This window comes from Mesorhizobium sp. USDA 4413, assembly GCF_056280365.1.
On the sequence record NZ_JBVPRP010000001.1, the window covers coordinates 3,993,434 to 4,048,897 of the forward strand.

Below are 55,464 nucleotides of genomic sequence, written 5' to 3' on the forward strand. Positions count from 1 at the left end.
CCTGTTTCTCCTCGTTGCGTGAATTCATGGCTGGCGGCCGTAGCGCGGCAGCACGATATCGGCGGTGAGCGGCGCGAGTTCCATGCCGCTGGCCAGTTCTGGGGTAAGCCAGATCATCTCCTCGATCTCGGCCGCCGGGACCGGCTCGCCGGTGAGGGAGAGTTCGAACAGCTCGGCCTCGACGCGGGTATCCGGCTCATTGGCGGCGGGCGCCGAGAAGGATCCGAGATGGAAGGCCGCCGCCGGATCGACGGCAACGCCCAACTCCTCGCGCAATTCGCGCGCAAGCGCGGCGGCCGGCAGCTCACCCGGCTCGATCTTGCCGCCGGCCTGCATGAAGGTGCTGGTGCCGCGCTTGCGCACCAGCAGAAGCCTGCCGCCGTCGTCGCGGATGACGGCGGCAGCGATCCGTATCGTACTGGCCGTCACTGTTCTGGAGTGGCTTGAAGTCACGATAGGCTGTTTCCCGGCGATGCTTTCGGTGGCACAGAGAGGCGGGACTGTATCGGGCGCGTGAGTGCTCTTGCAACGGAGAAACGACCAGGATGTTTGCGGCTATCGCCGCAGCCCCACTTTTGCAGCTTTCTTGACCTGTACGCCGATGCGACGTACATAACTGCGCAAAGGAGCAAGAACATGGAAACTTTCCATGATGAGATTCGGGAGATCGAGGAGCGCAGCAGCGAGCGGATGAACTTCCGCACAAAACCGCGCATCAAGAAAGCCATTCAGCAAGCTGCGGCTCTTGCCGGTGTGGATGACTCAGTTTTCACGATGAATGCCGCGTACAAGGCCGCCATGGAAACGATAGAGGCTCATGAGCGCACCGCCCTGCGGACTATCGATCATGCTGCCTTCTTTGCGGCCCTCGACAATCCCGCGGAGCCGACGGACCGGCTGCGGGCGTCGTTTGCCCGCTACGCCAAAACCGTCATTTCCAAGTGACGCGGCGGCTCGAAGTCGCCAACGTCATAGAGCCGTTCGATTCTGAAAAGCATGATCGAACGACTTTTTCCTGTGGCGTGGATCAGGTCGACAATTTCTTCAAAAGGACAGCCAACAAGCTTTCCAAGGCCGATAATGTGCGTGTCTTCGTAATGCTCAGTCCAGCCGAAGACCTGATCGGCTTTTACGCCATCAATTCGCACTCGGTGGATTATAGCGAGCTGCCGCACAAATATGCGAGAACCCGGCCGGGGCATGGGCGCATCCCCGCAGCCTATTTATCCATGATGGGTGTTGCCCTGCGATTCGTGGGCAATGGATATGGCGGCGATCTTCTGCTTGACGCGCTCGTGCGCATAGCGAGGGTTGCTGAGCAGATCGGAATTGCCGTTGTCATGCTGGATGTGCTGGATTGCGGCGATCCGGCCAAGGTGGCGCGCAGAAAGAAGCTTTATGTCGATCATGGTTTCACCGCATTGCCATCCAACGAATTGCGACTATTCCTGCCGATCAAAACCGTTCAGGAACTGATGACGATGCATAGCAGCCAGTAGGCCAAATCACTCGGCTTGCAACGGAGAGACGACACGATGTTCGCGGCAACCGCCATCGACACCAAGGACAAGCCGGCCTTCTACAAGGAGGTGGCCGTGCAATTGAAGGCGCTGCTGGAAGGCGAGGGCGATTCCGTCGCCAATGCCGCCAACACGGCGGCGCTGATCTACCAGATGGTGCCCGACCTCAACTGGGCCGGTTTCTATTTCCTGGCCTCCGACGACGAGCTGGTGCTCGGGCCCTTCCAGGGCAAGCCCGCCTGCGTTCGCATCCCCGTCGGCAAAGGCGTCTGCGGCACGGCCATCGAGCTCGACATGTCGATGCTGGTCAAGGACGTCAACGAATTTCCCGGCCACATCGCCTGCGATGCCGATTCGCGTTCCGAACTTGTCGTGCTGTTGCGCGATGCCGACGGGGCGTTCGGCGTGCTCGACCTCGACAGCCCGCTGCCCGGCCGCTTCGACAAGGAAGACCAGGCCGGCATCGAGAAGCTCGCCGCGATCTATGTCGCGTCGTGCGAGTTCGAGGATGGTGACGAGGACTGAGAGGTGAGGCCGGTCTCGGCCGCCTCAGCCGAGCTTCACCAGTGTCAGGCTGAAGACGGCGATGAAGAGGAAGGCCGAGAAGGCCAGCAGCAGCGGGCGCAGGCCGCGCGAGCGCAGCTCGGAAATGTCGGCCTGAAGGCCCATGGCGGCAAGCCCCATGGTCAGCGTCACCTGCGCGGCCAAGGCAATTGCGGCGTGGATTTGGGCCGGGATCGCAACCAGGCTGTTCAGCGCCACCACCGCCACGAAGGCCACGACGAACCAGGGCATCGGCGGCTTGGCGCCGGAAGCGTCGGTGCCGCCGCGGCGAGCCATCAGGCCGAGGCCGATCACCATCGGCGCCAGCATGGCGACGCGCGTCAGCTTGGCGACGGTTGCCGTCTCGCCGGCAAGCGTGCCGTTCTGAAAGCCGGCGCCGATCACTTGCGCCACCTCATGGATCGAGGCGCCCGCCCATAGGCCGAAGGCGTGCTGGTCGAGCCCGAAGACCGGCGCCAGCAGCGGGAAGCCGAGCATGGCAATGGTGCCGAACAGCGTGATCGCGGCGACCGCATAGGTAACGTCTTCGTCGCGCGGGCCGGTGACGATGTTGGTGGCGACGATAGCCGAGGCGCCGCAGATCGAGGTGCCGGCGGCAATCAGTTGCGCCAGCTTCCGGTCGACGCCGATCAGCCGCCCGAGTGTGGCGGTGAACAGGAAGGTGGCGCCGAGCGTGGCGGCGACGACGCCGACACCGCCGAGGCCGATGCCCGCCACCTGGCCGAGCGTGAGCTGGAAGCCGAGCAGCACGATGGCAAAGCGAAGCAGGCGCTTTTGCGAGAAGGCAATGCCGGCCTTGGCGTGCCCAGGCACGCCGAGCGCATTGGAATAGATCATGCCGGCGATGACGGCGAGGATCATCGGGCTGAATAAGATAAGGCCGGAGAGGCCGCGAGCCGAATAGGCGACGCTGGTGATCATCGCCACCAGCACCAGACCCGGCACAACGCCGACCGAGATCGAGGTCAGGGCGCGGCGCTTTCGTCCGGCAGCGGCCGGATTGAGGCGATTTGGAAGATCGTTCGCGGCGGCGGGCAGGAAAGACAATCGAATTCTCCAGGCACTTTCGTCGCCGCAATGCCATTCCAGAACCAATCTTTCCAACGAATTATTCGGTTTGTAATGATCGATTTTTACGAACAATGTGCCAGGTCCCCTATGGGGTATATGCCGCGTCGACACAGCCGGCTTGACAGTCCATCGGCCCCGGTCCAGCTTCCCGCCATGACCGTCTTTCTCGCAAATCCGCAGCGACGCCGCCGTTCGAAGGAGCGGCAAGCTGATTGCGTGAACACAAAGGCCGGCTAGCAAGTCCCCCAGTTCGCCCACCCAGCCCGCCCATCGCGACGATCGGCGGGTTTTTGCATTTTGGAGTGTCTGAATGAGTGTCGTTTCTTCCATCGAGCTTCGGCCGGCCACACCGGCGGATGCCGCGGCGATCAGGGCCATCGTGCGTGCGGCCTATGCCAAATGGGTGCCGGTGATCGGCCGCGAGCCTTTGCCGATGCGCGCCGATTACGACAAGGCGCTCCAGGACCACCGGTTCGATCTCGCCCTCGAGAACCGCCGCATCGTCGGCCTGATCGAAACCATCCCGCATGACGATCATGTCTGGATCGAAAATGTCGCCGTGGCTCCTGAAGCGCAGGGCAGGGGTATCGGGAAGAAGCTGCTCGACAGCGCCGAGCGCAGGGCTGTCGAAACAGGCTGCCGCGAACTTCGCCTGCTGACCAATGGCGCGTTCGACGCCAATGTCAGGCTCTATCGCCGGCACGGCTACGCGATCGACCGCGAAGAGCCGTTCATGAACGGGACGACCGTCTATATGAGCAAGAGGCTGGCGTAGTGGCTGGCAAACGCGGATGCTGGCTCAATCGCTCAAGCTTGCGTTTGACAGGGTACATGCCGCATCGTTATTTCTGACGATATACGACGACCGCCTCACCACAATCGAGCAACGCCGGCCCGCAGGGAGCGAAACCATGTCACACAATCTGCAGTTCTATATCGACGGCGCTTGGGTCGATCCGACCGTGCCGAACACTCTCGATGTCATTGACCCGTCGAACGAAGACGCCTTCGCGCAGATTTCGCTGGGCTCCAAGGCCGATGTCGACAAGGCGGTGGCCGCCGCCAAGCGTGCCTTCGCCACCTTCGGCTTCACTTCGGTCGAGGCGCGGCTCGATATCCTGAACCGCGTTATCGATGTCTACAAGAAGCGCAGCAAGGACCTTGCCCTCGCCGTTTCGCGCGAGATGGGCGCGCCGCGCCAGATGGCGCTGGATAGCCAGGTCGGCGTCGGCCTGGCGCATCTGGAGAAGATGGCCGAGGTGTTGAAGACGTTCGAGTTCCGCCACATCAAGGGCTCGTCGCTCATCGTGAAAGAGCCGATTGGCGTCGTCGGCCTGATCACGCCATGGAATTGGCCGCTGAACCAGATCACCTGCAAGGTCGGCCCGGCGCTTGCCGCCGGCTGCACGATGGTGCTGAAGCCGTCCGAAATCGCGCCGCTCGACGCCATCATCTTCGCCGAGATCATCGACGAGGCCGGCGTGCCGAAGGGCGTCTTCAATCTCGTCAACGGCGATGGCCCGACGGTTGGCCAGGCTTTGGCCAGCCATCCGGATGTCGATATGATGTCGTTTACGGGTTCGACCCGCGCGGGCGTTCTGGTCGCCAAGGCCGCGGCCGACACGGTCAAGCGCGTGCATCAGGAACTCGGCGGCAAATCCGCCAACATCCTGTTCCCCGATGTCGACCTCGAAAGGGCGGTTACCAAGGGGGTTGCCGGCTGCTTCGGTAACAGCGGCCAGTCCTGCAACGCGCCGACCCGCATGTTCGTGCCGCGCGACCGTCATGACGAGGCGGCCGGCTATGCGAAGAAGGCGGCGGAGAAATTCACGGTCGGTCCGGCCGACGCGCCCAATTCGAAGCTCGGCCCGGTGGTGAGTCAAATCCAGTTCGACAAGATCCAGGACCTGATCCAGAGCGGCATCGACGAAGGCGCCACGCTGGTCGCCGGCGGTCCCGGCCGCCCGGCCGAGCTCAATCGCGGCTATTATGTTCGCCCGACCGTCTTCGCCAACGTCACGCACGACATGCGCATCGCCAAGGAGGAAATCTTCGGGCCGGTTCTGTCGATCATGCCTTACGATACGGTCGAGCAGGCGGTCGAACAGGCCAACGATACCGTCTATGGCCTCGCCTCCTACATCCAGGCTAAGGATATCCAGAAAGCGCGCGACGTCGCCGCCCGTATGCGCTCCGGCAACGTCTATATCAACTACCCGGCCTGGGACGCGGGCCTGCCCTTCGGCGGCTACAAGCAGTCCGGCAACGGCCGCGAATATGCCGAATACGGCCTGGAGGATTTCTTGGAGATCAAGGGCATCGCCGGCTACCAGGCGGCGGAGTAGGGGTACTGTAGCCAGTAATCGTTGGAGCCGAACAAAGGACGCGGTTCAACCGCGTTCTTGTTTTCTGTCAAAGACAAGTCGACCAGCACGGTCACGATGTTCAAAGACGATGCAAGCGGGAACACCGCCTGATCGGATGACGCGCATCTATTGGGCCTGGCTGATGAGGTTGGAGCTGGCCGACTGCCTGTGTTTCTCGAACAAGCGGAGCTTTGCGGGATATCCAAGCCGCGTCACGGTTTGGCAGCCCTCGCATTTGAATGTGGCCACGGACTTGAACCAGGAGCCTTTCCGGATGGTTGGATGCCCGCATCTCGGACATTCGAACCTGAGATCTGTGCCATTCAGGCTTTGAGGAATTGACATCTGCCACACGCTCCCTAACGCACCACCGGCAGCACGTTAAAGTAGCAATGTTTCAGTTCTGCGACCGCCGGGCAACCGCACGGTAACGAGAGTGATTCGCACAACGGAATTGCGGCAAGAGGCCGAGCGCTGTGCTGGACCGACGGAGCGTCTGATTACAAAACGAAACGTCTGTGAAATACACCAGAAAGGATATTTGGTAAGGGTTAGTTCAACCCGACCGAGTATGTTGAGGGTGGCGGCCCCAGCTGGTGCGGGGGGTGCGTTGGGCTGGAGCCGCCTGCACGGTCATTGGGTGGCTTTAGACCGCGCTGTCTCAGAATAGGACAGCGCGGTCTATGATTAGTTAACGCTAATAAAAATAAATCGGCTGGGAATGTCCTAGCAGCCGCCGACTTGCCGGTGACCAGGGTCGTGTCGCCACATGCACGTCAGACCTGACCGTAGAAATCCCGGTGCACGGCGACGGAATAAGCGTGGTCCAGCAGGGTCGACCAGCTGAACACGGGCATGTCGATCTCCCGCTGTATCGCCCGGCCGAAGGGCTGAAACCCGGTGCACTCGAGCACCATGGCATTCAAGCAAAAAAGGCCCCGCGGGCGAGGTGCCCGCGAGGCCCTTTTCCGGACCTCGCCGATCAGTGACGATCGGCTCCGCGGCCTTCATGGTGGCCGCCGTTGTTCGCGGCGCCCAAGCACAGGCTGTAGTAATCGTCATGATTGCTGCACGAGTTGATGGTTGCCTGCTGAGCATAGGCCGAACCAGACAGACCAGCGACAGCAACAATGGCGAGAATTGCATTGCGGAAGATCTTAGACATTTCGATTGTTCCTTTGTTTGAATTCCGGTCGAGCCGGTCGATAGCGGTTTTCCCGCAGTTGAGTTTCAGTTTGATGGCGCTTGAGCGCAAATTTGTTTCGAAACAGCAACGGCGGTAGCCGAGCCGGCAGACGCCTCGCAAGCCATGGCGGCTCGTTTGCGTACAAATGTTTCAAAGGCAGTCGTTCTCGTTACGCAGCCGGCGCTTGCGTGCAATGCGGAGGAAACGATCGTCGATCATATAAAGCGCCATAAGGAGGCGGGGGATTGTCTCCGTCGCGACTTCGGCGAACCTGGGATATAAGTCTATGTCGATCCTGAAGACATTGAACCGCATGGGCGCGGCCTTGAAATATGCGCAGGATGCCCGCACTCCAACGCGGATGCGGAACGGCCTGCCGTCCGACAATCATTTGGACATTTGCTGGCCGGTGATGCCGACAACCAAGCATCTGTCCTCGAACTTTTGGGGCGGGGTCTGAGATAGCGATCGTTCGAAAGCCTGATCGTCGACCGCACATGGCAACCACAACCTCGCGAGCTGCAGGCAATGCCCGCGCTTCTCGGCACCTCCCGAGCTCTTCGCGAACGTGTCGACCGTGGCGGCTTAACTGCGCCCCGCCTCGATGATGCCGACCATCGCCCGGGTAAATTCGACCATGCTGTTTGCCGTGATGGCGGCATTATCCGGGGATTGACCGATGTGCTCGGCCGCTCCGCAGCAGGAGCGGCGGATGCTGTCGTAATATGGATCTCTCTCATCGTCGGGCAGTGCTGCCAAATTAAGCGCGCGACGGTGGATCATGCGCAGTAGCTGCGCCAATGCTGTTTCGACACTCATGCGTTTTGCTCCGCATCGGTCGAGCGTCTCGGCACACCGAGTGCCGGATCGTCGATCGGGAGATTTCCCGATTCGAACAGGTTGCGCTGTAGCTGTTAATATATCGTTCATTGCTAATAAATGTGGCGCATCAATCCGGCAATTGGCCAAGCAGGAATGTTGGTGATGGCCGCAACTGTGCATGTGACTTCTGTCACGGTTCTGTGCTGCGGCGTTTGCTTTAGCCTTGTGGACGAGGGGGTGTCGGTACAGCCTGCTCGGCCAGGAGAGATGATGCCCCTGTCAAATGACCTGCATGACAAGAACTTGATGTTCCAATGTCAGCGCTGCTCCAGGACGATCGTCAGGAAGGGCTCCTGGATCAAGAGCGTCAAGACCTTCAGATGCGAAGGGTGCCGATCCGAGGTCCGGATGACATATGGGCTCAAACTGGCGATCTTCGAACGGCATCGGCACTTGGCCGTGAAGGGCTCAAAATGAGCGGCTGAGGGCCGCCTACGCGCGGGGACGGGTGCGGATGGAACAGCGTCGGCACGTGTTCCCATAATCGACAACTGATGCGAAATAAACTGGCTGGGGAACCTGGATTCGAACCAGGACTAACGGAGTCAGAGTCCGTGGGTCTACCGTTAACCTATTCCCCAGCAGGCGCGTCTGATGTCGCGCGAAGCGGGCGGCTCATGTGCCGCGAGCGCTGCCTTGTAGCCGCCGTCGGAAAATAGTCAAGCCCGCAACTGAGATCAACCGTAGCCTTTTTTGAGCCGTTGTCCGATGCATGTCGCCCAAATCGCTCCGCGCTTCGGGCGACATGCGTTGGCCGTTCAGCCGGGCAGGTGGAAGGCTTCAGCTTTCGCCTTTGCTGTACTGCGAATGCTCGAAATAGAGCACCACACCAAGGCCGATCAGCAGCGGAATGATCAGGTAGAACAGGCGAAACACCAGAAGTGCTGCAAGCACGCCGACCGGATCCATGTCGGAAAGGCCGGTGAGGAAGACGACCTCGAACACGCCGAGCGCGCCCGGCGCATGCGACAGGAGCCCGACCGAGAACGACACCATGAACACGCCGAGCACGACGAAATAGCCGGGATTGCCGGCATCGGGGAGGGCAAAGTAGATGATCGCGGCGGCTCCCAGCAGTTCCACCGGCCCGATCAGCAACTGTCGCGCCACGATCGGCAGCGCCGGATAGTGGAGCTGAAAGCTGCCTATTTTCAAAGGCCTCAGCCCAAGCCAACTGCCGAAGGCATAGGCCCCGACGAGGATAAGCATGGCGAGCCCCGCGGCGAAAGCTGCGCCATGATGCGGCGCGCCGGTGAAGCGATCGATGATCTGCGGCTCGAACAGCAGAACGAGGCCGCCGAGAAAAACGCTGGACAGGATGAAGGTGAACCAGCAGATCGCCACCAGCACGCCGACCTCCTGGCCGGTCAATCCTCGCGTGGCGTAGGCGCGATAGCGGATCACCGCGCCGGAAAATACCGAGCCGCCGATATTGTGCGACACCGCGTAAGTCGTGAAGGAGCAGAGCGTGACGAACAGCCACGATACTTTTTTGCCGATATGCAGCAGCGCTATGTGGTCGTAGCCGGCGAGCGAGGCATAGGCGACAACAGAGCTCAGCGCCGCGAGCACCCAATCGCGCGGCGGGATGGCGGCGATGCCGGCCCACACATCGTCGAGCGAAATGCCGCGCAGTTCGTGGATGAGCAGCCACAGCGAGAACGCCACGGCCGCGATGCCTATGACCGGCCAGAAATAGCGCCTCCAATTCATGGCGTCGTCATCATACGCTGCAGCTCACTGATTTGATGTTGCCCAACCCTTTCGAACCCGCATTTGAGACATGCCTGATTGAAGCCGGCTATTCAACCGGCAAGACATTGCCCCAACGTGACCTCGGCAAATGTGAGGTTGCGAAATTCGGCCTCGCGCTCTTGGTGATTGCGAACGGCGCTGCTACTCTGGTGCCAACTTGAAACAAATCGAGGTGCCTGCTGCGTCCGTTCCCGGTTCGCGCGGTGCCGGAAGGAACTGAAGTGGAAGACCACGATACCGGCGCGGGCGCGTCGGCAGTGGGCATGTCCGGGGCATCGCCGGCGCACTCGGCGGGCCCGCACCCGGCGCGATTCAGCCGCCACGCGGGTGCGCACCAGAGACATGCCGACCCCAGACATGCCGGCCAGAGACAAACCGGCCAGGCCGACCAGCATGGCGACCAGCCGAAAGGCAAGACGCGCAAGCGCCGCAAGCGCAAGCGCGGCCGCAAGGTATTCGCGCGCGACGAGAACGGCGCCGTGCCGCGTGTGGCGCCTGCTGCCGCGACGGCGGCAAGCAAGCCTCAGAGTGTGCCTTCGCCGGTCGAGCCAAGGCCGGCGGCCCCGCAGCGCCCGCCGCAGCAGGAATTGCCTGTCTTCGCAGCGCTCGATCTCGGCACCAACAATTGCCGGTTGCTGGTCGCGGTGCCTGGCCGTCACGGCCAGTTCCGCGTCATCGACGCTTTCTCGCGCATCGTCAGGCTGGGCGAAGGGTTGACGGCCAGCGGCCGGCTCGGCCAGGCGGCGATGGACCGCGCGGTCGAGGCGCTGAAGATCTGCGGCGAGAAGCTGCGCAACCGCAAGATCAGGAAAGCCAGGCTGATCGCCACCGAGGCCTGCCGCTCGGCCGCCAACGGTGTCGAGTTTCTGGATCGCGTCGAGCGCGAGGCCGGGCTGAAGCTCGAGATCATCGACCGTCAGACCGAGGCCCGCCTTGCCGTTTCCGGCTGCGGCTCGCTGGTCGAGCGCGACACGCAAGGCGTGGTGCTGTTCGATATTGGCGGCGGCTCGTCGGAAATCGCGCTGATCGACCTGACCGGACGGCGTTCGCCACGGCTAGCCAACCACATCGTGTCGTGGACGTCGCTCCCCGTCGGCGTCGTTTCGCTCGCCGAGCGCTTCGGCGGCCGCACCGTCACGCGCGAAACCTTTGCCGCCATGGTCGACGATGTGGCCACGCGGCTGAAGGCCTTTGACGGCCGCGACCGGCTCGCGCATGTGCTGGCCAGCCCCAACTTCCATCTGCTCGGCACTTCCGGGACGGTGACGACGCTCGCCGGCGTGCATCTCGATCTCGAGCGCTACGACCGCCGCCGCGTCGATGGCCTTTGGATGGACCGCGACAGCGTCGATCGCATGATCGAGCGGCTGATCGGCTGGGACTTCCAGCAGCGCTGCGCCAACCCCTGCATCGGCGCCGATCGCGCCGATCTCGTGCTTGCCGGCTGCGCCATCCTGGAAGCGATCCGCGGTGTTTGGCCGTCCGAGCGGCTGCGCGTCGCCGACCGCGGCCTGCGGGAGGGGATTTTGAGCGAGCTGATGGCCGATGACGGCGTCTGGCGTAATGATGGGCGCGGCCGCTAGAGCATGATCCCAAAAAGTGGCTACGCTGTTTTGATGAGCGGTCGACCCCCGCTCCGTCGAGCTTCGCTCGACACCTCTCCCACGATCGACGGGGGAGAGGAAAGGCGCGGGCGATTCCAGCCGGCTCCCTTCCTCTCCCTCCGGAGGGGGGAGAGGTGGCGCCGCGAAGCGGCGACGGAATGGGGGAAGCCCTCCGTGAAAAGCGAAGCCGCCGCAAGACCGGCACGACGGAGCGAGCGAGAAGAAGTGGACCAGAAGTCTTGATCCTGAATTTCAGAACCGGGGCAGCGAAAAGCGGCGATCGGCTTTCGCACAGGATCATGCTCGGGCAAGAAATGAGGCAATGACGAAGAAACCCGAAAAGCCGGGCTCAACTAGCCTGCGCGTCCTCAAGACCAGGATCAAGAAGAAGAGCGGCTTGAAGGAATCCTCGCGCCGCTGGCTCGAGCGTCACATGAACGATCCCTATGTGCAGCGCTCCAAGGCCGACGGCTACCGCTCCCGCGCCGCCTACAAGCTGATCGAGATCGACGACAAGCATCATCTGCTGAAGCCCGGCATGAAGGTCATCGACCTGGGCGCCGCGCCCGGCGGCTGGTGCCAGGTGGCGGCCGCGCGGACGAAATCGAGCGCCGAGAATCCGCACGTCGTCGGCATCGACTATCTCGAGATGGATGCGGTTCCAGGCGCTGTCATCCTGCGGATGGATTTCCTCGATCCGGACGCGCCGCAAAAACTTGCCGAGGCGCTCGGCGGCCAGCCCGACGTGGTGCTGTCCGATATGGCGGCGCCCACGACCGGTCACCGCCGAACCGATCATCTGCGCACCATGCATCTGTGCGAAGTCGCGGCCGATTTCGCCCTGCACGTCCTGAAGCACGTCCTGAAGCCGGGCGGGCATTTCCTTGCCAAGACATTCCAGGGCGGCGCCGAGAACGAGCTCTTGTCGCTGCTGAAGCAGAATTTCCGCTCCGTCCATCATGTGAAGCCACCGGCTTCGCGCGATGAATCGGTGGAGCTGTACTTGCTGGCGAAGGAGTTTAAGGGGTGAGAAGCGGTCCGCGCTAGCGGACGAAAAGCCAATTGCTTGGCTTTTCGAGCTTCGAACCCCCTGAGCCTCGAAGGGCCGGGCGGCCGCCGACCATTACTTCCCCGCGGTCCCCGCAGTCTCCAGCGTCCTCGGCGTCGTCAGCCGGCCATGCCCCGAGACGGCACTGCCGGCCTCCGGCGCAAGCCGCATGAAGGAGATCGAGGCTGCCGCGGAGACGGCTGCCACGATGAAGAAGGCGATATGGAAGTCCCGCAGGGTCAGCGGCCCGCCATGGATCGAGGTCGACACTTCGAGGATGCCGCCGGCCAGCGCCACCCCCATCGCGATCGACAATTGCTGGAAAACCGCGGTGATCGGCGTGGCCTTGCTGGTGTCGGCGGGCGTGATCTCGGCATAGGAGAGCGCATTGACGCCGGTGAAGAACATCGAGCGGATGAAGCCGCCGACCAAAAGGATCGCCAGCATCAGCGCGTAAGGCGTCTGCGGCGTGAACAGGCCGTAGATGGCGATCGAGGCCGCCGCGACCAGCGAGCCCCAGATCAGCATGCGCCGGAAGCCGGCGAGCCGGAACAGCAGCGCGGTGACGAACTTCATGCCGATGGCTCCGACCGCCGAGACGAAGGTGATCATGCCCGACTGGAACGGCGTCAACCCGAAGCCGATCTGGAACATCAGCGGCAAAAGGAACGGCACCGCGCCGATGCCGATGCGAAACAGCGAGCCGCCGAGCACCGAGGACCGGAAGACCTGGTTGCGAAACAGATCCAGCGCCAGCAGCGGATTCCTGGCGCGCCGCGCATGGAGGAGATACAGCACGCCGGAGATCACCCCGACCGCCACCGTGATGAAGCCGGCCATCGGCGGCAGCGCCGGCAGGCTGACGACGGAAAGGCCGAAGACGACGCCGGACGCCGCGAGACCGCTGAGCACAAATCCCGGGAAATCGAGCGGCGGTGTCTCCGCAGGATTGGTTTCGGGCAAGAACCGCGTGGCGAGCCAGATGCCCAGCAAGCCGATCGGCACATTGATCAGAAAAATCCAGTGCCAGGTGAAATAGGTGGTGATGAAGCCGCCGATCGGCGGGCCGACCAGCGGTCCGACCAGTGCCGGCACGGTCAGCCAGGACATTGCCGCGACCAGTTCGTTCTTCGGCGTGGCGCGCACCAGCACCAGGCGGCCGACCGGTGTCATCATCGCGCCGCCGATACCTTGCAGGAAGCGCGACACCACGAAAGCCGGCAGCGAATTGGAAAACGCGCACGCGACCGAGCCGGCGATGAAGACACCGATAGCGGCGCGGAACACGGTCTTGGCCCCGAACCGGTCCGCCATCCAGCCGCTGATCGGAATGAAGATCGCCAGCGACACCAGATAGGCCGTCAGCGCCAGCTTGAGCGCGATCGGGCTGGTGTGGATATCGACAGCGATCGCCGGCAGCGACGTGGCGATCACGGTCGAATCCATGTTCTCCATGAAAAGAGCGACCGCCAGGATGAGCGGGATGATGCGGTTCAAGGAAAGCGCCCTGATCTGTATTCGCGATTCTAGGCCCGGCTTGGGGGCGAACCGGTGCGACCGGGCGGTTATCACGCCTCGGCCCGGATGTCGCATTAAATTGCAGTCACTTTTGTGCGACCGCAAACAGTGGTGGCGCAGGTCACGACCCAAGATGCTTGATAAATACGGCCACCATCGCTACTGTAGTGAAAATAACTACAGATAGGTGCAACCGTGGATGAAGCCGTATCGGCTGCCGATGCCAATCGTAGATTCTCTCATATCCTTCGTGAGGTACGTGAGGGCCAGAGCTACGTCGTGACCAGCCATGGACGTCCAGTGGCTCGGATCGTGCCTGTCGATAGGCACGAAGGCGTGCCTGCCCGCTCGCGCGCGGCTTTGTTGTCACGACTTGAACGGCAGCCGGTCGTGCAAGCGGGACATTGGACCCGTGACGAGCTTTATGAGGACGACCGGTGAAGGTCGCACTTGACACCAACATCCTCGTCTACGCGGAAGGGGTCAACAGCGTTGAAAAACGCGATACCACTCTCAACTTGTTGCGCAGCGTTCCCCAAGAGACTGCCATCGTTCCGATTCAGGTCCTGGGTGAACTGTACAATGTGCTTGTCCGCAAGGCCGGGCGATCGCCGGAAAAAGCTCGGGACGCACTGCTGAGTTGGCGAGACGTATTTCCGATCACCGGGACGACACCCGAAGTGATGATGATGGCAGCCGATCTGGCCGCCGATCATCATTTTGGTATCTGGGATGCGGTCATTCTTTCCGCCGCTTCGCAAGCGGGTTGCCGGCTCCTTCTGTCAGAAGACCTACAAGACGGCTTTACTTGGGGCGGCGTAACTGTCGTCAATCCTTTTGCGTCGCCGCGTCATGCTTTGCTCGATGCCCTTCTTGGCGCCGAATAGGAACCGGCGCGTCAAGTAACGACCCGCTTTCCTTCCGTCCCGGGACGTGTTACCAGCCAGCGCCAATCCTGAAAGGGAAGATGAGAGTCGGCGCTGGCCAATCGGCACAGCGCCTTTTCCGCATTCAAAAGGACTGGCCATGGCAAAAATCATCGAAACGTCCACCGGCGCGCTGGCGCTGACCTTCGACGACGTGCTCTTGCAGCCCGGCCATTCCGAGGTCATGCCGGGCGAGACCGATATCCGCACCCGCATTGCCGGCGACATCGATCTCAACGTGCCGATCCTATCGGCGGCCATGGACACCGTCACCGAGGCGCGGCTGGCGATCGCGATGGCGCAGGCCGGCGGCATCGGCGTCATTCACCGCAACCTGACCCCGGCCGAACAGGCCGAGCAGGTCCGGCAGGTCAAGAAATTCGAATCCGGCATGGTGGTGAACCCGGTCACCATCGGTCCGGACGCCACGCTCGCCGACGCGCTGGCGCTGATGCGCACCAACGGCATTTCGGGCATTCCGGTGGTGGAGAATGGCGGCACCGGCGGCCATACCGTCGGCCGGCTGGTCGGCATCCTCACCAACCGCGACGTGCGCTTCGCTTCCGATCCGTCGCAGAAGGTCTACGAGCTGATGACCCGTGAGAACCTGATCACGGTCAAGGAGAATGTCGACCAGGACGAGGCCAAGCGCCTTCTCCACAAGCATCGCATCGAGAAGCTGGTGGTGGTCGACCGGAAGGGCAATTGCGTCGGCCTGATCACCGTCAAGGACATCGAGAAGTCGCAGCTCAATCCGCACGCCACCAAGGACGCGCAGGGGCGGCTGCGTGCCGCCGCCGCCACAAGCGTCGGCGATGACGGCTTCGAGCGCGCCGAGCGCCTGATCGATGCCGGCGTGGACTTACTGGTCATCGACACCGCGCATGGCCATTCCCAGCGCGTGCTGGAGGCCGTGGCGCGGGCGAAGAAGCTCTCCAATTCGGTGCGCATCCTGGCCGGCAACGTCGCCACCGCCGACGGCACGCAGGCGCTGATCGATGCCGGCGCCGACGCCGTCAAGGTCGGCATCGGCCCGGGCTCGATCTGCACGACCCGTATCGTCGCCGGCGTCGGCGTGCCGCAGCTTTCGGCGATCATGTCGGCGGTCGAGACGGCCAGCAAGTGCGGCGTCAGCGTCATCGCCGATGGCGGCATCAAATATTCGGGCGATCTCGCCAAGGCGCTCGCCGCGGGCGCGAGCGCGGCCATGATCGGCTCGCTGCTTGCGGGCACCGACGAGAGCCCGGGCGAGGTCTACCTGCATCAGGGCCGTTCCTTCAAGGCTTATCGCGGCATGGGCTCGGTCGGCGCCATGGCGCGCGGCTCGGCGGACCGCTACTTCCAGGCCGAGGTTCGCGACACCCTCAAACTGGTTCCGGAGGGCATTGAAGGGCAGGTTCCCTATAAAGGACCTGTGGCTGGCGTGCTGCACCAGCTTGCAGGCGGCCTGAAAGCGGCTATGGGTTATGTGGGTGGACGTGACCTTGCAGACTTCCGCCAGCGCGCCACCTTTGTGCGCATATCCAACGCCGGACTTCGTGAAAGCCACGCCCATGACGTCACGATCACCCGCGAAAGCCCCAATTACCCGGGCGGACTTTGATCGGCAGGTCGATCAGTCCGACCGCCAGCGGGGACTGTGGCGTGATTTAAGCGCGGCGGTGCTGCGGCTGTCGCGTCACGCGGCGGCGCTCTCTATCGCCTCGATTGCGCTGTTCCTCGTCATGACGGCGCTGGAGTTTGTCTATTTCCAGCGCTTAAGCGGCGGCTTGATCTCACTCGACATGCGCGTTGCCGGATTCACGCCCGATGAAGGCATGGCGTGGCTCACCGCGCTCGGCCGGCGCGGCGGCGAGATCATCATCGTCTGGCACTACCTGACCTTCGACCTTCTGTTCCCGGCGCTGCTGTCGCTGACGCTGGTGAGCCTTATCCTTGTTTTCGGGCGGCGGCTCAGCACGTTCCGCGCCATGCCAGCGCAGCTCCAGGCATTGTTCTCGCTGGTGCTGGTGCTTCCCTACGCGGTCGCTGACTATGCCCAGAATTTCGCGTTGGCGCGGCTGCTTTCCGATTTCCAGCTGGCCAACCCCGATACGCTGGCCTTCGCCTCGTCGCTGACCGTCACCAAATTCGCGCTGCTGGCGATCCCGGTCTTCGTCATCGCGGTCTTCGCGCTGGCCGGACAGCGGCGGCGCTAAAGCAATTCCAGGAAAAGTGTAAAGCGGTTTTCCGTCCGGAATTGCGGTAAACAGAGAGAAAGGACAGGCGACGGATGCGCCAGACCGCCATCTTCTGGCCGATGCTGGCGCATGTGCTCCTCGTCTATATCGTCTATCTGGTGATGCTGAAGCGGCGCTATCTCGCCGTGAAGTCGGGCGAGGCCAGGATCAGCCAGTACAAGGTCCGTTCGACCGAGCCCGCCTCGAGCGTCACCGTCGCCAACAATCTAATCAACCGGTTCGAGCTGCCGGTTCTCTTCCACGTTCTGTGCCTAGCGCTGTTCGTCACCAACGGCGTGAACTATCTGACGCTGGCACTGATGTGGCTCTTCATAGTCACACGCTATGTCCACGCCTGGGTGCACCTCGACCGAAACTATATGCTGCACCGGAGCCGCGCTTTCTTCCTTGGCGCGGGCATACTTCTCATCGCCTGGATCTGGTTCGCGCTGCACCTGCTGGGGCTGGTTTGACGCTACAGGTCGAACACCGCGATCCTGCGATTGTCGAACTTGATGCCGATCTCGCCGCGCACCAGCCTTAGCGCCTGCTCGCCGAAAACCGTGCGCCGCCAGCCCTGCAGCGCCGGCACGTCGGCTTCGTCGGCTTCGGCCGCTATGCGGTCGATATCGTCGCTGGAGGCGAGCACCTTGGTGGCAACGCCTTCCTGCTCGGCGACGATCCTGAGCAGCACCTTGAGCAGTTCCGCCGCCGCGCTCGAGCCCTCGGGGGGCTGCACGCTTTTCGGCAGTTTCGGCATCGCCTCCTTCGGCAGGGCAAGGGCGGCGTTGACCGCGCCGAGCAGCGCCGTTGCCGTGGCGGAACGCTCCCAGCCTTTCGGCGTGGTGCGCAGCTTGCCGAGCGCTGCCGCGTCGCGCGGCGCCTGCTGCGCAATCTCGTAGATGGCATCGTCCTTGAGCACGCGGCCGCGCGGCACGTCGCGCTCGCGTGCCTCGCGCTCGCGCCAGGCGGCCACCGCCTGCACGATCGCCAGCTCCTGCGGCTTGCGCAGCCGCATCTTCAGCCGCTTCCAGGCGTCCTCGGGATGCGGATCGTAGGTCTCGCGCGAGGTGAGGATATCCATCTCCTCGTTCAGCCAATGGGCGCGATCCTCGCGCTTCAGCTCGGCACTGAGATGCTGGTAGACCTTGATCAGGTGGGTGACGTCGGCAAGCGCGTATTCGAGCTGCTTGTCGGAGAGCGGCCGGTGCCGCCAGTCGGTGAAGCGCGAGGACTTGTCCAGCCTTGCCCCGGTGACCTTCTGCACGAGCTGGTCGTAGGAAACGCTGTCGCCGAAGCCGCAGACCATCGCCGCCACCTGCGTGTCGAACACCGGATGCGGCACCAGATCGCCGAGATGGACGATGATTTCGATGTCCTGGCGCGCCGCGTGGAAGACCTTCAGCACCGCTTCATTGGCCATGAGCCGGAAAAACGGCTTCAGGTCGATGCCGGGCGCCAACGGATCGATAAGCGCCTCGATCCCAGGCGCGGCGATCTGGATCAGGCAGAGGATCGGCCAGAAGGTCGTCTCGCGGATGAATTCGGTATCGACGGTAACGAATTCCGACTTTTCGAACGCCGCGACAACGCTCTCGAGTTCTTCTTGTGTGGTGATGACGCGCATCAAATCGCTTTTGGCACAGTATCAGGCCTCTTTCAATTTCAGCCGCGCGCGCTTTCGTCAAGCCGCCGCAACGTAAGTGGTGGCCCGACCGCCCGGTTCTCCCGTGCGGAATCGCAGCGTCTGCCGGCACCCCAACCCGCGATACCCCTCAAGCCGTCGTGGTCCGCTTCATTAAGTGGCGCTGTGGGGCGGGCCGTTCATGCCTCATAGGCCCGTGCCGGGACCCTCTCTCCTGCCAAGCCTGATTCCGTGCCGTCCGGTATGGCGTTCGACGACGATCGCCGGCCGAGCGCGCCGGCTGCCGCCAGGCTGAGCACGACGAACGGTATACCGATGCCATAGGCCGAGCGGATGCCCCAGTGGTCGGACACGAAGCCGAGCAGCGGCGGGCCAAGCAGGAAGGCGACGAAGGATATCTGCGACAGCGCCGCCACGTTGATCGCCGCGGGGCGGTCGGTTCGCTGCGCCGCCGCCGAGATCGCCAGCGGGAAGATGGCGCTGCTGCCGATCCCGAGAAGTGCAAAGCCGAGCATCGAGATGACGGGCAGGGGCGAGAAGAAGACGATGAAGACGCCGGCCATCATTGTCGCCAACAGCACACGCGCCACGCCGCTCGGCGAGTGGCGGTCAACGAAGCTGTCGGCGAAGAAGCGCGTCGTCGCCTGCGAGAAGGCGAACAACGCGACCGTGATCCCGGCAATGAACGGGCCCGAGTCGAACACGGTGCGCATATAGATCGCCGACCAGTCCATGCTGGCGCCTTCCATCAGCATGGCCGACAGCGTCACCCCGACGAGGATCAGGATCGGCAGGGTCGGCCGGGCGAACATCGGCGCTTTGTCGCCGGACGCGGCGAAGCGGGCAGGAGCCGGTTCGAAGCCGCCGAGGAACAGCGCCACCGCAACCGACACCATCGGCACCATCACCGCCAGATGCAGTTGCGGCGACAGGCCGAGATGCGCCAGCGCACCGCCGAACAGCCCGGCACCGAAGAAGCCGATGCTCCAGAACGAATGCGCCCGGCTCATGATGCGGCGTTTGAGCAGGAACTCGGTCCTGTCGGCCTCGACATTCAAGATGATCTCGATGCTGCCGATCATCAATCCGACCGGCAGCAGCATCAGAAACAGCGGCGCCGGGCCTGGCGCGTGCACGGCGAGGGCATAGGCGAGACCAAGCAGCGGCACCAGCCACAGCAGCGCACGGCGAAAGCCGACGCGTTCAAGGAGCGGCGTCGCCAGCGTAAGCGCGACCAGGGTGCCGATCGGCGTGCCGATCAGCGCGAGCCCGAGCGTGCCGTCCTCGATTCCCATGGAACGCTTGATGTCGGGCAGTCGCGGGAAGATGTTGCCCATGGCAAAGGAATAGATCGCAAAACCGGCATAGACGCGGTGCTGCGGGGCGAGTTTCAGGCCAAGGCTCATCGCGGACAATCCAACAGGGAGATTTTCGGCGGGAGGCTCTCGGCCCCGCCAGCGGTCCTTTCTTGCACAAACAGGCAAAACATGCAATAACATGCATAAATAAATAGGATCATGCATGCTCACCGAAGAACGCCACCAACTTATTCGCGACCAGCTTGCGGCGGACGGAAAGGTGCTGGCCGGCGAACTCGCCAGCCGTTTCGGCGTCTCAGAAGACACGGTGCGCCGCGATCTGAGGGAACTGGCCAAGGCCGGGCAGTTGCGCCGCGTCTATGGCGGCGCGGTGGCTTCGGCGCCCTTTGCCGCGGCGAGCGTCAGCCAGCGCAGCGCTCATGCGGTCAAGGAGAAGGCACGCCTTGCGAAGGCGGCGGTTGGGCTGCTTGTGGCGGGGCAGTCGCTGTTCATCGACGGCGGGACGACCAATGAGGCGGTCGCCAGGGCGATCCCACGCGACATGGAACTGACCATTGCCACCAATTCGCTGAGCGTCGCCTCGGCGCTGGTCGATCGTCCTTTGGTCGAACTGATCATGCTCGGTGGCCGCTATGTGCCCGATCTCGGCACCTGCGTCGGCGCCGATACGCTCGCCGCCGTGGCGCAGCTCAGCGCCGACGTGTTCTTTCTGGGCTCCTGCGGGCTCGATGTCGCGCGTGGCGTCACCGCCTTCGATTCGGCCGAAGCCGAGGTCAAACGCGCCATGGCGAAAAACAGTGCCGGCATCGTCATTGCCGTCACTAACGATAAGCTTGCGACTGCTGCGCCGTATCGTGTCGCCGGCGCCGATGCGATCCGCCATCTGGTGGTGGAAAAGACCGCGCCTCCCGCTACGCTCGCCGATTTCCAGAGCCTGGGTGCGCAAATCCACTTTGCCTGACGGCCGAAACGTGTCCGTGCGACCGGTTGCCTTGACAAAGCCGGCCTCTCATGCGCTTTTCGCGCCAATTTTCGAGCCGGGCAGACGCCCGCAATTTCCGGACTTTTACCCATGACCACGCATCGTTACCGCAGCCACACCTGTGCCCAGTTGAGAAAGAGCGACGTCGGCAATTCCGTCCGCCTGTCGGGTTGGGTGCATCGCGTGCGCGACCATGGCGGGCTGCTCTTCATCGACCTGCGCGACCATTATGGCTTGACCCAGATCGTCGCCGATCCGGATTCGCCGGCCTTCAAGGTCGCCGAGACCGTGCGCGGCGAATGGGTGATCCGCGTCGACGGCGAGGTCAAGGCGCGGCTGCCGGAAACAGTCAATCCGAACCTGCCGACCGGCGAGATCGAGATTTTCGCACGCGAGATCGAGGTGCTCTCGGCGGCCAAGGAACTGCCGCTCCCCGTTTTCGGCGAACCGGAATACCCCGAAGACATCCGCCTGAAATACCGCTTCCTCGACCTGCGGCGCGAGACGCTGCACAAAAACATCGTGGCGCGGACAAAAATCATCGCCGAGATGCGCAAGCGCATGGGCGAGGTGGGCTTCACCGAATTCTCGACGCCGATCCTGACGGCGTCGTCGCCGGAAGGCGCGCGCGACTTCCTGGTGCCGTCGCGCATCCATCCCGGCACCTTCTACGCGCTGCCGCAGGCGCCGCAGCAGTACAAGCAGCTGATCATGGTCTCCGGCTTCGATCGCTATTTCCAGATCGCGCCCTGCTTCCGCGACGAGGATCCGCGCGCCGACCGGCTGCCCGGCGAATTCTACCAGCTCGACCTCGAGATGAGCTTCGTCGAGCAGGACGACGTTCTCTCCACCATGGAGCCGGTGCTGCGCGGCGTCTTCGAGACCTTTGCCGCCGGAAAGCCGGTGACGCAGAAATTCCGCCGAATTCCCTATGACGAGGCGATGCGCACCTACGGCACCGACAAGCCGGATCTGCGCAACCCGATCGAGATGCAGGCGGTCTCGGATCATTTCCGCGATTCCGGCTTCAAGGTGTTCGCCAACATCCTGGCCAACGACGCGAAGGCCGAGGTGTGGGCGATTCCCGCCAAGACTGGCGGCAGCCGCGCTTTCTGCGACCGCATGAATTCCTGGGCCCAAGGCGAGGGGCAGCCCGGGCTTGGCTACATCTTCTGGCGCAAGGAAGGTGAAAAACTCGAAGGGGCCGGTCCGATCGCCAAGAACATCGGCGAGGAGCGCACCGAAGCGATCCGCCAGCAGCTCGGCCTTGCCGATGGCGACGCCGCCTTCTTCGTCGCCGGCGACCCGAAGAAGTTCGTCACCTTCGCGGGCGCCGCGCGCACCCGCGCCGGCGAGGAGCTGAACCTCGTCGATCGCGAGCGTTTCGAGCTCTGCTGGATCGTCGACTTCCCGTTCTTCGAATGGAATGAGGACGAGAAGAAGATCGACTTCGCCCACAACCCGTTCTCGATGCCGCAGGGCGGCATCGATGCGCTGAACGGCCAGGAGCCGCTTGGCATCAAGGCGTTCCAGTACGACATGGTCTGCAACGGATTCGAGATCGCGTCGGGCGGCATCCGCAACCATCTGCCGGAAACCATGGTCAAGGCGTTCGAAATGGTTGGCCTGGACCGCGCGACGGTGGAAGAGCGCTTCGGCGGTCTCTATCGCGCCTTCCAGTATGGCGCCCCGCCGCATGGCGGCATGGCGGCGGGCGTCGATCGCATCGTCATGCTGCTCGTGGGGGCCAAGAACCTGCGCGAGATCACTATGTTTCCGATGAACCAGCAGGCCTATGACCTCTTGATGAACGCGCCGTCGGAAGCCACCCCGCAGCAGCTGCGTGAGCTGTCGCTGCGCGTCGCGGTGGCCAAGAAGGAAGGTTAGGACTCAGAATCAAGTCTTTCTTTCTTCTCGACGAATCAGGCCCGACAAAAAAGCCCGGCATCGCTGCCGGGCTTTTCGTTTGGAGCTGACGCGTCCGATCAGTCCTGGTTCGCCTTGACCTTGACGCCCAGCGTCTTCGGCAGGTCGAGCGGGTTGGACATGGCGCCGGCCATGATCAGCGCGAACGGCACCGACGACGGCGGCTCGGCCGAGATTTCCAGGCTCTTCGGATCGTCGAGGAAGGTGTTGACGGCAGCCGACACCTCGGCCGTCAGCTCGGGATTGTTGAGCTGCGCCATGCCGAACGGCACGATCGCCTTGGCCTGGTTGGCGACGTCCTTGCCCGACATGCCCTGTTGCTTTCCGACATAGTCGAGCACTTTGCCAGTCAGCGAATCGTCCTTGTAGCGGATCGAAGCTCCGTTGAAGGAGAGCTGCTGCATCAGGCCGAGCATGGCCATGCCCTGCGCCGATTTGTCGGCGCCTTCCGGCTGCGAGGCGAGTTGCTTCTGCATGGCCTGCATCGACTTGACGAAGTCGAGCGTGTAGCCGCCGAGATTGAAAGTCATGCCGAGCGTGCCGGCATTCTCGACCGAGATGTCATATTTTGTCAGTTCCATCTTGCCGTCGCTCGGCTGCCAGGTTCCGGCCATCGCGATGTTGCCGGAGATATTCTGGTAGCCCAGTGCCTCGATCGCTTCCTTCGACTTGGGGTCGTCCACCAGCGACAGGTCGGCGGTGAATTTCTGGGTATTGGCGGTGAAATCCATCGCCTTGCCGTCCGCCGGCGGGGTGATCTGGACGGCCAGCCCGTCCATCGCGAACGCCGTCTTGTCGCCGACCTTGACCGTCATGTTGGACAGCTCTGCCGACTTGTACATCATCAGCGAGCCGAGCGGGTCTGTGCTGCCTTCGGCCGGGACCTTCATGTCGTGGATGACCACCGGGCTGAGGTTGAGCGTCACGCCGTCCTTGCTGTGTTCGAAAGGCGAGGTCGAGACGGTGGCGATCTCATAGCCGCCATTGGCTTCGGTGACCCCTTCCAGCTTCACGTCGCCGATCGGCAGCGCTTCCTTCTCGGCCGCTGGCTTGATCGAAACACCTTGCAGCACGGCGTTCGAATCGTCGCCGGAGACGCCGGTCCAGGAAATGTCGACGCCTTGGGCGGCAAGGGCTGCCTTGATGCGCTCGGCCACCGCCGGATCGGCGGCGAAGGCCGCATTGAGCGGCAGCGTCAGCAGAAAGGTCGAAAAGGCCAATTTCTTGAGCGTTGAGCGTTGGCTTGTCATGGCGAGTTCCCTGTCCTGATTTGGCTATGATGAAATTTGTTTTGAAACCTGCTTCATCCCATTCCGTGACGAACGGGACGGGAAAAAGGCATTTCCCGGCACATTTGTCGAAAATGGCGATGAAAGGCAAACGCGGCCGGCAGCCATTGCCCGATGCGGTGAATTTGTCATGAAGACCGCGGTTTCCTCCGCCAGCGCGTTGCATGCCAGATAGCGGCCGCATGTAACGGATTGATGTTGGTCGGCGTGATGGTGCCGCCGCAGCCTGTTGCAGATCGGTGGCAAATTGCAGCCGCCGCGACGCGGCTTCCGTGAAATCCTTCACATCACGGTCGCGCTTACGGGCCGCGACGAATGCGCCGATGTTCACGCGGCGCTTGCCGCGAATCACCCGCTCGGCTAGTCCAAATCCATGGGAAAGAGGCATTTGCCGCCCGATGACAATGGCGGCGGCGACAAAATCGAACCGGTCGATCTGAAGGAAGCGCTCGAGCGGCGCTATCTCTCTTACGCGCTGTCGACCATCATGCACCGGGCACTTCCGGATGTGCGCGACGGGCTGAAACCGGTCCATCGCCGCATCATGCATGCCATGCGGCTGCTCAGGCTCAACCCCGATCAGGGTTTTGCCAAATGCGCCCGCATCGTCGGCGACGTGATGGGTAAGTTCCATCCGCATGGCGACCAGTCGATCTATGACGCCCTGGTGCGCCTTGCGCAGGAATTCTCGATGCGCTACCCGCTGGTCGACGGGCAGGGCAATTTCGGCAATATCGACGGCGATAACGCCGCCGCCATGCGCTACACCGAAGCGCGTATGACCGAGGTGGCGACCGAGCTGCTTGCCGGCATCACCGAGGACGCGGTCGACTTCCGGCCGACCTACAATGAAGAGGACGAGGAGCCGTCCGTCCTCCCCGGCGCCTTCCCCAACCTGCTTGCCAACGGCTCCTCCGGCATTGCCGTCGGTATGGCGACCTCGATCCCGCCGCACAACGCGGCCGAGCTTTGCGATGCCGCGCTTCATCTGATCGAGCATCCGGAAGCGCCGGTGGCGAAGCTGATGGATTTCGTCCAGGGACCGGATTTCCCGACCGGCGGCGTCATCGTCGACAGCCGAACCTCGATCCTCGAAGCCTATGAGACGGGCCGCGGCGGTTTCCGCGTGCGCTCGAAATGGGGCCAGGAGGACCAGGGCAGGGGCACCTGGAGCATTGTCGTCACCGAGATCCCCTACGGCGTGCAGAAGGCCAGGCTGATCGAGAAGATCGCCGAGCTGTTGATGGCGCGCAAGCTGCCGCTGCTCGAGGACATTCGCGACGAGAGCGCGGAAGACATCCGCATCGTGCTGGTGCCGAAGAGCCGCACCGTCGATCCCGGTATCCTGATGGAATCGCTGTTCAAGCTCACCGAGCTCGAAAGCCGGTTTCCGCTCAACATGAACGTGCTGTCGCGCGGCAAGGTGCCGAACGTCCTGTCGCTCAAAGGCGTGCTGAAGGAGTGGCTCGACCACCGCCGCGAGGTTCTGGTCCGCCGCTCGAAATATCGGCTGGGCGAGATCGAGAAGCGGCTGGAAATCCTCGCCGGCTACCTGATCGCCTATCTGAACATCGACGAGGTCATCAGGATCATCCGCGAGGAGGATGAGCCCAAGCAGGTGATGATGGCCCGCTGGTCGCTCACCGACAACCAGGCCGAAGCCATCCTCAACATGCGCCTGCGCGCGTTGCGCAAGCTTGAGGAGATCGAGATCCGCAAGGAATTCGACGGCCTCACCGCGGAGAAGAAGCAGATCGAGGCGCTGCTCGCGTCGGACGCCAAGCAGTGGGCGACGATCAAGTGGGAGGTCACCCAGCTTCGCGACAAGTTCGGCCCCGAGACAGAGCTCGGCAGACGCCGCACCCAGTTCGCCGATGCGCCCGAGCACGACCTGACCGACATCGCGCATGCGATGATCGAGCGCGAGCCGGTCACCGTGGTGGTGTCGGAAAAAGGCTGGCTGCGCGCCATGAAAGGCCACCTGACGGACTATTCGCAGCTCGCCTTCAAGGAAGGCGACAGCCTGAAACTTGCCTTCCATGCCCAGACCACGGACAAGATCCTGGTCTTCACCACCGGCGGCAAGTTCTACACCATCGGCGCCGACCGGCTGCCGGGTGGACGCGGCCATGGCGAGCCGATCCGCATCATCGTCGACATGGAAAACGACCAGGACATCGTCACCGCCTTTGTCCATGATCCGAAGCGTAAGCTGCTGCTCGTCTCCTACGACGCCAATGGTTTCGTGGTTTCGGAGGAAGAGGTCGTCGCCAACACCCGCAAGGGCAAGCAGGTGATGAACGTCAAGGCGCCCGACGAGGCCAAGCGCTGCATCCCGGTGTCGGGCGATCATCTCGCCATCGTTGGCGAGAACCGCAAGATGCTGATCTTCCCGCTCGCCGAAATCCCGGAAATGGCGCGCGGCAAGGGTGTGCGCCTGCAGAAATACAAGGACGGCGGCGTACTGGATCTGAAGACCTTCACGCTGGAGACCGGCCTTTCCTGGCAGGATTCGGCCGACCGCACCTTCACCAAGTCACGCGAGGAAATGGCCGAGTGGATCGGGGCGCGGGCCGCCGCCGGCCGCATGGTGCCGAAAGGTTTCCCGAGGACGGGGAAATTTGGGTAGCAAGGCTCCCCCTTCTCTCCCTTGTGGGAGAAGGTGGCCGAGCGAAGCTCGGCCGGATGAGGGGTGTGGGAAGGATCGCTGCTTTTCCGGTGTAAGCGCTTCAAATCCTTGAATGTTTTGGCCCTGCGTTTCTTCCAGAACCCCTCATCCGTCTCGGCGCTCCGCGCCGATCCATCTTCTCCCACAAGGGGAGAAGGCAAGGCGCAACATTTGGACTATCGTCACGATTGCTGCACTATGGTGGTGCATAAGCATCCAATGAACCATCGGGCAGCGGAGAAACGCCGGGTTGAAGCGGACTGAAATCCAGAAGCCGGGACAGCGGCTGTTCGGCCTGTCGACGCCGCTGAGGGCTGCCGTCATACCGCCGCTGTCGGCGGCGCGCTGGCTCCTGGTGCTGATTGTCGCCGCTGGCGTCTATTTCTTCCACGGTTTCCTGTTTCCCGTGCTGGCGGCCCTCGTCATCGCCTTCGCCAGCTGGCCGCTCTATCGAAGGCTGCTCGCAGCCGTCGGCGGCAATCGCACCGTCGGCGCGACTTTGGCGATCCTTTTCATCCTCACCTTCCTGGTGGTGCCGATCGCGCTTGCCGGCACCTATGCCATCAATGAGCTGCGCGAGTGGGTCACCTGGGCGATCGAGACCAATCGGCACGGCGCGGTGACGCCGCAATGGATCGCCACAATGCCGGTGATCGGCGAGTGGTTGAACGAGCAGTGGACGGCCTATCTCGGCCATCCCGGCGGCATCGGCGAGTTCATCCAGCTGATCAGCGGCTCCAACATCGGCACCATTTATCGCGGCGCCTTGGCCGCCGGCGGCAGCGCCTTCGGCCTGCTCCTGACGCTTCTGTTCATGATGATCGCGCTGTTCTTCGCCTATCGCGACGGCGAGTCTTTCGCGGCCCAGGTCGATCGCCTCGGCGAACGCATCCTACCGACCCGCTGGGAGCGTATCTCGCGCGTCGTGCCGGCAACCATCTCCTCGACCGTGACGGGCATGACCATCATCGCCATCGGCGAAGGTCTTGTGCTGGGCATCGCCTATTGGCTCGCCGGCGTGCCGTCGCCGGTCACGCTCGGCGCGCTCACCGGCATCATGGCGTTGATCCCTGGCGGCGCGCCGCTCTCTTTCACCCTGGTGTCGATCTACCTCGCCGCCAGCGGCAAGCTGATCGCCGGCGCGGCGCTCTTCATCTGGGGCGCGGTCGAGCTCTTCATCGTCGACAAGACGCTGCGGCCCAAGCTCGTCGGCGGTCCGATCAAGCTGCCTTTCCTGCCGACCTTTTTCGGCCTGATCGGCGGCGTAAAGACGATGGGTTTCCTCGGCCTGTTCATCGGCCCCGTCTTGATGGCGCTGCTCGTCGCCATCTGGCGCGAATGGCTGCGCGAGGTGGAATTGATGGACGAGATTCCTCCGGTCGCCGACGAAGCCGGCGCGCCGCCCCGGATCGAGGCGACCCCCGAACCGAGGAAAATTCAGACAGGGTGATGCACCGCCAGGTCGGTCCGGCGCTTGCGGCCCTCATGCAATTGCCAGAGCGAATGCGCCACCAGAGTCACGATCAGGATCGTCCCGCCGATAAGGCTGTTGCGTGAGGGCACCTCGGCGAAAATCAGCCAGACCCAGACCGGAGCAAACACCGTCTCCAGCAGGTAGAACATAGCCACCTCCGGCCCGGAAACGTATTTCGGTCCGTTGGCCAGGCAGAAGAATGAGATCGGCATGATCACGGCGCCGTTGAGGAGGATCCACCATGGCGCCTCGACATAAAAGCCGGTCTTGGAAACCATGAAGAGTGCCACAGCGAACGGCAGGATCACGCCCACGAGCGAGGTGAAGCCCATCTCCCTGCCGCTGGCTCGTGAGACGGTGATGGCGCACGCGACGCAGAGCGCGGAGCACAATGCCATCATGTCGCCGAACAGGTTTCCGGTGCCGATTGAATCCCCGACGATTATGGCCACACCGACGATCATCAGCGCTAGCGCCGCGAGCGTCACCGGTCGCGGCCTTTCCTTCAGAAAAAGCCAGGACAGCAGCGCCGAGAACATCGTTGTGAAGGCCAGGATGAAGACGAGATCGGCGGTTGAGGTGTGATAGACGGCGGTAATGAACGCGATCGAGCCGAGCCCATAGAGCGCGGCGACCACCAGGCCCAAGAAGCCCGGGATGAGCTTCGGCGCCCTGTCGTTCAACGAGCGCCAGACCGCCCAGATGACAAGCGCGGCAACGAACATGCTTCCGGTGCGCAGCAGAAGGATTGTCCAGGCCTCGCCGTGAGCAAGTCGGATCAGCGGAATATCGACCGTGAGCGTCACCCCGCCAAGGGCGGTAAACAGCAGGCCTTTCTGGTGGTCGGTATGGGCGGACACGCGGTTATCTCGCAACAATTTGAGGGGGGCGCACAGCAGCTGTGCCGCAGTGCTTCCGGCCTGGCGGCCGAAAGACCAGCGTCCTCCTCCTTGAAACAGTTTAAGGATGAAGCGTAAGGCGGGTCAGCGGCTGACCGCTTCGTGGTCGTAGCGTTCCCAGCCTTTCGGGCCGAGATGCTCCTGCGGCATGAAGCGCATCTTATAATTCATCTTGCGCGAGCCGTTGACCCAGTAGCCGAGATAGACGTGGGGCAGGCCCATCGCCTTGGCGCGGGCGATGTGATCGAGGATCATGAAAGTGCCGAGCGAGCGGTCCTCGAAGTCCGGACTGAAGTAGGAATAGACCATCGACAGGCCATCGGCCATCTTGTCGGTGAGCGCGACGGCTATCAGCTCGCCATGGCCCTTGCCGGTGATGAACGTGTCGGGGCCGCGACGCCGGTATTCGATGATCTTGGTGTCGACATGCGTGTCCTCCACCATCATCGCATAGTCGAGCACGGTCATGTCCGACATGCCGCCGCGACGGTGGCGGGCATCGAGATAGGCGCGGAAGAGCGAGTATTGCTCGGTCGAGGGCTGCGCGTCATGCATGGCCCCGACGAGGTCGGCATTGCGCTGGATGACGCGACGCATGTTGCGGCTGGGGTCGAATTCCTGCGCCAGGATGCGCACCGAGACACAGGCGCGGCACGATTCGCAGGCCGGGCGGTAAGCGATGTTCTGCGAGCGCCGGAAGCCGCCTTGCGTGAGCAGATCGTTCATCTCCGGCGCCTTGTCGCCGACAAGGTGCGTGAACACCTTGCGCTCGAACTGCCCCTCCAGATAGGGACACGGTGACGGCGCGGTCAGGAAGAACTGCGGCGACTGGGTCGGATGCTGCGTCATCTAATCTTGGAAACGCTCCTGCGAATCGCTCTACCTTTGGCCCGGTCCGCGAAAAATTCAACAGGATTGTGCTGCCGCGATGGCCTCGGCCTGTTCATATTTAAGCACAGGTGACGCAGCGGTTCGATGAACGCGGCTGTCGACACGCTCTCAGACGTCGGTGCGGGTGACCACGGTGCCGAGCAAAAGGTCGTGCAGCGTGCGCTTGCGGTCAGAGAACAGCGTGACGAGCAGCACCAGCGGCGTCAGGATGACGTTGCCGGCCCAGAACAGCACCGAGTGAACCACGGCCGTCATGCCGTCGATGCGGCTGCCGTCAAGCTTTTCAAGGCGGATGCCCATGATCTTCATGCCGGTCGTCGCCTGGTCGCGGCCGCCCAGCGTGTTCCAGATGTAGAGAATGGCGACCATCGGCACCAGCACCGAAAACAGCGCCCAGCCGAGGCCGAAGGTCAAAAGCCCGAGAATGGCGACCAGGATGGCGAAAGGAATGGTCAGCAGCGCGACGAAGAAATAGTCGAGCAGGAAGGCAAAGATCCGCCTTGTCCGCACCCCGCGATAGGCGCGGGTGTCCTCGAACCTGGTCGTGATGATCTCGCCGTCCAATACGCGTGCGTTCATGTCCGTTCCTCGATCGCGACATCCCCATGAGGGATGCCCGCCGTTTTCTCAAATGGTGAGAGCGGCCCGGAATTCAAGGAACATGCCCGTCGGCGGACCGGCGCGATGTCAGAAAATCCCGGGGCAGAGCCTGTAGCGGACCCGCTTGAGATAGGCGCGATATTCCGGCGTCAGCGCCAGGATGCGTTCTTCGCGCAGGATGCGATGGATCTGGAACAGGGTGATGATCGCATAGACGGTGAAATTGTAGACCGAGAAGCTCGACAGCAGGAACAGGATGTGCCCCGCCAGATAGCCGGCATAGATCGGATGACGCACGAAGCGGTAGGCGCCGCCGGTGACGACGCCGCGATTGGCAGGCAGAATGGCGAAGGAGCGGCCGAGCGACATCTTGCCCCAGATCACAAGCCACAGCGCCAGGAACTGCAGCGGCGCCGCGACATAGAGCGGGATAACGGCGACGCCTTCCTGGAGCGATATGAAGCCCGAGCCGAAACCGGCCGTCAGCGAGATGAAGACCGTGAAGGGGCTCCAGTCGCGGACAATCGGTCGGCGTGCCAGCAGCAACCAGGTAAAAGTCAGGACGTCGGAGATCATGAGCAGTAGGATGTTCAGCCGGCCCGGATCGATGACTAGATGGCGCGCGCCGCGATAGACGAAGACTGCGGCAACCACCAGCGCGATGAAACGGAACAGGCCTTCGCGCAAGTCGGTGAGGATATCGCTGCTTCGAAGCCCGGACCAAAAACCCGTCTCTGCGCCAGGCAGCGCATTGCTTTTGGAAATCTGCAACTCTGCTACCCCGGTGGTCCCCTCAGCTTGGACCATTGCACGCAAGCCTTGCCGTCCGGTTAAGGCTTCGCATGGTTTTGGCGCATTGGCGTCTGCCAAGGGAATGGTGTTGCCTGTTGAACATGACATTCTTCCCGGTCTAGCTTGCTGCGGCGCACAAAGGGACGGGGACATGGACTACGATATGCTGGTCATCGGCAGCGGCCCTTCGGGGCGCCGCGCCGCGGTGCAATCGGCCAAGCTCGGCAAGTCGGTGCTGGTGGTCGACAGGGGCCGCCGCCTGGGCGGCGTCTCGGTGCATACCGGCACCATCCCATCGAAGACGCTGCGCGAGACGGTGCTCAACCTCTCGGGCTGGCGCGAACGCGGCTTCTACGGACGCGGCTACCGGGTCAAGCAGGATATATCGATCTCGGATCTGGTCGACCGTTTGCACAAGACGCTCGACCACGAGGTTGAAGTGCTGCAGCACCAGTTCATGCGCAATACGGTGAAGAGCGCGCGCGCCGCGGTAAAGTTCCTCAGCCCGAACAAGGTCAGCCTGACCACCGACAATGGCGACTACAGCGAGGTCGGCTTCGCCAACGCGCTGATCGCCGTCGGCACCAGGCCGCACCGTCCGGCTGACGTGCCCTTCGACAAGAAGCGCGTCTTCGACAGCGACGAGATGCTGGAACTCCATCATCTGCCGCGCACGCTGACTGTGATCGGCGCCGGCGTCATCGGCGTCGAATACGCCACCATCTTTTCCGCGCTCGACGTGCCGGTGACATTGGTCGAGCCGCGCAAACCATTCTCGACTTCATCGATCGCGAGATCGTCGACGACTTCATCCACCAGATGCGCGACCGCGGCATGACCATCCGGCTGGGCAGCACGGTGAAGGAGATCGCGTCGAAACCCGACCATGCCGAGGTGACGCTTGCGGATGGCCGCACCATCCGCTCCGAGATGGTGCTTTACGCAGCCGGCCGCACCGGCAATGTCGCCAGCCTCGGCCTCGAGACGGTCGGCATCGAGGCCGACGCCCGAGGCCGCATCAAGGTCGACCCGCACACCTTTCAGACCAGCGTGCCGAACATCTACGCTTCCGGCGACGTCATCGGTTTCCCGAGCCTCGCCTCGACGTCGATGGAGCAGGGAAGGGTGGCGGCCTGCCACGCCTTCGGCGTCAACCTGCCGCCGCCGCCCGAGAGCTTTCCCTACGGCATCTACGCCGTGCCGGAGATCTCGACGGTCGGCCTTTCGGAAGAGCAGGTGCGCGAAAGCGGCGCCGCCTATGAGGTCGGCGTGGCGCGTTTTCGCGAGACCTCGCGCGGCCACATCATGGGCGTCTCAAGCGGTTTCCTGAAGCTGTTGTTCTCGATCGAGACGCGCCGCCTGCTCGGCGCCCACATCGTCGGCGAGGGCGCCACCGAGCTCATCCATATCGGCCAGGCGGTGATCAATCTCGGCGGCACGGTCGATTTCTTCGTCAACAACACCTTCAACTATCCGACGCTGGCGGAAGCCTACAAGATTGCGGGTTTGGACGCCTGGAACCGGATGGGGCAGGGCTGAGGGCACTCGCCGGGGGTGATCGAACAGCTCCTTGACAGGTGCCTGGCCGGCGCAGTCATGCGATCGCTATGGGAGCTGCCACCCACTGCCGCACGATCGCGCCGTCCGCATCGCCGAATTCATGGCCCGAGGCGACGATGCGCGCGTCGACCTCGGCGTTGCGCTGGCTGAACAGCGTCACAAGGGCCGGCGCGAACGGGCCGTAGGTCTGGTCGGTGGCGCCGGCGATGATCAGCACGCGCGTTCCGCCGAGATCGGTCATCGGCGAAGTGTCGAGCACCGGCATCGCCCGCAGGAGCGCCGCTTGCCGGACCAAGCCGGGATGAAGCAGCATCAGGCTGGACACGACATTGGCGCCGTTCGAATAGCCAAGGAAGGTCGCGCGCTGCAGGCCGAGTCCATGTTGCCGCGCTGCTTCCGTCGCGAACTGGGCAAAGGCGGCTGTCTCGGCATGGATGCTGGCCTGCTCGAAACTGGTCGGCGTGATTCGCACGAACCAGCGAAATCCGTTCTCTTGGCGGATGCGGCCGCGCGCTGCGACGACCACTGAACGCGGCGCAATCTGCCTTGCCAGCGGCAGCATCGTTCTCTCGTCGACACCCGACCCGTGCAGCACGAACAGGCACTCGCCGCTTGCGTTTGCCGGCCTCAGCAGACGGTAGGGGAAGCTGAGGTCGCCGCGCAGGATACTGTTTTCGTCGCTATATTCGGAAGCGCTCATATCCAATTGATTCCATGAGAGATTTGTTAATTTGCCGGCTTCAAAACGGAATATTTTCGCGCTCCGCGAAAGTTGATTGAACCAGGCGCATTTCGGTCCGTTTCTGCGCCGATACACTCCCGATGGGAGGAATCGAAGCGGTGCGCCCCGGGGGTCGCATTGCTGGCTATGAACAACCAGCTTTGAGGCCTTTTGTCGATGACCACCCCTGTTCCTAACGATCGCGACATGCGTGTCGGAGAGCGTGACACACGTATCGACGTGCTGCGCGCCCTCGCGCTGCTCACCATTTTCGTCGACCATGTGCCGGGCACCGTCTTCGAGAACTGGACTTACAAGAATTTCGGCTTTTCCGATGCGGCCGAAGCCTTTGTGCTGATTTCCGGCATCTCGGTGGCGCTGGCTTACGGCACGAAGTTCAAGCCGGGCGGCCGGTTGCTCGCCACCCTGAAGATGTGGCGGCGCGCCGGCGTGCTCTACGTCTCCCACATCGTCATCACGATGCTGGTGATCGCGCTGTTCTGCGCCGCCACGCTGTTCGCGCACCGTCCGGAAATGCTGACGATGATCAACATCGAGCCGTTGATGAAGAACACGCCGCAGGTGCTGCTCGGCATCGTCACGCTTGGCCACCAGCTCGGCTACAACAACATCCTGCCGGTCTATGCGGCGCTGCTTCTGGCAGCGCCCGCGTTCGTGCTGTTCGTCAGCTATCGGCCGGTGCCGGCGCTGATCGTGTCCGGCCTGCTCTGGCTCGCTGCCGGCATCTGGCAGATCGCGCCGCCCAACTATCCGGAGCCTGGCCTCTGGTTCCTCAACCCGCTGTCCTGGCAGTTCCTGTTCAACATCGGCCTTGCCGCCATGCTGCATGTGAAGCGCGGTGGGCGGATCCCGGTCAGTCCATGGCTGTTGGGTGCCGCCGGCGCCTATGTGATCGGCGCGGCGATCTGGGTGCACAGCCCGCTCTGGGGGCAGATCACCTGGTTCGACCTGCCGGTGGTGATCGGTGGCTTCGACAAGACCTTCCTGTCGCTGCCGCGGCTCTTGCACATTCTGTCGGTCAGCTATCTGATCGTGGCGCTGCCGGCGGTCTCCAACTTCTTCCGCGTCCGGCCCGACAATCCCCTGGCGATCCTGGGCAAGCGCTCGCTGCCTGTATTCATCGCCGGCACGCTGCTTGCCATGGCGGCGCAGGTTCTGAAGCTGATCAACCCTGGCGGCCTGGCCTACGACACGCTGCTGATCGCGGCCGGCATCGCCATGCAGCTTGCGCTGGCGCTGTACCTCGAATGGCTCGCCGGCCTCGGCCCGTCCGGCGCCAAGCCGGCGCGCGAGGAGCCTGCGCGTGCGCCGTTCGGCGCGCAACCGGTGCCGGCGAGGATGGGCTACTGACCCGTGGAGCAAGGAAGGGGTGCCGGCGGTGTGGCCGTGCGGATCGCCTGAGCTTGCTCAGGCTTTCGGGGCCGGACCGGTCGAGCCTCTGACGACGAACTCGACCCCCATCGTCTCGCGCCGCACGGCGCCGTCATGGTCGAGGATCATACGCGCGGCGCGGCGGCCGATCTCGGTGATCGGCTGGGCGACCGTGGTCAGCGGCGGCGTGGACAGCGCGCCGTCCGGCACGCCGTCGAAACCGACGATGGAGACATCGTCAGGGACGTCGAGCCCTTTTGCTCTCAGCCAGTCGATGGCGATCAGGGCCATGCGGTCGGACATCGCCAGAATGGCGGTCGGCGGTTCGCCCCTGGCGAAGATCGCCTCGAGGCCGGCCCTGGTGCTTTTTTCCTCGTTCTCGGTCTCATAGACCGGGATGGTCGCCGTATCGATGCCGAAACGGGAAAGCTCCTCGAAATAGCCGGCAAGGCGATCGCGCGTGCCGGTGTAGACCGCGCTGCGCACGACTTCCGGCGTCGCGAAGCCGGTGCGATTGTCGGCGAAGCCGAGCGACAGGACGGCGAAGCGGCGATGGCCGAGCTCGGCCAGATGCCGCGCGGCGAGCTTTGCGCCGGCGACATTGTCGACGCCGATCGCCGATACGGTCTCGTCCTGGAAACCGAGTTCCAATGCAACAAAGGGTAGCTTGCGCTCGCGCGTCAGGTCGACGAGGCGCGAGCCGCCTTCGATGCAGAACAGCACAAAACCGTCGACCAGCGCGCTCCGGATGTTCCAGGCGAGCTTTTCCTGATTGGCGGCCGACACCAGCGCGATGCCCGCGCCGGTTGCGTCGCAGGCTTCGGAAATTCCGGCCATCATCACGCGCGCGAACGGATCGTCGAAGAAGTAGGAGAGGGGCTCGGTGGTCGCGACGCCGATGGCGTTGACCTTGCCGGCCCGCAGCAGCCGGCCTTTCGGGTCCGGCCCGGCATAGCCCATCTGCTCCGCGACCGCCTTGACCCGCTCGCGCACCTCGGCGCGCACGATCTCGGGGCGGCTGAAAACATTCGAGGCCGTACCGTGTGAGACGCCGGCTGCCTTGGCGATATCGGCCAGCCTGATCGGTCTTGCCTGGCCTTCGAGGAGTGATGCCATGTCGTTCCTCCGAATCCGGTCACGCGACGAACATGACCGCTGAATTGTTGCCGGTCATCTAACATTTTTGTTGGATCGATTCAAATTTCGCTTGACCTTACGTGATCGAGGACTATGATTTGAATCGATCCAAGATACCTCTCCATGGTGGAGCGGTTTCAACAGGAGGGTGCCATGCATCCGGTGAGCTATTTGTTCGAGGACATCTACCGCAACGATTGGGGCATCGCCTCAACCACTGTCAGTGAGAAGCGGCGGGGCAGAGTGGGCCCTTGGCGTCGCGCGCCGCGCTTCCTCGTGGAGCGCAAGCGCGGCTGAACCGCAGTCATTTTTCGCACCTATGTATTGGATCGATTCAATTCAAGGAGGAGCAGCCATGCATCCGATTGGTCATCTGTTTCAGGACATCTACCGCAACTATTGGGGCATCACGCGCGGAACCGAGCAGCCCGAACGACGGCGCCGCGACGAACCGCCTGCGCGCTCGCACAAGCGGCGAACCGGCCGAAAATAGCCTAGGGGCGAGGGCGCCATAGCGCCGAGACGGCGATCGCCACCCAGCCGGCGATCAGTAGGGTGCCGCCGATCGGCGCCGACATCGGGAACAGCCGCGAGGCGAGGAAGTCGCGGGTGAGCAAATCGCCGCAAAACAGAAGCAGGCCCGCGAGCAGGACGAGGCTGGCGATCCTGAGACAGCGGTTGCCGCCGGCCAGGCCGATGGCAAGAAGTACCGGCGCATGCATCAGCAGGAAACTGGCCGCCGTGCCGGTGAAGGCGCCGCCGCGATGCGCGGCCGCCGCCGACAGCGCCACGCCGGCCGCGCCGACGAGGCCGGCTGCCAGCACGAGGACGCGACTCCCGTTGTCTGGCGTTTGCCCGGTAAGGCTCATCTTGGATGCTCCATGCTGCGGTTGGGCGGAGGCGCCGATCAGGATTCACCGGCCTCGATCAGCATATGCCGTGCCCGACGCGACTGGACAATCCAGTTGTAGACCGCACCCAGCGCCATCAGCACCGCTGTGCCCAGAAACACCGAGCGCATGCCGAAATGCCCGCCGACGAAGCCGCCGGACAGCGGTCCCGCGACCTGGCCGACATATTGCGCCGAGATTGCCAGGCCAAGCACATTGCCGCCGATCCCGTCAGGGATGTTGTGGCGGATGACGCTGGTGATGCAGGGCAACAGTCCGCCCAGCGCCAGACCCATCAGGAAGCGCAGGCCGATCAACTGCCAGCCATTGTTGACGAAGGCTTGCGGGATGAGCAGCAATGCGGAAACGGCAAGGGCGCCGACCACAACGTTCCAGTGGCCGATGCGGTCGGCGAGTTTCCCCAGCCAGGATGAGGACAGGATGGTGCCGAGCGCCGCCGCGGACATGACGACGCCCGCGACCATGGTCACTTTGCTCTGATCCTTGACGAGCTGCTGCACATAGACGGTGATGATCGGCTCGATCGACATGGTGGCGAAGGCGAGCAGCATGCCGGTGGCCAGCATGGCGACGATCGGCCGCTTGTCGGGGATCTGCGACCAGCCGCTTTTCGGCTTCGCCGTCGAGGCGGGCTTGGGCGCCGGCGGATTTTCCTTGATCAGAAAAGTCGTCGCCAGGAAAGCCAGGAAGATAACGCCGCCGGAAAGCAGGAAGGTCGCGCGAATGCCGATCAGCGGCGGCAGCAGGCCGCCGAGCAATGGTCCGACCAGCGAGCCCGCCGTGATGCCCGCCGCCAGCACGCCCAGAGCCCAGCCCGAACGCTCCTTCGGCGTTTGCATCGCCACCAGGATCGTCGAGCCCGACGAATAGCCGCCGGCAAAACCGATCAGCAGCCGGAGCAGCACCAGCTGCCACACGCTCTGGACCATACCGGTCAGCGACATGCAGATCGCCATGCCGAACGAAGCGCGCACCAGCATCAGCTTGCGGCCGTAGCGGTCGCCAAGCCGCCCCCACGAGGGCGCGACCAGCGCGGCCGCGAAGAAGGTCGCGCCATAAGCGATGCCCGACCACTGCACGATCGCCGCGTGGCCGTCGGCGCCGAGCTGCTCGACATAAAGCGGCAGGAACGGAAGCAGCAGCGTCATGGCGACAAGCGTGCTGAACGACCCGGCGAAGCATACGGCGAGGTTGCGCCGCCAATGGATGTTGAAGCCGCTTTGTTCGGATTCGCTGGGCGCCATGTCATGCATGCCAATGCTGGGGTTGTTACGAATACCAACTTGGGATACCAAGTCGGGGTCCGTCATGGACCCTGGCACTTGCCGCTGTCAATGCGGCTTTGAAGAGCGGAACGACAAATGTCGCAGATGCAGAATGTCGAAAGGCAGCTTCGCGAGATGATCCTCGGGCTGGAGATCGGCCCGGGCGAACGTTTGACCGAGCGTTGGATCGAGAGCCGGTTCGGCGCTTCCCGCACCCCGGTGCGGGCGGCGCTGCTGCGCCTGGAAACGGAAGGGTTGATCGGCCGCGACGGCCGCGGCTGGACGGTGGCGCCGATCAATCTTGCCGAACTTGGGCAGATCGCCGTCTACCGTGAAGCGGTCGAGGTGGCTGCGGTCCGCCTGACGGCGGCGCTCGAAGACCGCAGCGGGATCGATGTGATTGCGGCGATGCTCGATTCCTGCCACGCCGAGACGCCGCGTGAAGAATGGCATCGCGTCGGCCTGGATTTCCACATCGAATTGGCAAGGCTGTCCGGCAATGAGTTCCTGCTCAGGGCCGTTCGCGACGCGATGATCAGGCTGTCGCGCGCGCGTTGGTTGGAGGTGCGGGACGAGAAGGCGCTCAGCCGCGCCTGGGCCGAGCACCACGCCATCCTTGCGGCCCTCAGGAGCGGCGATGCCGACGAAGCGGCGCGGCTGCTTTCGGCTCACATCGCGGGCAGTCGCGATCGGCTTGTCAGCTCCTTGCATGACGACCGGCGCGGCTTGCGCGCCAGAGGGTTCGCCGTCGTCGCGGCCTAAGTTGCCTTGTGGCCATTCGCATTAGCAGGCTTGCAACATGGCCGAGAGAATGCTGTAGGAGGCGAGGGGGATGAAGGCCGACTACCATTGACTATCTTGCTGAACTCGCGGACGCATGGCCACACTCTCCCGAACCGCCGCAAAGCTGTTCTACTACGCGCGCAATTTGGCGCGCGACCGCGCACCGCAATCGCTGTTCCGCGACCGCCTCGCCAGCCGGCTTGAGCAGGCGAGGCTTTCAGGCAAGACGGTTCGCGAGCGACTGAACTACTACAACAAACTGGAACAGCCGTTCGTGCCCAGTCCGGACGCCATAGCCGTCGGCAAGCTGCCGACCTCTTCCAGCATGTATTATTACGACCTCAAGGAATTCGCCCGCTATTTCGATCCCGGTCTGCTGATCGACTTCGAGTTCGGCGACGTCGTCGGCGTTCCGGAACTCCCGAGGATCGTCAAGGACCGGCCCATAGGCGACGACAACGCGAACGCCGTGCTGATGAAGCTGAACAAGTTCCGTCACTTCTACATGCCGCCGGACAGCTTGTCTTTCGCCGACAAACGGCCGATGGTGGTCTGGCGCGGTCATCTCAACAATCCGCTTCGCACTCGCTTCGTGGAAAAAGCCGCCGACCTGCCGATTTGCGATGCGGGTTCCCACAGGGCCGATGCGCCCGACGGATACCGCAAGCCGTTCCTGAACATCGAGCAGCAGCGGCGCTATCGCTACATCGTCTCGCTGGAAGGCAACGATGTCGCGACGAATCTGAAATGGATCATGAGCTCCAATTCGCTCTGCCTGATGCCGGAACCGACCTACGAAACCTGGTTTGCGGAAGCCCAGGTCGAGCCCAACGTCCATTACGTGCCGCTGCAGCCGGATTTCTCCGACCTGGTCGACAAGGTCGCCTATTTCGAAAAACATCCCGCCGAGGCGGGACGGATAACCGCCGCCGCCAACGCCTATTGCCGCAAATTCGGCAATGAGCAGGACGAGCAGGCGATCTCGCTGCTCGTCCTTTATAAATATTTCGTGCTGAGCGGGCAGATAAAGCCCGACCCGGAAGTCTGGCGCTTCATCGCCGGCTAGGCATGGGAGCGGTCGAGCACCTGATCGGCCGGCCCAAACCGGTCCCTGGCGGTAAACTGCTGATGCCAGTAGGGATAAAGCACCGGCGGCCGGCTAACCGCGTCAAGGCGCTGTCGTTCTTCGTCGGAGAGCGACAGGCTGGCCGCGGCGAGGTTGTCCTTGAGCTGCGCCTCGTTGCGGGCGCCGATCACCAGCGAGCTTACCGCCGGACGGCCCAGCAGCCATGCAAGCGTCACCTGCGCTCCTGAGACACCCCGTGCCTTGCCGATGTCGGAGAGCACGTCGACGATGCGCCACAGACGGTCCTCGTCGCGGATCGGCGGCTCCGTCCAGCCGCCGAGCTGGCGCGCCGTCGGGCTGTCGCGGTGGTATTTGCCGGAGAGCAGGCCACCGGCCAGCGGGCTCCAGACCAGAACGCCGAGGCCCTGGTCGACCGAAATCGGCAACAGTTCGTATTCGGCCTCGCGGGCTTCCAGCGTGTAGTGGATCTGCTGGGTGACGAAACGGGCCTGGTGGCGGCTGTCGCTGACGGCAAGCGCCTTCATCACCTGCCAGCCCGACCAGTTGGAGCAGCCGATGTAACGGATCTTGCCCTGGTTGACCAAAGTGTCGAGCGCCGCGATCGTCTCCTCGACCGGCGTGAGGCCATCCCACTGATGGACGAAGTAGATGTCGATGACGTCGGTCCTCAGCCGCTTCAGGCTCTTTTCGCATTCGCGGATCAGATGATGGCGCGACAGGCCTTCCTCGTTGGGGCCGGTGCCGATGCGCATGCGCGCCTTGGAGGCGATCAGCACGTCGTTCTTGCGCTTGCCGCCAAGCGCCTCGCCGATGATCTCTTCCGACAATCCGTTGGAATAGACGTTTGCCGTGTCGATGAGATTAATGCCGGCATCGATACAGGTGTCGATGATGCGGCTGGCCTCCGCGAGGTCGGAACTGCCGACGGCGGCGAACGGGCCGGTACCGCCAAAGGTCATGGTGCCAAGCGTGAATGTCGAGACTTTCAAGCCGGATCGGCCCAGCGTGCGGTATTCCATGTCGGTCCTCGCGATTTTGTTTGAAGAAGCGCCGTGGCGAGCGCCCCGAAAGAGGCGAGGGGATTTGTAGGACAATTCCCGCCGCGCCCCGCTATCGATACGGGTCGATCACATATCGGCTATATCGCTCCGCGTGGGCGGCCGATTGCAATAAAACCGTCATTGCGCCTCTGTATCTCAGTCGGCTTACGGAGTTGCGTTGCGGTCGCGGCCGGGGCGCATCGGAGGCGAAGGTGACTGGCAGGCAGGAGCTGCGCGATGAACGAACTCAAAACAAATTCCGGGGCGAAGGACTGGCTCGAAGCCGAACTCGAGGACACGCTCGACGAGGATTATGAGCTGGAGATTTCCGAACCGGCGCTCTCGCTCGAGATCGCCAAGATCTACAAGAAGTCGCATCCGCCTTCCATCGATCGGATGACCTATTTCCGCGAGCTGCTCCGGCTGCAGTCCGAACTGATCAAGCTGCAGTCATGGGTCGCCTACCACAAGAAGAAACTGGTGGTGGTCTTCGAGGGCCGCGACTCCGCCGGCAAGGGCGGCGTCATCAAGCGCATCACGCAGCGGCTCAACCCGCGCATCGCCCGCGTCGTGGCGTTGCCGGCGCCGACAGAGCGCGAGAAATCGCAATGGTATTTCCAGCGCTACGTGCCGCATCTGCCCGCAGGCGGCGAGATCGTGCTGTTCGACCGTTCCTGGTACAACCGCTCCGGCGTCGAGCGCGTGATGGGCTTTGCCACGCCGGATCAGGTCGAGGAATTTTTCCACGACGTGCCGGAATTCGAGCGCATGCTGGTCCGCTCCGGCATCACGCTGGTGAAATACTGGTTCTCGATCACCGACGAGGAGCAGCAGATGCGCTTCCTGATGCGCATCCACGATCCGATGAAGCAGTGGAAGCTCTCGCCCATGGACCTGCAGTCGCGCGTGCGCTGGGAGCAATACACCAAGGCCAAGGAAGAGACCTTCGCCCGCACCAACATTCCGGAAGCGCCCTGGTTCATCGTCGAGGGCAACGACAAGAAGCGCGCGCGGCTGAACTGCATCGACCATCTCTTGCAGCAAATGCCGTATGAGGAAGTGCCGCATGAGGAGATCACGCTGCCGGAGCGTGTCTTCAACCCGGACTACGAGCGCCAGGTGCTGCCGCGCGAGCTCTACGTGCCGCAGAAATATTGAGGCGGCTTTCCTTCTCCCACGACAACTGGAGCAGGAAAGGGCGCTACGCCCGCCCGATCATCACATGTGTCGCATCGGCGGTCGCCACCTGCCCGGTGCAGCGATATCCCAGCTTCAGCATGTCGAGGCCGGCGAACAGATGCTCGCCGGAGCCGAGCAGGAGCGGCGAGACAGCAAGATGCATCTCGTCGATGAGCTTCTCCTGCAGATATTGACGGACGGTCGAGACACCGCCACCGACCCGCACATCCATGCCGCCGGCCGCCGCCTTCGCCTGTTCGAGCGCCGAACGGATCCCGTCGGTGACGAAGTAGAACGTCGTCCCGCCTTCCATCTCGATTGGGGCGCGCTTGTGATGCGTCAGAATAAAGGTTGGCACGTGATAGGGCGGGTTGGCGCCCCACCAGCCTTTCCAATTGTCGTCCGGCCATTCGCCACGGCTCGGCGCGAACATGTTGCGGCCGAGGATCCAGGCGCCGACATTCTCGAAGCTGCGTACGGCAAAATCGTCGTCGGTATCCGTCGTCCCGCCCTCCTTGCCGATCATCTGGTGGAACGAGCGGGTTTTGATCATCCATTTGTGCAGGTTTTCGCCGCCCACGCCGAGCGGGTTATTGAGGCTCTGGTCGGGGCCAGCGCCGTAGCCGTCGAGCGAGAGCGTAAAACAATTTACACGGAGCTTGGACACGGATTTCCTCCCGATCGGTTGTGATATGCAAGCGGAATAGCTTAACTGATTGCATTTTGCAATCGGTATTCTCCGGGCGAACAAAATCCACCGGCAGAATAGGCCGGCCGTCCAGCAGCATCAGATCAGTCGGGAGGGAGGCTACCCCTTCAGCATCTGCGCCACCACTGGCGCGAAATAGGTCAGCATGCCGTCGCAGCCGGCGCGCTTCAGCGAAAGCAGCGATTCCAGCATCACTTTTTCCCCATCGATCCAGCCATTGGCGCTAGCTGCCTTGATCATGGAATATTCGCCCGACACCTGATAGGCGAAGGTCGGCATCTGCAGCTCGTCCTTCAGCCGGCGGATGATGTCGAGATAGGGCAGGCCGGGTTTCACCATCAGCATGTCGGCGCCTTCGGCGAGGTCCTGCTCGGCCTCGCGCACCGCCTCGTCCGAATTGGCGTGGTCGATGTAATAGGTCTTCTTGTCGCCCTGGAGCAGGCCGGCGGTGCCGACCGCCTCGCGGTAGGGCCCGTAAAAGGCCGAAGCGAACTTCGTCGCATAGGACATGATCGCCACGTCCCGGAAGCCGTTGGCGTCGAGCGCGTCGCGGATGGCGCCGATGCGGCCGTCCATCATGTCCGAAGGCGCGATGATGTCGGCGCCGGCCGCTGCCTGGATGACGGCCGCGGCGGCGACCTGCTCCACCGTCTCGTCATTGACGATGATGCCGTCGCGCAGGATGCCGTCATGGCCGTGGTTGGTGAAGGGGTCGAGCGCGGCATCGGTGATGATGCCGATCTCCGGCACCGCGTCCTTGATGGCGCGCGTGGCGCGGTTGATGACGTTGTCCGGGTCGAGGATGTGCGAGCCGGTCTGGTCGCGCAGCGCAAGCTCGACATTGGGGAATGTGGCAATGGCCGGAATGCCGAGCTTGGCCGCGCGCTCGGCTTCCTTCACCGCGAGGTCTACGGACAGGCGATAAACATCCGGCATGGCGGCGATCGGCTCGCGCGTGTTCTTGCCGTCGATGACGAAGATCGGCCAGATCAGGTCGTTCACCGAAAGCTGGTTCTCCTGCACCAGCCGGCGCGACCAGTCGGCCTTGCGCATGCGCCTGAGCCGGCGGCTGCCGGTGATCTCGTCGACGCTGCGCGCGCCGGCAGGCTTTGCAGGGGTGAATTTGTTCATCGCCGAAACTCTCGTTTGGCCTAGCTTTTACCACGCGTCTTCGCCGCTGACCAATGCGACACGATTGTGCCAGTCACGCGCCGAGGCAGGGTAGCTTGAGATTCAGGTCAGGCCGAGTCGAAAACGGTGGCCGCCGAGAACCGGAACGGAGCGTACGTTCGGGTACCCGAGAGCGTACCGGAAGCGCAGGAAGCCGCCGCTTGCAGACCGGCATCACCTGAATATCAAGCTGCCCTAGGGCTGCCCGTGCCCCGACAAGATCTGCGCAGCGCCCCTGATCGCAACCCGGAAGGCCTCGTCGAAGCTGACGCCGCGCACCTGCCAGCGATAGGTCTTGCCGCGGTCGGCCAGCCGCCAGTCGGCGACCCAGCCCAGATCCTTGTCGCTCCACACGATGCTGCCGGCGAGCGCCCGGGCCGCCCCCGCCTTTTTCGCGAGCTTGTCGAGCCTTGCCATATCGGCCTCCGAGAGCGCCTTCTCATCGAGACCGCCAAGCTGCGCGGCCTTTGGAAAGGTGACGCGCATCAGCAGCGGAAAGGTGGCGTTGGAAAAGGATTCGCGCATCATCTTGCCCTGATCCTCATCCGCCGTCAGCACGAAATGCCGCGAGCCTTGCTCGGCGGTCATGAAGACGGCGATCACAGGTCGCTCGCCGAGCCAGGGCCTGCTGCCGAGCTGCGCCAGGAGCTTGTCGACGACGGCCGGCCTGTAGATGCAGGTCAGGTCGTGCGGCCTGTCATGCGTGCCTTGCTCGTCATGGATCGGGATGCCTTCGAGTCGGTCGCGATAGCGGAAGGACTGGACGAAGTCGGCCGCCTTGTCGCGCAGCGCCAGCATCTCCGTCTTCTGCGTCAGCCGTTGGTCGCCCGAGACCTTGACCAGCACCTTGTCCAGGCAGTCCTTGAACCCGATCTGCCGGTTCACCTCCCCGGTGCCGGTAACGATCGTTTGCGCCTGGTAGAGCTCGGCGATCGCCGCGGCGCGGACGGGCACTCCCAGACACAGGAGACCGACCAATCCAACCACGAAGCGGGAAATTCCAGGCATGTCGATCTGCTCGAAACCGGCCGGACACAGTCCTTTGCCGGTTACCTAACACTTGGCGCGGCCGCCCGCCAGCGCAACAACCCCGCCCAGGAACCGCTACCATTGACGCGTCTCCATGCCGCCTTTAGCACTTCTCTCCCCCGACGGGCGGAAAGAGGGATTTTCTGGCGATGGATTTTGGCGGAGGCGACGAGATCCGCTTCGAGCAACTGGGCAGAGCGGGCGTGGTCACGTTGACCCGGCCGAAGGCGCTCAACGCCGTCACGCACAACATGGTGAGGGCGCTCGGCAAGGCGTTGGACACTTGGGAGCAGGATCCGCGCATCGGGGTCGTCGTCGTGAAGGCCGAGGGCAGGGCGTTTTCCGCCGGCGGCGATATCCTGCACATCTATGAAGCCGGCCGCGCCGGCAAGCCGCCGGTCGATTTCTTCGCCGACGAGTACCGGCTCAACGCCCGCATCGCCCGCTTCCAGAAACCCTATGTCGCGCTGATCGACGGCATCGTCATGGGCGGCGGCGTCGGCATCTCCTTCCATGGCTCGCATCGGGTGCTGACCGAGAATGCGCAGTTCGCCATGCCGGAGGTCGGTATCGGCTTCTTCCCCGATGTCGGCGCCAGCCACTTGCTGCCGGATCTGGGCGGCTCTTTCGGCATGTATCTCGGACTGACGGGAAATCGCATCCGCTATGGCGACGCGCTGTGGTCGGGGTTGGCCACCCACACCATCAAGGCCGAGGACCAGGCGGGCCTGCTTGACGAATTGGCGACGAGCGGCGACGCCAATGCCGAGCTGCGCGATTTCTTCATGCCGGCCAAACGCGAGACGGAGCGGCAGGACCTGGAGGCGATCGCGCGCCATTTTTCGCAGAGCTCGCTGGCCGGCATCATCGACAGCCTGGAGCGGGCGGGGGCCGAGGATGCTTTTGCCGCAAAGACGCTGGCGACGCTGAAAACCCGCTCGCCGACCAGCCTCAACGTCGCCTGGCGCCAGATCAGCGCAGGGTCGACGCTGTCGATGGACGAGTGCATGAAGATGGAGTTCCGTATCCTCAACCGCATGCTCGCAGGCCATGATTTCTACGAAGGCATCCGCGCCGCCATCATCGACAAGGGGTCGACACCCGAGTGGCGGCCCGCAAGCCTTGCCGATATCAGCGTAGCCGACATCGACGTCTATTTCGCGCCGCTCGGGGATAAGGAGCTCGCCCTGTGAGCGAGGTCACCTCCCGGCGCGTGGTGCTGCAACCCTCGACCACCGAGGTCATCTTCGCCTGGTTCCAGCGCGTCATCGCCGGCTACTGCCTCTTGTTCGGCATCCTCTATTGGGTCCGCCTGATCGGCATCTATCCCGGCGCGCTATGGCGCTTTGATCTGATGCCGGTGCATTGGCAGGTGGCGGCCGCGACGCTTGCCGTCTTCTTCCCCTTCGCAGCGGCGGGTCTGTGGATGCTGGCGTCCTGGGGGCCGGTGATCTGGTTCATCTGCGCGGTGACGGAGACGGTGATGTATGCCGGCTTCCCCGGTCTCTTCGGCCACCGGATTCTGATCGTGATCTCGCACGCATGCGTCGCGCTGCTTTACATCGTCTTCCGCGTGGTCATCTGGCTGCAGAAGCGCCAGCTCCGGCAGTAATGCATGTCGCCCGAAAGTGGGCAGCCGTTTGGGGAGAACGACATGCATCAAAACAAGGCCTAAAGCGCGTCGCCTGGATCCGCTTCAGCGCGACGCGCTTTAGGTTGCCGGGAGGCTCCAGGGCCCAGATTCGGAGTTGGCGATTGCCCCAAAACCGTTGGCTAAATCTTTAGGTTAATTGTTCTTGCTCGGGTGACCGATCGTTAAGCGTCTTCCGAAACCTCTTACCGGTAAGCTCTTGTTAGCCCTGGCGTTTAAGTCGAATTTTATGAGTATTCGATAGTGTCGCGATCAAGGTGAAAAACAAAAAATCACCAAGGCGACAAACGAGAGGCAAAGACAATGATCAATTCGCGTCCGGCGGCGAAAACCGCAAACGTATCCGACGATCGCCGCGAGGCTATCCGTTCGCTGTACATGGAATCGCTGCAGTTGGTGGAGCGTCTGCACCGCCGTCTGCTTGACGTGATCAAGGACGAGTTCGACCGCAACGGCCGTTCCGACATCAACGCCATCCAGGCGCTGCTGCTCTTCAACATCGGCAACTCCGAGCTGACCGCCGGCGAGCTGCGCTCGCGTGGCTACTATCTCGGCTCGAACGTCTCCTACAATCTGAAGAAGCTGGTCGACCTCGGCTTCATCAACCACCAGCGCTCACGCATCGACCGCCGTTCGGTCCGCGTCTCGCTGACGCCGAAGGGCAGCGAGGTGGCCGACGTGGTCGCCGGCCTCTACGAGCGCCATGTCGGCTCGATCGAGGCGGTCGGCGGCATCAACACCGACGAGTTCAAGCAGATGAACCGCGCGCTGCAGCGGCTCGACCGCTTCTGGAACGACACGATCGCGTATCGGATGTAAGCGGTTCGGAATTGGGATAGGAAAGCCGCGCCGAAGAAGCGCGGCCCGGGGAAAGAACATGGGGCCGGTGCCGAAACGCGCCGGTCCTTTCTCTTTGCGAAGGCAAGCATCCGCGGGAGTTTGACCGTCGCTCCGCGCATTGAAGCTCTACGCCTGAAGGGCAGGCGCAGACTTCGCAAGGACACGTCAGCACCCGCCGATGCAAAAAAGCATCGCTGTCATTTCTTCATCTGGCGGTCGCATGCAAATCGCGGGGCAAGGCCACGTTGCCGCCATAATCGCGTTGGAAGCGGATTGCGGGTGATGCTGCGGGCCTATGCCCTGCACTCCTTGGAACTTGCGTGGCGGCAGCGCGTTTCTGGCGGCCGAACGATGCGGGTCATGGTTGGCGAATTGTTAAGTTTGCCGCCCCTAGAGTGCGGACAAGCCGCCCGGCAAGCGATTGAGCGAGAGCGATCAAACAAAGAATGTCTGCCATGAGAACCAGCCGCCGTTTCTTCCTTACCGGAGCCTCCGCGCTCGCCGCCGCCGTCGTCGCCGGCCATGCGAGCGCCCAGGACGTGATCGGGGATATCCTGAAATCCTCGACCCGCGGCAATTGGGACGACCAGTTCGATGCCCGCGCCAACGACACCAACAAGGTCGCCTCGACGCTGCCAATCTTCAGCCAGCAGACGGTGGCCTTCACCGAGCAGGCAGTGGCGCAGTACCAGAACATCGTCTCCCAGGGCGGCTGGGAACAGGTTCCGGCAACCAAGAAACTGCAGCTCGGCGATGACGATCCCGATGTCGTGCCGCTGCGCAAGCGCCTGATGGTCTCGGGCGACCTGCCGCAGAGCGCAGGCATTTCGACGGCCTTCGATTCCTACGTCGACGCGGCGGTCAAGCGCTTCCAGCTCCGCCACGGCCTGCCGGCCGACGGCGCCATGGGCAAATACACCTATGCCGCCATGAACGTGTCGGCGCAGGTCCGGCTCGGCCAGTTGCAGACCAACCTGCAGCGTCTGAAGGAAAAGGCCGGCACGCTCGGCAACCGTTATGTGTTGGTCGACATTCCGGGCGCCCAGGTCGAAGCGGTCGAGAACGACCGCGTCGTGCTGCGCCACACGGCGATCGTCGGCAAGATCGACCGCCAGACGCCGATCGTGAACTCGAAGATCAACGAGATCATCGTCAACCCGTACTGGAACGCGCCGGTCTCGATCGTGCGCAAGGACATCATTCCGCTGATGCGGAAGGACCCGAACTATCTCAAGGACAGCCACATCCGCCTGTTCGCGCCCGACGGCAGTGAGGTCGATCCGATGACCATCGACTGGTCGACGGACGATGCCGCGAAATACCGTTTCCGCCAGGATCCGGGCAGCAACAACGCCATGGCCTCGGTCAAGATCAATTTCCCGAGCCCGGACGGCGTCTATATGCACGACACGCCGCAGCAGAGCCTGTTCGGCAAGCTGATGCGCTTCGATTCCTCCGGCTGCGTGCGCGTCCAGAACGTGCGCGACCTCGTCACCTGGATCCTGCGCGACACGCCCGGCTGGGATCGCCAGCATTTCGAGGCGGCGATCAAGACCGGCGAGAACACGCCGATCCAGGTCGTCAACCCGGTGCCGGTCCACTTCCTTTATATCTCCGCCTGGTCGACCGCGCCTGGCGTTGTGCAGTTCCGCGACGACATTTACGGCCTCGACGGTGCCAGCGAGCTGCAGATCAGCTCTGCGCTGTAAGTAGCTAAGCTTAAAACAAAAAGGCCGCTCTCGTAGCGGCCTTTTTGTTTAGGGTCGGCCGCGCGGCTACCGGCAAAGCGGAACGACAGCCCCGGCGCTGGACGGCGCGCGTTCGATTGCGCATGGTTGGATTGATTTAGCTCGGCAATCGGGGCAGCTGGAATCGCGCCATGGACGTCGCCGTCTTCACCCTCGTCGTGCTCGCCTTCGTGACGGTCTCGGGCGCGCTGGTGCGGCTGGTGCGCGTGCCGCTGCCGGTGCTGCAGATCGCCATCGGCGCCGCCCTTGCTTGGCCTGCGCGAGGTCTTCACATCGAAGTGGATCCGGAGCTTTTTCTCCTGGTCTTCATTCCGCCGCTTCTGTTCGGTGATGCTTTTTCGGCGCCGAAGCGTGAACTGATGGCGCTGCGCGGTCCGATCCTCGACCTCGCCATCGGGCTCGTCTTCTTCACCATCGTCGGCTTCGGCCATGCGTTGCACTGGCTGGTGCCGAGCATTCCGCTGGTGGTGGCCTTCGCTCTGGCCGCCGTGCTGTCGCCGACCGACGCGGTCGCCGTGTCTTCGATCGTCGACCGCAATGTCGTCCCGGCGCGGCTGATGCACATATTGGAAGGCGAGTCGCTGCTCAACGACGCCTCCGGCCTAGTGATGTTCCGCTTCGCCGTCGCGGCGGCGCTGACTGGCAGCTTTTCGCTAGCCGCGGCATCCCTGAGTTTTGTCTTTGCCGTCGCGGTCGGTGTCCTCGCCGGCCTCGCGGCGCTGTTCATCGCCGCGAAGTCTTTGCAGATCCTCAGCCGCATCACCAGCACGCCGGCCGAAGCGCAGGTGCTGGTCATGGTCTTGCTGCCCTTCGTCGCCTATCTGCTCGCCGAGCATTTGAACGCGTCGGGCATTCTCGCGGCGGTCACGGCCGGCCTTCTGACCGGCTACTCCGGCATCGTCCGCCATATGGCGGTCTCGGCGCGTATCCAGACGATCTCGCTCTGGTCGATGCTGATCTTCATGTTCAACGGCTCGCTGTTCATCCTGCTTGGCCTGCAACTGCCCGACATCATCCGCAAAGTGCCGCCGGAGCTGACCACCCGGCATTGGCTGTTCGAGCCGGCGTTGACCGTGCTGTTGCTCACGCTCTGCCTCATTGGTCTTCGCTTCGTCTGGATCTGGATCGGGGATATCAGCGCCGTGCTTGCCGCGCGGCTTGGCAAGCGCAAGGCTGAACCCTTCGGCTTCCGCGTCAGGCTCGCCGGCTCGATCGCTGGCGTGCGCGGCGCCGTCACACTGGCCGGCATCCTGTCCCTGCCGCTCACCTTGCAGGATGGCTCACCGTTCCCGGCCCGCGACCTCGTGATCTTCCTCGCCGCCGGCGTCATCATCTGCTCGCTGGCGATCGCCAGCCTTGCCCTGCCGGCGGTTGCGCGTGGTCTCGTCGAACCGGGCGAGCATCCGGGTGCCGCCGAAGAGCGCAGGGCCAGGGTCGGCGCCGCCAATGCGGCCATCGCCAGGATCGAAGCGTTGGCCAGCGACGGCAATGAAGGAGAGGGGGCTGAGATGAAGCTCGCAATCGCGGAGAGCGTCGCCTCCATCTACCGGCGCCGCATCTCGCTCTCCGACGGCGCCGACGAAGCGCGCGCCGAGGCCCGCGAATCCGGCCGGATCGAGATGGAGCTCAGGCTTGCCGGCATCGAGGCCGAGCGCGCCGAGCTGCGGGCCATGCTTCGCCGCGGCGACATCAATGACCATACGGCGCGCAAGCTGTTCACCGAGATCACCTTCTCGGAAGCGGTCCTCAGGGGCCGCGAGCCGCGGAATTAGAACTGGCTGCGCCGTCTTGGCGCAAACCGGCCAGCAAATTTCGCGCCGCAAACGTGGCGGCCCGAAAACAACTGTGTTAATGGCGCGGCGACCTCGCAGACCTCCGGCCCCAAGGGAAAGCAAGCCATGTCAAATGCCGCGGCAGCCTCCAGCACATTCGAATCCTTCTTTGAGACCACGCTTGCCGACGCCGATCCGGAAATCTTCGGCGCCATCCGCAACGAGCTCGGTCGCCAGCGTCATGAGATCGAGCTGATCGCATCGGAAAACATCGTATCGCGCGCCGTGCTCGAAGCGCAGGGCTCGATCATGACCAACAAATATGCCGAGGGCTATCCGGGCAAGCGCTACTATGGCGGCTGCCAGTTCGTCGACGTGGCCGAGGAACTGGCCATCGAGCGCGCCAAAAGGCTGTTCGGCTGCAACTTCGCCAATGTTCAGCCGAATTCGGGCAGCCAGATGAACCAGGCGGTGTTCCTTGCGTTGCTGCAGCCGGGCGACACCTTCATGGGCCTGGACCTCAATTCGGGCGGCCATCTCACCCACGGTTCCCCGGTCAATATGAGCGGCAAGTGGTTCAAGGTCGTCTCCTACGGCGTGCGCAAGGACGATCATCTCCTCGACATGGATGCCATCGAGAAGAACGCGCATGAGACGAAGCCGAAGCTGATCCTCGCCGGCGGCACCGCCTATTCGCGCATCTGGGACTGGAAGCGTTTCCGCGAGATCGCCGATTCGATCGGCGCCTATCTCATGGTCGACATGGCGCATATAGCGGGTCTGGTTGCTGGCGGTATGCACCCGTCGCCGCTGCCTCATGCTCATGTCGTGACCACGACGACGCACAAGTCGCTGCGCGGTCCGCGCGGCGGCATGATCCTGTGCAACGACGAGGAAATCGCCAAGAAGATGAATTCGGCGGTGTTCCCGGGCTTGCAGGGCGGCCCGCTGATGCATGTCATCGCCGCCAAGGCGGTGGCGCTCGGCGAGGCCCTGAAACCGAGCTTCAAGGTCTATGCCGAAAGCATCGTCGCCAACGCCAAGGCGCTCGCCTCCAGTCTGCAGGAGACCGGCCTCGACATCGTCTCGGGCGGCACCGACAACCATCTGATGCTGGTCGACCTGCGCCCGAAGAACGCCACCGGCAAGCGCGCCGAGGCGGCTCTCGGCCGCGCCAACATCACCTGCAACAAGAACGGCATCCCGTTCGATCCGGAAAAGCCGTTCGTCACCTCGGGCGTGCGCCTCGGCACGCCGGCCGGCACCACGCGCGGTTTCGGCCAGGCCGAATTCCGCGAGATCGGCAAGCTGATTGCCGAGGTGCTGGACGGGCTGAAGGTGGCGAATTCCGATGAGGGCAATGCGGCGGTCGAGGCCGCGGTGAAGGCCAAGGTCACTGCGCTGACCGACCGCTTCCCGCTCTATCCTTACCTCGGTTGATTCTTCCGCCGGCTGGCCGCCCTCGGTTGACCGGGCACCGCGTGTCATCTTTTATCCTTGCGCTTCGCGCCGCTTACGATCCGGCGGCGCGGCTTACCGGAGACTCGATGATGCGCACTTCCCGCCTTGCCGCCTTGGCCCTGTTCGGCTCGCTGTCTGCTTCCGGCGCGGTCGCCCAGGAGCAGACGAACGCCGATTTGCCGGCCACCAATACCTTCGGCAAATGGACCACCATCATCGATACGCTCGATACCGGGCAGGACGCGCACAAGACCTGCGCTGCCTCGACGGCTTTCCTCGACGGCACCGGCAATGCGGGCTCCCTGACGCTGTCGATCTCGACCGGCGACGCGCTGCCGCCGGACGCGTATCCGGCCATCATGTTCATTATCGACAACAAGACCCTGCCGACCGGCAACAAGATCGCCGCGACCTTCGGCGACCCCGGCGTGAAGGTTGCCGCGACCGTAAGCTCCAACGCGGCCGCAGGCGGTCGTCCCAGTTGGATGGTCGACAGCGATGCCAAGACCAGCCTTGCTTTGCTGCGCGCCATGCGCAAGGTGACCTCGCTCGATGTGGTCTTCGGTAAGCAGACCGTCGCGAGCATTCCGATGGACGGCTTCACCAAGGCCTATCGCAATCTCGGCACGTCCTGCGGCTTTTCGACTAAGGACGTCGCGCCCTGACACTTGCCCCGCCGGCGGGCAGGGGTGCTGGCAATCTTGCTCCTGCCTCGCTATCTCTGAGGCATAAAAGGCTCTAAGCCTTCGCCGACCAGAGTGAGATGACGCTTCCTTGAATCGCCTTCTCACTCTAAGATTTTGTTTTTGAAACATGATCTTCTCCGAAAAGTCTGCAGCTTTCGGGATCATGCCTGAATCGCGAACCCAAGGCTCTCCATGCGCTGTCCCTATTGCCAGTCCGAAGATACGCAGGTGAAGGATTCGCGTCCCGCTGAAGACGGCGCGGCGATCCGCAGGCGGCGGGTGTGCCCCGATTGCGGCGGCCGCTTCACCACTTTCGAGCGCGTCCAATTGCGTGACCTCGTCGTTATCAAGAAGTCTGGCCGCAAGGTGCCTTTCGACCGCGACAAGCTGCTGCGCTCCGTCGAGATCGCCGTGCGCAAGCGCAATGTCGACCCCGAGCGCATCGACCGCGCCGTTACCGGCATCGTGCGCCAGCTCGAAAGCTCCGGCGAGACCGAAATTGCGTCGGGCGAGGTCGGCCGGCTGGTCATGGAGGCGCTGAAATCGCTGGATGACGTCGCCTATGTCCGCTTCGCCTCGGTCTATCGCAATTTCCGCGAGGCCAGGGATTTTCACGAGCTCTTGGGCGAATTGAAGGGCGACGAGGAAAAGAGCGAAGAGGACGCCGGCTGATCATGGTGGGACCGCGACTGGATGAGGCCGCGCAGGCGGCCCTTGATCGCCGTTTCATGGCCGCGGCCATCAGGCTGTCGCGCCGCAATGCCGGCCGCACCTCCACCAACCCTTCCGTGGGCACCATCATCGTGCGCGACGACGGTGCCGGCCCGATGATCGTCGGCACTGGCGTGACGGCCGTGGGCGGGCGCCCGCATGCCGAGACCGAGGCGCTGGCCGAGGCCGGAGACCTCGCGCGTGGTGCCACAGCTTACGTTACTCTGGAGCCTTGCGCCCATCACGGCCGCACGCCGCCTTGCGCCAACGCGCTGGTCAATGCCGGTGTCGCGCGCGTCGTTGGCGCGGCCAGCGATCCCGATCCGCGCGTCTCCGGCAAGGGCTACGCCATCCTGCGCGCCGCCGGTGTCGAGGTGGTTGAGAAGGTGCTGGCCACCGAGGCCGCCGAGCAGATGGCCGGCTATCTGACTCGCTCTCTGAAGAAGCGCCCGGAAGTAACTCTGAAGCTTGCGCTTTCGAGCGACGGCAAGATCGGTCGCAAAGGCGCCGGCCAGGTTGCCATCACCGGCGAGATCGCGCGCCGCGATGTTTATCTGATGCGCGCCGAGGCAGACGCCATCCTGGTCGGCATCGGCACCGTGCTGGAGGATGATCCGGCGCTGACCGTGCGCCTGCCGGGACTGGAGAACCGCTCGCCGGCGCGCATCATCCTCGATCGGCAGATCCGGCTGCCTGAAACATCGAAGCTTGTTTCAGGCGTCGACCGCGTGCCGCTCTATGTCGCCGCTTGTCTGGAGGCCGACCCGCATCGGCGCGCGGCCCTCGAGCGCGCAGGCGTGCGCTTCATCGGCACCGAAACATATCAGAGCGAAGTGGCCTTGCCGGAATTGCTGGAAGACCTTGCCGCGCTTGGCATGGCAAGCGTCTTGGTCGAGGGCGGCGCCAAGGTGGCCAAGGCCTTCCTCAAGGAAGACCTTGTCGACCGCATTGTCCTTTTCCAAGGTCCGGACGCCATTGGCGAAGACGGTATTGCATCGCCCATCGACGCCGACCATATCCCGGCTGGATTTCGCAAACTGCGCGACATGCGCTTCGGCGAGGACAATTACGCCGAGTGGGTAAGACCATGACCCCAAGAAGCGGGAACCGGTTGTTGGATCAGATCATGGTCAAAACGAAAGACACTCCCTGATGTTTACCGGAATTGTCACGGACGTGGGCACTGTCGCTTCGGTAAAGCCGTTGGCCGAAGGGGTCGGCTTGCGCATCGACACCGCCTATGATCCAGAAACGATCGCAATCGGCGCTTCGATTTCCTGCGGCGGCGTCTGCCTCACCGTCACGGCGCTCTCGGAACACGGCTCGAATGCGCGCTGGTTCGAGGTCGAGGCCTGGGAGGAAGCACTGAGGCTGACCACCGCTTCGAGCTGGAAATCCGGGACCCGGATCAATCTCGAACGCGCGCTGAAGATCGGCGACGAGCTCGGCGGTCACATCGTCTCCGGCC

General features: G+C 63.3%; 55 protein-coding genes, 1 tRNA gene and 1 pseudogene (2 of these 57 only partly in view). 34 read left to right on the forward strand and 23 right to left on the reverse strand.

The genetic code is table 11. The annotated features are described in order from the left end of the window. Both ACVMIM_RS19385 and ACVMIM_RS19390 read right to left on the reverse strand, forming a co-directional pair. Positions 1-28, reverse strand: the start of a protein-coding gene (locus tag ACVMIM_RS19385; protein ID WP_476113955.1) for a GlxA family transcriptional regulator. 950 nt of this gene lie to the left of the window's left edge; the window shows 28 of its 978 coding nt (coding positions 1-28); its start codon is at positions 26-28; the stop codon falls past the left edge of the window. Continuing rightward, on the reverse strand, positions 25-453 hold the full coding sequence (locus ACVMIM_RS19390; protein WP_476113957.1) for an NUDIX hydrolase: 429 nt from the start codon (positions 451-453) through the stop codon (positions 25-27). The genes ACVMIM_RS19385 and ACVMIM_RS19390 overlap by 4 nt, the downstream gene beginning before the upstream one ends. 183 nt (positions 454-636) lie before the next feature. Between ACVMIM_RS19390 and ACVMIM_RS19395 the strand changes: the two genes are divergently transcribed. From ACVMIM_RS19395 to ACVMIM_RS19405, 3 genes are read left to right on the forward strand one after another with little or no spacing between them, the layout of a single operon-like run. Further along, positions 637-945: a type II toxin-antitoxin system TacA family antitoxin gene (locus ACVMIM_RS19395; protein ID WP_476113958.1), complete on the forward strand. Its 309-nt coding sequence runs from the start codon at positions 637-639 to the stop codon at positions 943-945. Continuing rightward, entirely contained in the window at positions 942-1,499 is a 558-nt protein-coding gene (locus tag ACVMIM_RS19400) for an N-acetyltransferase (RefSeq protein WP_476113960.1), read from the forward strand. The genes ACVMIM_RS19395 and ACVMIM_RS19400 overlap by 4 nt, the downstream gene beginning before the upstream one ends. A 36-nt stretch (positions 1,500-1,535) precedes the next feature. Further along, on the forward strand, positions 1,536-2,045 hold the full coding sequence (locus ACVMIM_RS19405; protein WP_476113962.1) for a GAF domain-containing protein: 510 nt from the start codon (positions 1,536-1,538) through the stop codon (positions 2,043-2,045). Between the two features lie 24 nt (positions 2,046-2,069). Here ACVMIM_RS19405 and ACVMIM_RS19410 read toward each other — a convergent pair whose 3' ends face one another. Continuing rightward, the gene (locus ACVMIM_RS19410) at positions 2,070-3,131 is read right to left on the reverse strand and encodes a YeiH family protein (protein WP_476113964.1); all 1,062 of its coding nucleotides are present in this window, start codon (positions 3,129-3,131) and stop codon (positions 2,070-2,072) included. Positions 3,132-3,465: 334 nt separating this feature from the next. Between ACVMIM_RS19410 and ACVMIM_RS19415 the strand changes: the two genes are divergently transcribed. Continuing rightward, positions 3,466-3,930, forward strand: coding sequence for a GNAT family N-acetyltransferase (locus ACVMIM_RS19415; protein ID WP_476113965.1), 465 nt, complete (start codon positions 3,466-3,468; stop codon positions 3,928-3,930). 136 nt (positions 3,931-4,066) lie between these two features. Continuing rightward, on the forward strand, positions 4,067-5,500 hold the full coding sequence (locus ACVMIM_RS19420) for an aldehyde dehydrogenase family protein (RefSeq protein WP_476113967.1): 1,434 nt from the start codon (positions 4,067-4,069) through the stop codon (positions 5,498-5,500). Positions 5,501-6,503: 1,003 nt separating this feature from the next. Here ACVMIM_RS19420 and ACVMIM_RS19425 read toward each other — a convergent pair. After that, positions 6,504-6,686, reverse strand: a complete 183-nt coding sequence (locus ACVMIM_RS19425; protein WP_476113968.1) for a hypothetical protein — start codon at positions 6,684-6,686, stop codon at positions 6,504-6,506. 307 nt (positions 6,687-6,993) lie between these two features. On the opposite strand from ACVMIM_RS19425, the gene ACVMIM_RS19430 reads away from it, so the two are divergent. After that, a complete protein-coding gene (locus ACVMIM_RS19430) occupies positions 6,994-7,167 on the forward strand; it encodes a hypothetical protein (protein ID WP_476113969.1) in 174 nt (57 codons plus the stop codon). A gap of 125 nt (positions 7,168-7,292) precedes the next feature. On the opposite strand, the gene ACVMIM_RS19435 is transcribed toward ACVMIM_RS19430, so the two are convergent. From ACVMIM_RS19435 to ACVMIM_RS19445, 3 genes are all read right to left on the reverse strand, one after another. Beyond that, positions 7,293-7,526 (reverse strand): hypothetical protein, encoded by a 234-nt coding sequence (locus ACVMIM_RS19435; protein ID WP_476113970.1) that lies wholly within the window; start codon positions 7,524-7,526, stop codon positions 7,293-7,295. 570 nt (positions 7,527-8,096) lie between these two features. Continuing rightward, positions 8,097-8,170: transfer RNA gene (locus tag ACVMIM_RS19440), tRNA-Gln, on the reverse strand. A 199-nt stretch (positions 8,171-8,369) separates the two neighbouring features. Beyond that, positions 8,370-9,302, reverse strand: coding sequence for a lysylphosphatidylglycerol synthase transmembrane domain-containing protein (locus ACVMIM_RS19445; RefSeq protein WP_278050714.1), 933 nt, complete (start codon positions 9,300-9,302; stop codon positions 8,370-8,372). A gap of 263 nt (positions 9,303-9,565) precedes the next feature. On the opposite strand from ACVMIM_RS19445, the gene ACVMIM_RS19450 reads away from it, so the two are divergent. After that, positions 9,566-10,927, forward strand: coding sequence for a Ppx/GppA phosphatase family protein (locus ACVMIM_RS19450; protein ID WP_476113971.1), 1,362 nt, complete (start codon positions 9,566-9,568; stop codon positions 10,925-10,927). A 343-nt stretch (positions 10,928-11,270) separates the two neighbouring features. Next, positions 11,271-11,978: an RlmE family RNA methyltransferase gene (locus tag ACVMIM_RS19455; protein WP_476113973.1), complete on the forward strand. Its 708-nt coding sequence runs from the start codon at positions 11,271-11,273 to the stop codon at positions 11,976-11,978. A 93-nt stretch (positions 11,979-12,071) separates the two neighbouring features. On the opposite strand, the gene ACVMIM_RS19460 is transcribed toward ACVMIM_RS19455, so the two are convergent. Continuing rightward, positions 12,072-13,493 carry an MFS transporter gene (locus ACVMIM_RS19460; protein ID WP_476113974.1) on the reverse strand — a complete coding sequence of 474 codons (1,422 nt, stop codon included), beginning with the start codon at positions 13,491-13,493 and terminating at the stop codon, positions 12,072-12,074. A gap of 216 nt (positions 13,494-13,709) precedes the next feature. Between ACVMIM_RS19460 and ACVMIM_RS19465 the strand changes: the two genes are divergently transcribed. The 5 genes from ACVMIM_RS19465 (at position 13,710) to ACVMIM_RS19485 (ending at position 17,132) form a co-directional block, all read left to right on the forward strand. Further along, positions 13,710-13,955 (forward strand): type II toxin-antitoxin system Phd/YefM family antitoxin, encoded by a 246-nt coding sequence (locus tag ACVMIM_RS19465; RefSeq protein ID WP_082045183.1) that lies wholly within the window; start codon positions 13,710-13,712, stop codon positions 13,953-13,955. After that, the gene (locus ACVMIM_RS19470) at positions 13,952-14,401 is read left to right on the forward strand and encodes a PIN domain-containing protein (protein ID WP_476113976.1); all 450 of its coding nucleotides are present in this window, start codon (positions 13,952-13,954) and stop codon (positions 14,399-14,401) included. Before ACVMIM_RS19465 ends, ACVMIM_RS19470 begins: the two co-directional genes overlap by 4 nt. Before the next feature lie 139 nt (positions 14,402-14,540). Continuing rightward, the gene (guaB, locus tag ACVMIM_RS19475) at positions 14,541-16,043 is read left to right on the forward strand and encodes an IMP dehydrogenase (RefSeq protein WP_476113977.1); all 1,503 of its coding nucleotides are present in this window, start codon (positions 14,541-14,543) and stop codon (positions 16,041-16,043) included. A 67-nt stretch (positions 16,044-16,110) separates the two neighbouring features. Beyond that, entirely contained in the window at positions 16,111-16,638 is a 528-nt protein-coding gene (locus ACVMIM_RS19480) for a hypothetical protein (RefSeq protein WP_476117301.1), read from the forward strand. Positions 16,639-16,712: 74 nt separating this feature from the next. Then, the gene (locus ACVMIM_RS19485; RefSeq protein WP_476113979.1) at positions 16,713-17,132 is read left to right on the forward strand and encodes an MAPEG family protein; all 420 of its coding nucleotides are present in this window, start codon (positions 16,713-16,715) and stop codon (positions 17,130-17,132) included. A gap of 2 nt (positions 17,133-17,134) precedes the next feature. Here the strand turns inward: ACVMIM_RS19485 and rnd are convergent, their stop codons facing one another. Both rnd and ACVMIM_RS19495 read right to left on the reverse strand, forming a co-directional pair. Further along, a complete protein-coding gene (gene rnd, locus ACVMIM_RS19490; protein ID WP_476113981.1) occupies positions 17,135-18,286 on the reverse strand; it encodes a ribonuclease D in 1,152 nt (383 codons plus the stop codon). Positions 18,287-18,483: 197 nt separating this feature from the next. Continuing rightward, entirely contained in the window at positions 18,484-19,710 is a 1,227-nt protein-coding gene (locus ACVMIM_RS19495; protein WP_476113982.1) for an MFS transporter, read from the reverse strand. A gap of 115 nt (positions 19,711-19,825) precedes the next feature. Here ACVMIM_RS19495 and ACVMIM_RS19500 point away from each other — a divergent pair, with 115 nt between their 5' ends. Together ACVMIM_RS19500 and aspS are read left to right on the forward strand one after the other, a co-directional pair. Continuing rightward, positions 19,826-20,584 (forward strand): DeoR/GlpR family DNA-binding transcription regulator, encoded by a 759-nt coding sequence (locus tag ACVMIM_RS19500; protein ID WP_476113983.1) that lies wholly within the window; start codon positions 19,826-19,828, stop codon positions 20,582-20,584. 111 nt (positions 20,585-20,695) lie between these two features. Continuing rightward, positions 20,696-22,492 carry an aspartate--tRNA ligase gene (gene aspS, locus ACVMIM_RS19505; protein ID WP_476113984.1) on the forward strand — a complete coding sequence of 599 codons (1,797 nt, stop codon included), beginning with the start codon at positions 20,696-20,698 and terminating at the stop codon, positions 22,490-22,492. A 98-nt stretch (positions 22,493-22,590) separates the two neighbouring features. Here aspS and ACVMIM_RS19510 read toward each other — a convergent pair whose 3' ends face one another. Beyond that, positions 22,591-23,781 carry a hypothetical protein gene (locus ACVMIM_RS19510; RefSeq protein ID WP_476113985.1) on the reverse strand — a complete coding sequence of 397 codons (1,191 nt, stop codon included), beginning with the start codon at positions 23,779-23,781 and terminating at the stop codon, positions 22,591-22,593. Positions 23,782-24,193: 412 nt separating this feature from the next. Here ACVMIM_RS19510 and parC point away from each other — a divergent pair, with 412 nt between their 5' ends. Beyond that, on the forward strand, positions 24,194-26,449 hold the full coding sequence (gene parC / locus ACVMIM_RS19515; protein ID WP_476113986.1) for a DNA topoisomerase IV subunit A: 2,256 nt from the start codon (positions 24,194-24,196) through the stop codon (positions 26,447-26,449). A 289-nt stretch (positions 26,450-26,738) separates the two neighbouring features. Further along, positions 26,739-27,938, forward strand: a complete 1,200-nt coding sequence (locus ACVMIM_RS19520) for an AI-2E family transporter (protein WP_476113987.1) — start codon at positions 26,739-26,741, stop codon at positions 27,936-27,938. Here ACVMIM_RS19520 and ACVMIM_RS19525 read toward each other — a convergent pair. The 4 genes from ACVMIM_RS19525 to ACVMIM_RS19540 all read right to left on the reverse strand — a co-directional run bounded on the left by ACVMIM_RS19525 (position 27,926) and on the right by ACVMIM_RS19540 (position 31,123). Next, positions 27,926-28,822 carry a DMT family transporter gene (locus ACVMIM_RS19525; RefSeq protein ID WP_476113988.1) on the reverse strand — a complete coding sequence of 299 codons (897 nt, stop codon included), beginning with the start codon at positions 28,820-28,822 and terminating at the stop codon, positions 27,926-27,928. The two genes, ACVMIM_RS19520 and ACVMIM_RS19525, sit on opposite strands and share 13 nt — an antisense overlap. 123 nt (positions 28,823-28,945) lie before the next feature. After that, complete coding sequence (locus ACVMIM_RS19530) at positions 28,946-29,710, reverse strand: arginyltransferase (protein WP_476113989.1); 765 nt, start codon at positions 29,708-29,710, stop codon at positions 28,946-28,948. Between the two features lie 150 nt (positions 29,711-29,860). Then, positions 29,861-30,331 carry an RDD family protein gene (locus ACVMIM_RS19535; protein WP_476113991.1) on the reverse strand — a complete coding sequence of 157 codons (471 nt, stop codon included), beginning with the start codon at positions 30,329-30,331 and terminating at the stop codon, positions 29,861-29,863. A 108-nt stretch (positions 30,332-30,439) separates the two neighbouring features. Then, positions 30,440-31,123, reverse strand: coding sequence for a methyltransferase family protein (locus ACVMIM_RS19540; protein WP_476113992.1), 684 nt, complete (start codon positions 31,121-31,123; stop codon positions 30,440-30,442). 172 nt (positions 31,124-31,295) lie between these two features. On the opposite strand from ACVMIM_RS19540, the pseudogene sthA reads away from it, so the two are divergent. Then, positions 31,296-32,683 (forward strand): annotated as a pseudogene (gene sthA / locus ACVMIM_RS19545) (Si-specific NAD(P)(+) transhydrogenase). Positions 32,684-32,738: 55 nt separating this feature from the next. On the opposite strand, the gene ACVMIM_RS19550 reads toward sthA, so the two are convergent. Next, positions 32,739-33,404 (reverse strand): alpha/beta hydrolase, encoded by a 666-nt coding sequence (locus ACVMIM_RS19550; RefSeq protein ID WP_476113993.1) that lies wholly within the window; start codon positions 33,402-33,404, stop codon positions 32,739-32,741. Between the two features lie 198 nt (positions 33,405-33,602). Between ACVMIM_RS19550 and ACVMIM_RS19555 the strand changes: the two genes are divergently transcribed. Then, positions 33,603-34,796: an OpgC family protein gene (locus ACVMIM_RS19555; RefSeq protein WP_476113994.1), complete on the forward strand. Its 1,194-nt coding sequence runs from the start codon at positions 33,603-33,605 to the stop codon at positions 34,794-34,796. A 57-nt stretch (positions 34,797-34,853) separates the two neighbouring features. Here the strand turns inward: ACVMIM_RS19555 and ACVMIM_RS19560 are convergent, their stop codons facing one another. Beyond that, positions 34,854-35,933 (reverse strand): LacI family DNA-binding transcriptional regulator, encoded by a 1,080-nt coding sequence (locus ACVMIM_RS19560; protein WP_476113996.1) that lies wholly within the window; start codon positions 35,931-35,933, stop codon positions 34,854-34,856. A gap of 174 nt (positions 35,934-36,107) precedes the next feature. On the opposite strand from ACVMIM_RS19560, the gene ACVMIM_RS19565 reads away from it, so the two are divergent. Next, complete coding sequence (locus tag ACVMIM_RS19565) at positions 36,108-36,251, forward strand: hypothetical protein (protein WP_476113997.1); 144 nt, start codon at positions 36,108-36,110, stop codon at positions 36,249-36,251. Positions 36,252-36,309: 58 nt separating this feature from the next. Next, positions 36,310-36,447, forward strand: coding sequence for a hypothetical protein (locus tag ACVMIM_RS19570; RefSeq protein ID WP_476113999.1), 138 nt, complete (start codon positions 36,310-36,312; stop codon positions 36,445-36,447). 1 nt (position 36,448) lies between these two features. On the opposite strand, the gene ACVMIM_RS19575 is transcribed toward ACVMIM_RS19570, so the two are convergent. Further along, positions 36,449-36,823, reverse strand: coding sequence for a DUF423 domain-containing protein (locus ACVMIM_RS19575; protein ID WP_278050735.1), 375 nt, complete (start codon positions 36,821-36,823; stop codon positions 36,449-36,451). A 38-nt stretch (positions 36,824-36,861) separates the two neighbouring features. Then, positions 36,862-38,109, reverse strand: a complete 1,248-nt coding sequence (locus ACVMIM_RS19580; protein WP_476114000.1) for an MFS transporter — start codon at positions 38,107-38,109, stop codon at positions 36,862-36,864. A gap of 117 nt (positions 38,110-38,226) precedes the next feature. Between ACVMIM_RS19580 and ACVMIM_RS19585 the strand changes: the two genes are divergently transcribed. Then, complete coding sequence (locus tag ACVMIM_RS19585) at positions 38,227-38,892, forward strand: GntR family transcriptional regulator (protein WP_476114001.1); 666 nt, start codon at positions 38,227-38,229, stop codon at positions 38,890-38,892. Positions 38,893-39,007: 115 nt separating this feature from the next. Beyond that, the gene (locus ACVMIM_RS19590; protein WP_476114002.1) at positions 39,008-39,979 is read left to right on the forward strand and encodes a glycosyl transferase family 90; all 972 of its coding nucleotides are present in this window, start codon (positions 39,008-39,010) and stop codon (positions 39,977-39,979) included. Here ACVMIM_RS19590 and ACVMIM_RS19595 read toward each other — a convergent pair. Next, entirely contained in the window at positions 39,976-41,019 is a 1,044-nt protein-coding gene (locus tag ACVMIM_RS19595) for an aldo/keto reductase (protein WP_476114004.1), read from the reverse strand. The genes ACVMIM_RS19590 and ACVMIM_RS19595 overlap by 4 nt on opposite strands. Positions 41,020-41,277: 258 nt before the next feature. Between ACVMIM_RS19595 and ppk2 the strand changes: the two genes are divergently transcribed. Then, positions 41,278-42,198 carry a polyphosphate kinase 2 gene (ppk2, locus tag ACVMIM_RS19600; RefSeq protein ID WP_040999941.1) on the forward strand — a complete coding sequence of 307 codons (921 nt, stop codon included), beginning with the start codon at positions 41,278-41,280 and terminating at the stop codon, positions 42,196-42,198. 43 nt (positions 42,199-42,241) lie between these two features. Here the strand turns inward: ppk2 and ACVMIM_RS19605 are convergent, their stop codons facing one another. From ACVMIM_RS19605 to ACVMIM_RS19615, 3 genes are all read right to left on the reverse strand, one after another. Continuing rightward, positions 42,242-42,886, reverse strand: coding sequence for a dihydrofolate reductase family protein (locus tag ACVMIM_RS19605; RefSeq protein WP_476114005.1), 645 nt, complete (start codon positions 42,884-42,886; stop codon positions 42,242-42,244). A 141-nt stretch (positions 42,887-43,027) separates the two neighbouring features. Then, the gene (gene hemB / locus ACVMIM_RS19610) at positions 43,028-44,059 is read right to left on the reverse strand and encodes a porphobilinogen synthase (RefSeq protein WP_476114007.1); all 1,032 of its coding nucleotides are present in this window, start codon (positions 44,057-44,059) and stop codon (positions 43,028-43,030) included. Between the two features lie 234 nt (positions 44,060-44,293). After that, positions 44,294-45,106, reverse strand: a complete 813-nt coding sequence (locus ACVMIM_RS19615) for a DUF2066 domain-containing protein (protein ID WP_476114008.1) — start codon at positions 45,104-45,106, stop codon at positions 44,294-44,296. 170 nt (positions 45,107-45,276) lie between these two features. Between ACVMIM_RS19615 and ACVMIM_RS19620 the strand changes: the two genes are divergently transcribed. The 10 genes from ACVMIM_RS19620 to ACVMIM_RS19665 all read left to right on the forward strand — a co-directional run. Continuing rightward, positions 45,277-46,320, forward strand: a complete 1,044-nt coding sequence (locus tag ACVMIM_RS19620; protein WP_476114010.1) for an enoyl-CoA hydratase/isomerase family protein — start codon at positions 45,277-45,279, stop codon at positions 46,318-46,320. After that, positions 46,317-46,739, forward strand: a complete 423-nt coding sequence (locus ACVMIM_RS19625; protein ID WP_476114012.1) for a DUF6163 family protein — start codon at positions 46,317-46,319, stop codon at positions 46,737-46,739. Before ACVMIM_RS19620 ends, ACVMIM_RS19625 begins: the two co-directional genes overlap by 4 nt. 342 nt (positions 46,740-47,081) lie before the next feature. Beyond that, positions 47,082-47,597 carry a transcriptional regulator LdtR gene (gene ldtR, locus ACVMIM_RS19630; RefSeq protein ID WP_040999933.1) on the forward strand — a complete coding sequence of 172 codons (516 nt, stop codon included), beginning with the start codon at positions 47,082-47,084 and terminating at the stop codon, positions 47,595-47,597. 476 nt (positions 47,598-48,073) lie between these two features. After that, a complete protein-coding gene (locus ACVMIM_RS19635; protein ID WP_040999932.1) occupies positions 48,074-49,327 on the forward strand; it encodes a L,D-transpeptidase family protein in 1,254 nt (417 codons plus the stop codon). 170 nt (positions 49,328-49,497) lie between these two features. After that, entirely contained in the window at positions 49,498-51,138 is a 1,641-nt protein-coding gene (locus ACVMIM_RS19640; RefSeq protein WP_476114013.1) for a Na+/H+ antiporter, read from the forward strand. 126 nt (positions 51,139-51,264) lie between these two features. After that, positions 51,265-52,578, forward strand: a complete 1,314-nt coding sequence (gene glyA / locus ACVMIM_RS19645) for a serine hydroxymethyltransferase (protein ID WP_476114014.1) — start codon at positions 51,265-51,267, stop codon at positions 52,576-52,578. A 110-nt stretch (positions 52,579-52,688) separates the two neighbouring features. Beyond that, complete coding sequence (locus tag ACVMIM_RS19650; RefSeq protein ID WP_476117302.1) at positions 52,689-53,264, forward strand: invasion associated locus B family protein; 576 nt, start codon at positions 52,689-52,691, stop codon at positions 53,262-53,264. 213 nt (positions 53,265-53,477) lie between these two features. Beyond that, positions 53,478-53,957: a transcriptional regulator NrdR gene (nrdR, locus tag ACVMIM_RS19655; protein ID WP_040999929.1), complete on the forward strand. Its 480-nt coding sequence runs from the start codon at positions 53,478-53,480 to the stop codon at positions 53,955-53,957. A gap of 2 nt (positions 53,958-53,959) precedes the next feature. Then, positions 53,960-55,087 (forward strand): bifunctional diaminohydroxyphosphoribosylaminopyrimidine deaminase/5-amino-6-(5-phosphoribosylamino)uracil reductase RibD, encoded by a 1,128-nt coding sequence (ribD, locus tag ACVMIM_RS19660; RefSeq protein WP_476114016.1) that lies wholly within the window; start codon positions 53,960-53,962, stop codon positions 55,085-55,087. 61 nt (positions 55,088-55,148) lie between these two features. After that, positions 55,149-55,464 carry the 5' portion of a riboflavin synthase gene (locus tag ACVMIM_RS19665; protein WP_476114018.1) on the forward strand. The gene runs 302 nt beyond the window's last position, so only the first 316 of its 618 coding nucleotides appear in the window; it begins with the start codon at positions 55,149-55,151; its stop codon lies off the right edge, out of view.

Bases quoted from the DNA above. Each gene is read 5' to 3' on its own strand.
- ACVMIM_RS19395 (WP_476113958.1), top strand. From the start codon at position 637: ATGGAAACTTTCCATGATGAGATTCGGGAGATCGAGGAGCGCAGCAGC.
- ACVMIM_RS19405 (WP_476113962.1), top strand. From the start codon at position 1,536: ATGTTCGCGGCAACCGCCATCGACACCAAGGACAAGCCGGCCTTCTAC.
- ACVMIM_RS19415 (WP_476113965.1), top strand. From the start codon at position 3,466: ATGAGTGTCGTTTCTTCCATCGAGCTTCGGCCGGCCACACCGGCGGAT.
- ACVMIM_RS19420 (WP_476113967.1), top strand. From the start codon at position 4,067: ATGTCACACAATCTGCAGTTCTATATCGACGGCGCTTGGGTCGATCCG.
- ACVMIM_RS19425 (WP_476113968.1), bottom strand. From the start codon at position 6,686: ATGTCTAAGATCTTCCGCAATGCAATTCTCGCCATTGTTGCTGTCGCT.
- ACVMIM_RS19430 (WP_476113969.1), top strand. From the start codon at position 6,994: ATGTCGATCCTGAAGACATTGAACCGCATGGGCGCGGCCTTGAAATAT.
- ACVMIM_RS19435 (WP_476113970.1), bottom strand. From the start codon at position 7,526: ATGAGTGTCGAAACAGCATTGGCGCAGCTACTGCGCATGATCCACCGT.
- ACVMIM_RS19445 (WP_278050714.1), bottom strand. From the start codon at position 9,302: ATGAATTGGAGGCGCTATTTCTGGCCGGTCATAGGCATCGCGGCCGTG.
- ACVMIM_RS19455 (WP_476113973.1), top strand. From the start codon at position 11,271: ATGACGAAGAAACCCGAAAAGCCGGGCTCAACTAGCCTGCGCGTCCTC.
- guaB (WP_476113977.1), top strand. From the start codon at position 14,541: ATGGCAAAAATCATCGAAACGTCCACCGGCGCGCTGGCGCTGACCTTC.
- ACVMIM_RS19485 (WP_476113979.1), top strand. From the start codon at position 16,713: ATGCGCCAGACCGCCATCTTCTGGCCGATGCTGGCGCATGTGCTCCTC.
- rnd (WP_476113981.1), bottom strand. From the start codon at position 18,286: ATGCGCGTCATCACCACACAAGAAGAACTCGAGAGCGTTGTCGCGGCG.
- ACVMIM_RS19495 (WP_476113982.1), bottom strand. From the start codon at position 19,710: ATGAGCCTTGGCCTGAAACTCGCCCCGCAGCACCGCGTCTATGCCGGT.
- ACVMIM_RS19500 (WP_476113983.1), top strand. From the start codon at position 19,826: ATGCTCACCGAAGAACGCCACCAACTTATTCGCGACCAGCTTGCGGCG.
- aspS (WP_476113984.1), top strand. From the start codon at position 20,696: ATGACCACGCATCGTTACCGCAGCCACACCTGTGCCCAGTTGAGAAAG.
- ACVMIM_RS19510 (WP_476113985.1), bottom strand. From the start codon at position 23,781: ATGACAAGCCAACGCTCAACGCTCAAGAAATTGGCCTTTTCGACCTTT.
- parC (WP_476113986.1), top strand. From the start codon at position 24,194: ATGGGAAAGAGGCATTTGCCGCCCGATGACAATGGCGGCGGCGACAAA.
- ACVMIM_RS19530 (WP_476113989.1), bottom strand. From the start codon at position 29,710: ATGACGCAGCATCCGACCCAGTCGCCGCAGTTCTTCCTGACCGCGCCG.
- ACVMIM_RS19535 (WP_476113991.1), bottom strand. From the start codon at position 30,331: ATGAACGCACGCGTATTGGACGGCGAGATCATCACGACCAGGTTCGAG.
- ACVMIM_RS19550 (WP_476113993.1), bottom strand. From the start codon at position 33,404: ATGAGCGCTTCCGAATATAGCGACGAAAACAGTATCCTGCGCGGCGAC.
- ACVMIM_RS19555 (WP_476113994.1), top strand. From the start codon at position 33,603: ATGACCACCCCTGTTCCTAACGATCGCGACATGCGTGTCGGAGAGCGT.
- ACVMIM_RS19560 (WP_476113996.1), bottom strand. From the start codon at position 35,933: ATGGCATCACTCCTCGAAGGCCAGGCAAGACCGATCAGGCTGGCCGAT.
- ACVMIM_RS19565 (WP_476113997.1), top strand. From the start codon at position 36,108: ATGCATCCGGTGAGCTATTTGTTCGAGGACATCTACCGCAACGATTGG.
- ACVMIM_RS19570 (WP_476113999.1), top strand. From the start codon at position 36,310: ATGCATCCGATTGGTCATCTGTTTCAGGACATCTACCGCAACTATTGG.
- ACVMIM_RS19575 (WP_278050735.1), bottom strand. From the start codon at position 36,823: ATGAGCCTTACCGGGCAAACGCCAGACAACGGGAGTCGCGTCCTCGTG.
- ACVMIM_RS19580 (WP_476114000.1), bottom strand. From the start codon at position 38,109: ATGGCGCCCAGCGAATCCGAACAAAGCGGCTTCAACATCCATTGGCGG.
- ACVMIM_RS19585 (WP_476114001.1), top strand. From the start codon at position 38,227: ATGTCGCAGATGCAGAATGTCGAAAGGCAGCTTCGCGAGATGATCCTC.
- ACVMIM_RS19590 (WP_476114002.1), top strand. From the start codon at position 39,008: ATGGCCACACTCTCCCGAACCGCCGCAAAGCTGTTCTACTACGCGCGC.
- ACVMIM_RS19595 (WP_476114004.1), bottom strand. From the start codon at position 41,019: ATGGAATACCGCACGCTGGGCCGATCCGGCTTGAAAGTCTCGACATTC.
- ppk2 (WP_040999941.1), top strand. From the start codon at position 41,278: ATGAACGAACTCAAAACAAATTCCGGGGCGAAGGACTGGCTCGAAGCC.
- hemB (WP_476114007.1), bottom strand. From the start codon at position 44,059: ATGAACAAATTCACCCCTGCAAAGCCTGCCGGCGCGCGCAGCGTCGAC.
- ACVMIM_RS19615 (WP_476114008.1), bottom strand. From the start codon at position 45,106: ATGCCTGGAATTTCCCGCTTCGTGGTTGGATTGGTCGGTCTCCTGTGT.
- ACVMIM_RS19620 (WP_476114010.1), top strand. From the start codon at position 45,277: ATGGATTTTGGCGGAGGCGACGAGATCCGCTTCGAGCAACTGGGCAGA.
- ldtR (WP_040999933.1), top strand. From the start codon at position 47,082: ATGATCAATTCGCGTCCGGCGGCGAAAACCGCAAACGTATCCGACGAT.
- ACVMIM_RS19635 (WP_040999932.1), top strand. From the start codon at position 48,074: ATGAGAACCAGCCGCCGTTTCTTCCTTACCGGAGCCTCCGCGCTCGCC.
- ACVMIM_RS19640 (WP_476114013.1), top strand. From the start codon at position 49,498: ATGGACGTCGCCGTCTTCACCCTCGTCGTGCTCGCCTTCGTGACGGTC.
- glyA (WP_476114014.1), top strand. From the start codon at position 51,265: ATGTCAAATGCCGCGGCAGCCTCCAGCACATTCGAATCCTTCTTTGAG.
- ACVMIM_RS19650 (WP_476117302.1), top strand. From the start codon at position 52,689: ATGCGCACTTCCCGCCTTGCCGCCTTGGCCCTGTTCGGCTCGCTGTCT.
- nrdR (WP_040999929.1), top strand. From the start codon at position 53,478: ATGCGCTGTCCCTATTGCCAGTCCGAAGATACGCAGGTGAAGGATTCG.
- ribD (WP_476114016.1), top strand. From the start codon at position 53,960: ATGGTGGGACCGCGACTGGATGAGGCCGCGCAGGCGGCCCTTGATCGC.